We start from the raw sequence: 57,671 nt of genomic DNA on the forward strand, positions 1-57,671 counted from the left end.
GGCGATCCCTGAGTATGCGTTTTGAAGCGAGTTGTTCTGTTGGTTCGAACGTCTTGTTAAAAACATTGTATGTTTAGCAATTCAATATTCGTAACCAACAGAAGCATGTTCCATTTAATATAATAATTAATGAATCTATTAAATTAAATGGCTTGGTCGGACTATAAGGCAATTAAACATCGTGCAACAAAAATACGTTGCACTGGACTCGCTATCGCTCGCCGTTTATTGCGGCGTTAGGTTTTCTTTCGATTTCAGCAATTAAATTTAAAGTAGAAATATGACTTATAGTGTAGCTTGGAAAACAGATACAGCAGCTTTTATTGTTACAGATACTGCTGTTACAACTGCTTATGACCACAATATTCGAGAAACAAATGAAACCACATCATTTTGTGAGCAACAAGGGAAATTAGGTCGCGATAATTATGTATATGAGAATGCATATAAGATTTTTTCAAAATCTAATATGGCTTACTCACTCGCTGGTGATGTAAGGTTTGGCTCTGAATTTATAAATGATGTTGCATTTCGCATTGAAGTGGGATTTGATGTGGAAACTGCGATTAAAGGAGCTATAGATAATTACCTTGATTTCCAAAGTGAACCGGCAATTGAAATCACACTGGCATTTTATTGTGAGCAACCAAAACTAATAACAATAAAAAACAAAAGAGCGACTTTTGTTAAAATTGAGGGTGGTTTGGTTCTAATCGGTTCTCCGACTAAAGAGCTACTAGAATACACTAATACCTTCCATGGTGTCTTCATGGACGACTACCTTAAAATGCCATTGGGCTCTGTAAGCGATGAAGAATTATTGATAAAGATGATTGCATTGCTACAAAGCTATGGAATTCATAATTATACTATCGAAAACGGTATTGGGGGAGCGTATACAGGGTTAAGTGTCACGAGTTTTGGTATAGAGTATCAGCCAGATATCTGTTACTTAATTTCAGGTGAAAACCCAGCTTTTGATACTCAAAAAATAGCTACAGTTAATGTTAATGAACATTCAGTTTGTATAATAAATACTGATATTTCTGACATAGTAATTTCTAATAATAATTCTGATGTGAGTGAAGAGTGTAGGTTATCCTTGTTAGAAGATTCGAGAAATAGATTTGATAATGGAGAGTATAAATATTTCATATTTATGAATACATTTTGCCATGTGGTTTGTATTATTAATATGAATTTTAATCATGATCATTTACTTCTGAGTTTAGATGTTAGAGAGGATAAAGAGGGGACTTTGGGGTTGATTGTAAGCACAGAGCTTCAAATGATGTTAAACGATGGTTATAAAGTACCTAGGAATATTCAGGATACAACGTTTCATTGCATTCCATTTATTCGCGCTCCTGTGGCTAAAGTAGAATTAGTCAAAAGTGAAATTAGAAAGCTAAGAGTGGGAAAAATAATTAACAATGTAATGCCTAAATATAAATTTATATTGATGGAATCTGGAGTTATGTTTGATTGGTATTACGGAAATCAAGATTCTATTATCCCTTTTCTGAAATACAACAAAGATAAAGAGTTTATTAGAGTTGTAGACTTATCTACAGACATGGTTTCTTTGGAGTTTGAGAATGGAGATATCATTTTTCCAGAGCTGGGTTATCATGTAAATGAGTTGTTCATCAACATAGTCAATAAAGAGAGAAAGGAAGATATCTATATTTTTGACTTTTATCCAAACAACGGTGAAGATGAGTTCTTGTTTGTTCATGTGTTAGCTAATGACGTAGATGATGCTTTCAATAAAGCAACTGTATCTGTAACTAATGAATATGGTGACAATCAAGCATTAATTTTTTCTGGTAAACAGTTTTATCATCCAAAGTATTTTTGGAGTGATCAACTACCAAAAACCTAACAAACAAGAGGTAGCTCCTCATTATGAGCCCGTATATAAGAACGCATCTAACTTTTTTATTATTAAGCTTTATTGACATTAATAGGGAGTCCATATAAGGATAGGTGTCGCGCAGCCGACACCTTATCTGGGTAAAAGTATTGGACACCCACTAGTTCATCGTAATAAAATCAGAACTTTAGGATGTTAAATCGATGGGTGTCCAGCACTTTTTTGCGAACAAATGAATCACTTAACGAAATAATGAAATCGGTAAGCAAAAACTTAATATAAATTCCTCGCCTTCCGTTAAAAATTGATTCATCTGATAATGAACATAAGCAGGCGTAGACTGCATTTTATAACCAGAGCTAGGTAACCAATGCTCCAATATATGACTTAACTGCGGTAATAATTCACCGTACTTTCCCTCTAATTTAAATACAGCATGTAACCCTGCAGGAATCGTCATGCTATTAACAACACCCCTACGTAAAATTGGACAATCGATTTCAACACAAGCAACATAACGGCACTTATTTAGTTCAACCCATGTCGGGTTAGAATGATGTAAGCCAAATTGTTCTGAAAAGTTACGCCCTTCTATATTCGCCCACGCCTTTAATGTATGCCATGCATTTGCTATCGAGCGGTCGTAGCCTTGATGCCTTACATAAGCAACATGCCGCGCAGGTAGTTCGACTAATTTATGCTTTGGTGTTTCCATCTTATATAAACGTTGATAATTAGCTGCAATCTCTTGATCCACCAATAGTGATTTACGTTGGTATTGATGATCATGGTTACGCCATTGTCCCGGCGACATAGAAAAAGTAAATTTAAAAGCACGACTAAATGATGAAAGCGATGAAAAGCCAGATTTATTAGCAATATCCAAAATAGACGATTTACTATCAAACATCAGTTGATTCGCTGCAAACTCCATACGAATTCGACGAATATAAAAGTGAACAGATTCACCCACTACTGATTTAAAAATACGATGAAAATGTTGCTCTGAATACGCAGCAATATTGGCGAGATCTTTCGCTAATAAAGGATGACTTATATCTTGATGAATAAAATAAAGCACATCGTTAATACGTGATATGTGTTGATTCGTTTTCATAATCACCAAAAAGCATAAATGGACATATTAATTAGCATAAATGGACAAACATTTTAAAGCAACTGATCATATCCTTTAAAATATATTTAAAGGAGTAAATAGCATGATGCGAGCTACATCGTTACAAAATATTAAACCCTCTTATATTCGCGAGATTTTAAGCGTTGCAAACTCAAAAGATATTATTTCTTTGGCTGGCGGTTTACCTGATCAAGCAACGTTCCCATTGTCATTAATGCAAAGTTCATTAAATAACTTAACCACATTACCGTCATTATTTCAGTACGGTAACACAGCAGGGTATGCCCCATTACTTAACTATTTTAAAAGGCATTATCAAATACCATCATCGCATGAAGCGATCGTCTGTACTGGTTCACAACAAGGTTTAGACCTTATTGCACGAGCATTTGTTAACCCTCAGGATAAAGTGGTTCTGGAAGCTCCCAGCTACTTAGGAGCGATTCAAGTTTTTGGTCTTGCTCAAGCTAAAATAGAAAGTGTTTCACAACAAGCTGATGGGCCAAATTTACAAGAATTAGAAGCTTTTTTCGCACAAAGAGACATTACTTTATTTTACGCTGTACCCGACTTTCACAATCCAACGGGTGTTTGTTGGTCGTTAGCTGTACGTCAAAAAGTGGGACAATTATGCCAACAGTACAATGTCACATTAATTGAAGATGTACCTTATCGAGAACTTAGATTCAGCGGCAATGAATTACCGCTAGCCTCAAGTTTTTGCCCTGACCATTCATTGGTATTACGCTCCTTTTCAAAAATAGCAACGCCGGGAATAAGGTTAGGTTTAGTCAGTGGGAAGTCTGATTGGATAGCCGCGCTTAATACAGTTAAACAAGCCGCAGATTTACATTCAAACATGCCAATGCAAGCCGTCTTATTGGATTTACTACAACATGAAGAGTTTCCTAATCATCTAGATAAATTACGTAACCTTTACCATGAACGATGCCAAGCTTTAATTAACCTTTTAACGCATGAACTGCCTTCATATTGCGAAGTTAACAAAGTCGATGGAGGTATGTTTGTTTGGTTGTTATTACCAAGTTGCGATGTGGATGCATTGGCTAAAAGTGCTTTAACAAAAGGCGTTGCAGTCGTACCCAGTTCGGTTTTCTATCACCAAGAAACAAAAAACGAATCCGCATTACGTTTAAATTTCACCAATTCGAATACAGAAGAATTAACGGAAGCTGTTAAACGTTTAGCCAAAGTGATAAAAGACTACTGCTAATAAAGTATTGGACATATACGGTCACTCTTTGTAAATCAAGATTAGATTGATGAAGGGGTGCAAAGTTGTGGACACCCATACATTGAAGTTAATAATACCAACTGGTTAATGATTCAATCGATGCTAAATGAGGCTACGACTTCTTCGCCGTTGAGCTTTCCCAAATTATTAATTCCTTTCAGCAACATCAAACAGGACGTTTGCTGTAAGTTCGTTCGGCACATGGATGTGCCGTATGAACTGGTGCGTTAGAAAGCTTATTTTAAAGGTATGGGCATGGTTTGGATGAAGAAAGCGACTCGGTGCCAGTCTCTTTACACTCTTATAGGTATCAGGTTCTCTGCTGGCAAAGAGAAAGTAAAGTCGCCTAAAGGGCTAAACCAAAGCTAATAAAGATCAAAAAGCCACGATGAGCGCAGACGAACTCATACTAAAAATGATCACCACCATAAACCTTAAAATAATGGGGCTGGTATTGCGTTTTGCCTTTGACAAATACACTACGAAAATCAACGTGACTAACAGCATAGCGTTAAATAACTTTATGCCGCCTTACTTGATTAACTATCGAAGTTATTTTCATAGGTAAGCACTCGAATTAATGCATTTTTATCTGTTATCTGTATTTATTATTTTGGCAATCACATCATTCACGGCGCAAACCGCACCTTCTAAATAACCAGCATCTATACGAGAAAACTCACTGCCTGCTAAAAATATATTCTTTTGAGTTAATTCCGTTATATGTTGATCCATAGGAAAGTCAGGGTGTTTTGGCGGTTCATTAATATCACGTGCAGAAGCAACAAATTCGTCGGTTGCCCAATCTTTATATAATATTGAATCAAGTTCTGCTTCTGAATTCTCATACAGTTGATTCAATTGATTGAGACAAGCCTCTTTTATTTGCGATTCATCATATTGTTGTCGATGATTAGCCGGCACACCAATAAAGCCAAATAAGGCATTTGTCAGATTAACCTGTTCACCCGTTTCTGAAATATCGATAGAGCAAGCGTCATGCATTTCTTGCATGGGGCCTTGTTGGCTAAATGCTTGTCCAGACAACCCCTTTTCACGCCAAAAACTAGAATGATAGATTGAAATAAATTTTGCTTGCGCAGCCATCCATGTAGGTACTTTTTTAAAGTGCTCAATAAGCTCAGATGAAGCCCAATGAGTGGGTGTTAGATGCTCTACAATCATGCGAGGAGGTAATGCTAATATAAGGTTATTTGCATGAAACAATTTAGTCTCATTGTTATGTTGTGCTTTTATTATCCATTGGTCATCGATTTTTGTTGTATTGGTAACAACATGTTCTGTTTTTATATTGCGTGAATCAATCTTACTATACAGTACATTAATTATTGTGGTCATGCCGCCAATGACACGATACATACTTGCAGCACCCGCACCTTCGGTTCTTATGATTCCTTGATTACCTTGTTTTTGAAATAATGCATCGCCTCTCGTATATTGTTCAACATACGGTATGTTAAGTTCTTCAAGCAACTGTTGTATATTGAATTGATGAGGGAAAATCCACGTAGGTCCTAAATCATGATAATGCTCTGTGGAGGTGTCTTTTACGCCTAATATCCTACCGCCGAGCTTTGGTTTAGCTTCCAAAAGTAAATAAGGTATCCCTTGTTTTTGTAAATACCAGGCACTCAATAATCCAGATAAACCACCGCCTATAATAATGTTGTTAATGTGCATGAAAGTTCCTAGGTTTGATATAAAAGCGACATAATATTGGTTGTGTGATTGTGATTAATTTACTTAAACTTGTGAAGGAAATTAACCAGTTAACGTTATTTATAAAAGTACAGGGCACTTATAAACTTTACCATTGCCCAATTACATTAAAAGCCGAAGATACATTATTTTTGTTCTGCTTTGTATGCTATTTGGAATTCTGGAAGAGTGCCATTCGGGTCAAGCCTTGCTTTTTGCCTTTGACAATCATACTGCTAAATTCAATTTGGTTACCACTATGTCACCGTTGTCTCGAAGTTCTGAAAAAGTTCTGAACACTCATTAGTTGCTCACTGAACAAGTTGTGGACACTCATTAGTTGCTCACAATCAAATTAGATTGTTACGATTTAAAGTTATTTAGAGCTGTAATGCTGTATTAAAATTATCAACAAAATAGGAGGTTGTCGGGTAAACTCCCTAGTCATCATTCTCTAGTCATATTTACCTATTAAACATGCTAATTGGATCAAACACATGCCTCACAACTATACACCTACTGTTAAAGACTGGCTTTCTCTGCTGTTACTCATCTTGCTGTGGGGTACGTCATTTATGTTTACCGCGGTCTCACTGCAAAGCTTTAGCCCTGTGGCTATCGTCTCTCTTAGAGTCTTGATTGCTGCCGTTATTCTAACGCTCTTTATGTATGCCAAGGGGTGGCGTTTGCCTGTAGAGCCGTTGGCTTGGGCGGTATTTTTATTGCTGGGTGTTATGGGTAACTTGTTGCCATTTCTTCTTATCTCAACGGGTCAGAAAGATATTAGCTCGGGCATTACGGGATTGTTGATGGCATTTATGCCGTTGGCGACAATGATTTTAGCACATTATTTTGTATCAGGAGAAAGCCTCAATCGCTTTAAAATATTCGGGTTTATGTTAGGTATTACTGGCGTGGTGATTGTGCTTTGGCCGTCGTTAGTCGGAGCTCATAGTAATTTACTGAGTGGTTTATTGATTTTACTCGCTACTTTTAGTTATGCGATCAATGCCATTTTGGTGAGGCGATTACCTTCTTATAATCCTGTTGTAACAGCAGCAGGCGTGATGATTATTTCGAGTATCGTTATAGTGCCATTTTGGCTATGGCAAGATTTACCGTGGCAACAAAGTTATTCTTTAAACGCCTCGTTATCCATGTTGTGGTTAGGTGTCGGGCCGACTGCATTTGCTACCATTCTTTTGTTTGCTGTTATCGGCACAGCAGGCCCTACGTTTCTTTCGTATATTAATTATGTGATTCCTATCGTAGCGTATTTTACTGGCGCACTTCTTTTGGGCGAAGCCATTGAATGGCAAAGCCTAGGGGCGATGTTATTGATCATTTTAGGGATAGCGTTAACGCGTAAACGGGTTGCTGGTTGAATAAAGAGTCTGTTAACTTTACTTCTCTCTTTACTGAATATATATAGTATAAAGTTGTTAAAGTTGTAGGCACTCATACGTTGAAGTTAATAATATCAATTAGTTAATGATTCAGCGATGTTAAATGAGGCTACGACTTCTCCGCCGTTGAGCTTTCCCAAATCATGAATACCTTTCAGCTGCTCACCAGCGGCAAACAGGACGTTTGCTGTAAGTTCATTCGACACAGAGATGTGCCGTATGAACAGTGATGCGCCGTATGAACGGGTGCGTTGGCAAAGCTTATTTTAAAGATATGGGCTTATTTGGATAAGAAAGTGACTCGGTGCCAGTCTCTTTGCATTCTTGTAGGTATCAGGTTCTCTGCTGGCAGAGAGAAAGTAAAGTCGCCGATAGGGCGAAACACAAAGCCGGAAATATCAACATAACTTCGATAAGCAAAGACGAACCAAAATTAAAAATAGAATGCCCAATGCTTAAGGCATTAACCTTAGGATCCCTTTTCCATCAATACCCAAATAAATATAGCCGTCGTTACCTTGAATCACGTTTCTGACTCTACCGACGTTAGCTAATAATTTAGTTTGTTTAACTACATTTTCGTTATCTATCTCCAGTAATACTAAATGCCCAAACTTCATTGAACCGAGTAGTATTTTACCTTGCCATTGCGGGTATTTATCACTGCTAATATACGCCATGCCAGAAGGGGCAATCGAAGGATCCCAATATAACTTAGGTTGCTCCATGCCTTCTTTTTCAGTGATGTCGGTGTAATCCGTGCCAATATAATTAACGCCATAGCCGATAATGGGCCAGCCATAATTTTTACCAGACTCAATCAAGTTAACTTCATCACCACCTCTTGGGCCATGCTCATGTGACCAAACTTGATTGCGATCAGCAAGTGTAATCAGCCCTTGAGGATTACGATGTCCATAGGAATAAATTGCTTTTTTAGCGTTAGCTTGTTGATAAAAAGGGTTAGAGGTTGGGATACTGCCATCAAGATTTAATCGATAAATTTTACCACCATCCAATGATAAATTTTGCGGGTTTTTATCGCGTTGTCCACGGTCTCCAATTGAAAAGTAAACAAATTCATCGGTGACTGCAATGCGGCTACCATAATGGTTTCCTCGCGTTGAGTCACCTTCACCAAGGTATAATCTTTTCTGGTCAACCAACTGATTGTTTTCAACATCTAACTTGGCACGCATTAAAGCAGTATTGCTTCCTGTTTCATTTTTACTCGCATAGGTGAAATAGATAAGCCGATTTTTTTCAAAATCTGGGTGTAATGCAATATCCAGTAAACCGCCTTGCCCATTATCATGTATTTCAGGCAAACCAGTTATTTCAATTGAGGCTTTACCTTCAGTTAATAACCATAGCTTGCCTGAACGCTCTGTTGCTAACATTTTGCCATTAGGTAATTGAACCATTCCCCAAGGAATAGTTATCTCTGGCCATATTATTTCTGTTTGATATGGTGTTTTATCTTCATTGATAGGAAGAGGTTGCATAGCTTGAGCTGAAGTCGCTAACAGGCTGAGGGAAATGAAGAGTAGTTTTTGCCAATATTTCATCGTTTATCCTTTCATGCATGAGAGCCGACTGCAGCTAAATGTTGTTTAATATTAATGGTTATATTTTAGTCACCTTCATTATGCAATTTAGAAATAAGTTTACAAGTTTGATTTGGATATTTCATACAGGTTTGGTTGTGTTTAATGCCAATTAAGCTCGTCTACGCTCGTGTCATGATTTTGATCTGTATTAACAGTATTTGCGGTATTGTCGGCGACTTTACTTTTTATCTACCAGCATAAAAAGCTTGTATCCGAAGGAAATCAAAGGGACTGGTTTCAGCGTTTTTTAATCTATTACTTTTTAACTTAAGTAATGACTACCTTCTTAACGTACCACTCCGATCACCATATTTATTTGGCGCTCTTAACTCGCATGACATCCTTGTCTTATCTTGCTAAAAGCAATCATTGATTCAGATTTTGACAATGCCTCGGTAATAAAATGTCCTCCTTACTCGTCAGGGTTGAATCCTATAGAGCAAGTTTGGAGTTGGATACAGCAGCTTCATTTAGCGGTGATGAGTATAGTTGATGGAGTTGTCACACATAGAATAGATTTGTTAGCGATAATAAAAGGATGATAAATGTGTGCACAGAGATTGAATTAATCTGATTAATCAACTTTCAGATGGATGTTAGAGGTACTTCTATTTCAATAATTTCGGATAAAATAAGCAGAATTTTTTTGAGAGTTTAGCCTCTTTGTGGCTTTAAGATAAAATGCTTCTAGCTCTTCTTTTTTGATAATGACCTATCCTTAATATGATTAAGTTAATGATAGGCAATTACACAAATTTTGCGACAAGGTCACAGTGGTTAAACTCAATAAAATTAATTTTAAGCTTGTGACCCTCATTTTATATCTGTTATTTATTAGCGCTATAACATGGACTTAAATCTTCATGGATTGAGGAATAAGACCGTCAATTAAAGGAAGTTTACGAAGAGCAAATGCACCATTGCCTTGCAGCGCGACAATAACGGCAAGCACAAATAAAAGCGCAGGATATTCCCAACCGCCACCTGCACTGCTAAATGTCCATCCATTCCCACTATGGACCCATACTGCGCCTAACAAAATTGGCATACATAATAATGCGCTTAGGCGCGAATAAGCGCCAAGTAATAAAGCGGTTCCACCAGCAAACTCTCCGAAGAGTGTTAAATATATAAAAATTGCAGGAATTCCTACACTTTCAAAATAACTAACTGCACCGGGGATAGTAAAAACTAACACCTTAAGCAAGCCATGCGCAATTAATACAACTCCCAGAGAAACTCGAGCAATTGTTGCACCATAATTTTGTGTTGCTGTATTCATTATCGTTAACCCTCTTATATAATTCATTAAATTAATATTGTTAAATTAACCTAATTTTATTAGGTCATTATTCATAAAATATATGATGTATTTTGCTACTTTATAGGTTTTCCTCGATCGTAAAATACTCTTTGTATTGCGCTCATCATCTATCATAAAAAGAAAAATATGACCCTATATTTCATTGTTATGGTTTTTGGGTTCAGATCATAAGTACATAACTTTAAATTAGTTAATTAATTTAAAATCAAATGCACCATCTGATTGCGTCGCAAATATACACACACTCTCAGCTAAACACTCACTAACATGAGGTACATTGGCTGGAATAAACCAAGTAGACCCAGCAGGTAAAATGACCTGTGTTTCGGGTTTATTAAGTTCATAATGTCTTGCAAAACCTTTTATAACCATGACTGTATAACTATGCGAATGAGTGTGAACAACTGTTTTATTACCGGGAGAAAGTTTAAGTAATTTGAGATGGGCTCCTTTAGTAAAATCATCTTTCACATTAGCAACTGCTCTGCTGCCAGGAAGCTCTATCCATTTTGCGTCATTAAATAATGTATATGTTATTTTTGGTGTATCATTTTCAGCTGCAACAACGGTAGTTATCGTCACGCCTAATGTTGTACAAAAGGACATGGCATAAAATAGGGTTTTCAGGTGCAGAGAAAGTATTTTATTTATTATTTTTAGCATAAAATCCCTTTCACTCTGTTTATGTGTCAATGAATTAAAAGCACTGATACATAGCACTTGTTTTTTAGTTTAAAATAAGAAAACGTTAACTCTTTTTAAGAGCTTCTAGATGCCCAAGACCCAGTGTTTGCATTACAGCATTCTGAATAGGTGCCACCGCCGCATTAATAGCCTCTGAACCAAAACTATTACCTACAACAGTACGAGCTGGACGTTGACCATCTGGAGTCTTAATTAACTCAACAATTGCTTCGGCAATATCATGTGGTTTAGGTGCATCAGCTGCTTCGAACATTGACATAAAGCTTGAAAACATAGCCCCTGGAATTTCACCAACATCGCCATAATTTTTTACACAATCGGAATTTAAAGGTTGTTGTGCACTACCATACATATCAGTTGGATAGGCACTAGGCTGTATTAACGCAACATCTACACCAAACTGGGAAACCTCATAACGTAGGCTATCTGTTAATGCTTCAACGGCATATTTACTGGCACCATAAATGCCAAAAAATGGAAAAGTAACTCTACCTAAAATAGAGCCCACATTAATAATTAGGCCTTTTTTATTTTCACGCATCATCGGTAACACTGACCGAATGACACGATGAACACCAAATACATTCACATCAAATAATGCAACCATTTGTTCGGTTGAAAAAGCTTCCGTCACCCCTGCAGAAGCAATACCTGCATTATTAATAAGCACATCGATATGGCCAGCTTGGTCTTTTACTATTTGTATTGCTTGCTCTATTGATTGCTCATTTATCACGTCAGCTCAACAACATAGGCACCAGCAGCTGTTAATTTTTGAGCGTGCACACTATTTTTACCTAAAGGATCACGCATAGAAGCAAATACTTTATATCCTTCACCAATAAGTGATAACGCAGTATCGTGACCAAAGCCCCTAGAGGCACCTGTAATTAAAATTATTTTAGACATAAAAACTCCTACTCAAACATATTTAAAATGCACAAAAGTTCAATGGCTTAGGGAGGATGGCAATCTAGAGCATAAAATGACTTAATGTATATCGAGCAATTATAATCACATGTTCAAATAAAACAAAAAACAGTATTCTAATCATAGGATTTGTGAATATAATGCACAAATGAATAACATATCAAACATACAATTGTTCGTTAACGTTGTTGAGAAAGGAAGTTTCTCTGCTGTCGCTCGCTCTATGGAAGTGACACCATCTGCGGTATCTCGTCAAATATCTCAGTTAGAAAAAGAACTAGGCGCTCGTTTATTTCAACGTACAACGCGTAAGCAAAGCCTCACCGAAGCCGGAGATATTTATTTTCAGCATGCGAAACGATTAGTTGATGATATAGAAGTGGCTAAACTTGCCGTCAAAAAACTAGCTGATAAACCTTCTGGTCGGTTGCGAATAACGGCAGAAGCTGATTTTGCGTTAACATTTATCGAGCCTATTTTACCTGAGTTTCTGCAGTTATATCCTGAAATACAAATCAGCATAAATATGAACTCTGCTCCACTTGATTTAATTGATGAAAACCTTGATTTGGCATTACGGATAGGTCATTTAGATAATTCTAGCTTAACCGCTCGTAAGTTGGGTGATAGTCAATCTGTGATTTGTGCAAGTCCTAATTATCTTTTAAAGCATGGACAACCAACACACCCTCATGATTTACAAACACACAACTGCCTTTCATTTAACAGCAAGATAAGTAATAACCGTTGGCGTTTTGAAATGGCTAACCATCCTATAGAAGTGCCAATCAAAGGGTCTTTAAGCGTTAATAGTTTGAGTTTCTTACGTAAAGCCGCATTGAAAGATCTCGGAATAATAATGATTCCAAAATGGATGGTGCATGATGAGTTATTACAAGAAAGTCTAACGCCAATACTCGAAGCATTTTCAATCATGCAACCTAGTACGCCTATTAATGCCATATTTACTAATAAACGACAATTAGCACCCAAAACAAGAGCATTTATCGATTTTTTAACACAACGTCTGGCTAAAGGGTAAACATGTGTTATCAAGTCGAGAGTCAACATTCAAATTCTTGACATTATTAGATTCAACTAAGGATTTACCTTTATTCGTATAATCATTTTATCTTTGCTTTTATTTTTGTTTAAGAGCCAATATACAAAAATGAATGCGGGTATATTCATTAACAGCCCGTACATTAAGGGAACCGCTGCTAGTGCAGGTTGATGCATAATAGTGAATGCGATCATCATCGCGGTGCCTGCATTTTGCACTCCTACCTCTATTGCAATGGTTTTTCTATCGGTTTCGTTAACATTCAACTTGCCTGCAATAAAATAGGCAATAATTAACGCTAAAATACATAACGTCATGACAGCAATACCCTGCAAAGAAAGCATCGTAGGAATGATGTTTAAGTTTGTCAAAACAAGCGCAGTAACCACCAGTAACATTGCAATAGTTGACCCCTTTTTAATTAAAGGAATAACAGACTGTGCCCATTGATCGGCAAAATAACGAATGCTCATACCAATCACAGTCGGTAGTAAAGTGACGATAGCGAGTTGTTTCATTGCTGGTAATAAAGGTAAATTAAACTGCTGACTATCTGCGTTTCCGCTGTAATGAATAAAACCAACAAAAGCGATGGGAATAATAAACGGTGATAACATACTGACGACACTGGTTAAGCAGACACTTAAAGCGAGGTTACCTTTAGCAATAAATGAAAATAAGTTTGAAGTCGCACCGCCGGGGCATAATGCCAATAAAAAAAGCCCAGCTGCGGCAGTTTGATTAAGTGCAAACACCTTAATAATAAACAGCGCCAGTATCGGCAGTAAAAGTAGTTGTAATAAAAAACCAATCATCGCGACTTTAGGCGCTTTTAGTACCGCTTTAAAATCTTTTATTTGTAAACTTAACCCCATCCCCAACATCACAATACCCAACACAACAGGTAACATAACTTGAGCAACAGTTTGAGCGATAATTGGATCCATAAAACCCCTTAATTTACGTAGCTTAGGAACAACTTGATGGTATTGATTTTATCGGGAGTTTTGATTTGTGGTTTTGATATGGCGCATTATTTCTTGTTTTTTTAAGTCGAGGGTATTTTGAAGTAAATGACTAAGCGGGGTAGTTCTGCTAACCCTGTTTTCAGTTTGCAGGTTTTTGTCGTGTTAATACGAATCACATTAATTAGCTGGTATATCAAACATGAATCAAATTCGGTTTAGAGCATTAGGTATTTAGGCTATAGAGTGATGTGGGTATTGTTCATTAACGATTTAGTTACTATCTACCATCTACCATCTACCATTTAAGATTAATTGATTAATAGTATTTTAATGTTGGGGTTTATGAGGGGCCATAAAAAGGTGAAAGGGTAAAAATAATGAGTACATTTATTTTAAATATACTCATTATTTATCATCAAAAAATTAAAATTATAGAATTTTTTGAATTAATTATTTTTATATAGTTAAAATAGATTCAATACTATTAACTTTAAGGCGTGCTAATGCTAAGTTAGCCACTGATTTATTTAATACTAAATAAATAAATAAATCTGAATTTGATTTAACAGGACAGATGATATGGTACTGTTTAGTTAACGTAATTAATATATCTTCAATTGTATCGTCAAGTTTTAATTCTTTTATCGCTCTTTTCTTAGCAGATACCACTTCAGTATTAACCGCTGCAGCAAGATCTAAATCCATGCTATCGCCTAATTTACCAAGTACCATACCTGAATTACTATCAACAATACATGCAGCAATAGATCCATTAATATCTAATAATTCTTCCAAGCTTTTTTGAATATCTGCCATTTCTGTTCTCTCTGTTAGTTTTAATTATCATCATTCAGAATGTTCTGAATAAGTTTACAACATTGCTTTGCTGAGAAAAGTAACTCTCCAAGTAGTTTTTTATCTTCAGAAATAAACGTCATAACTACTGTAGTTGTTTTAGTTTGTATTGTACACCAGATTATCTTTTTTAAGTTACTTTCAAGTATTAACATATCACAGTCATCACCTGATATTTCATGCGAGATAGACTTAGCTAATGAATGGATTGAACCGCTCATTGCTGACAGCTTTTCCTGTGATATATCATTCACCTTAGATGAAGCAATACAAAAACCATCTGTCGTAGAAATGACAGCTGAATTGATTTGTTGTGTATTTTCAACAAAATTTTGCAAAACTGAATTTATTTTATGGACTTTATTAACACCAAAAAATTTTTCAACTAAAAGCATTATATTTCTTCTCCTAGAGTATATTTGGATTCACAAAGACTAATTAAACCATCTAACAATGTTAATACATCTTCTTTTTTTCGTGCATCAACAGTAAATACAGGTATAGATAAGCCTTTAGATTTAAGGTGTTCATGGTAAGCAACAACATCAACTTTATCATTAAGGTCACTTTTAGTAATACCTATTACCGCTTTTGATTGGTTAATTAAATTAGAAAAGCCTTCTAAGTAGACATCTAGATTAGAGAAAGGGTCTGATATTGAATTATCAATTAAAATAATAACACCTAACGCACCATCAGAAATCACTGACCACATAAAACTTAATCGTTCTTGTCCTGGTGTACCATAAAGTAAAAGTTTAGATTCATCACTTAATGTCAAAGTACCAAAGTCCATTGCCATCGTTGTTAATTCTTTATTGCTTTGTGCCATATCATTGTTATCAACTTCTGTTGAAACTGGCTCTATTTCACTAATTGATTTAATTGCAGTTGTTTTACCTGAACCCATTGAGCCTGCAAAAATTATTTTTTCTGTTAATTGTGTCATTACTATATTCCTAGAGATGAACGGATTCGTTTGAATAACTGTAATCGATTATTCTTTTCTGGTTTATCACTTGTAATTGTTGATTCTTCTTTAGTATGCGTACTAGTTAATAAACCAATTGAAGTTAACTCATCAATGAATAGTAATAACTTTTCCTTTTCGGTTGGTCCACCTAAAAAAAGCTCCATTTGCTTTAAAGACATTTGTTGAGCCATTAATCTTGTTGCTAAAGGGATAATTCTATCTCCTTTAGTTAAACCATTAAAATCTGGCCAAGCAATTAGTTTATAAAAGAGTTCCTTTGTTATTTCTTCTGTCACTTGTTTCTGTTCAAACTTAGGCGCATTAATCAGTTGCTCTGCTTCTAAAGAATGTGAATCTATAGTAAGTAATGGTGATTTTTCTTTCTCAGTGATTTTTCTTATCTCTTCTTGATGAGATGAAGATAATCTTGTTAATTCTTCTTGATGAGACGAAGATAATCTTGTTAACTCTTCTTGATGAGCTGAAGATAACCTTGTTAACTCTTCTTGATGAGACGAAGATAATCTTGTTAACTCTTTTTGATTATCTTCTTTAAACTTTCTAATCGATTGTACGACTGTCTTTTCATTCTCACGTTTTTGGACAAGCTGATCTTCACGATTGATTAACAATTTTTTTTGTTTATCAATTACTTGTTGGCAAGATTCTAGCTCAGACAATAATATATTTTCTATTTCTAGTGATAGTAAAATCTGTATTTCATTTGAAGAGTCAACTAAATTTTGGACTGCTGTTAAAACATCATTATTTTGATGCATTAAAGAGTGCTCTATATTTTTATTTTTACTCATCTTCTTACGGTAATCTCTCAAAACACCGGCTTTTTCTTCAGGAGTATTTTTAAGAAGTATTGATAGATATAAATCACTATTATTGCTATTTGATATTTCTTTGTTTGTTAAGTCCATATTTACATCCAACCTCAATTACAGCTTAAATTAAATAACTCATAATATTATACATTTAATTATGATTCATATACGAGAAAATACAAAGAATAACTATAATTAGATACCTATCTCTTTTTCATTTTTATAGCTATCTTTTTCAGTTCTTTTTTTTCAGCCTCAGAGAGGGGCTTCAGTATCGTTCAATTTGACTAATTGTAGTTCTAACTAATTGATAGAGCTTATTATCATTGCATTTTAGATTCTGCCGTCGTATTTATTTATGTGGTGAAGGTAGATACATTGAGTGGTCTTTTGAACCTCGACGACAGTAGGGGACTGAGCGAATGCATTATCTTGCTTCTATTTTTAGTATTGAAATTTATGACTATCTGCCTATTTTCTTATAATAAGTAGGTGAAATTTAAAACTGTTGTGCCTCTCAATTGGCTCATTATCATCAAAATTGCCGTTAACAGCGCGTAAATACGTTTTACAATAGCTTAAGGCTACATAATCGCAATGTTATTTCAATAGCAGCTTACTTACTCATTTATAGCTAACACAATCTCACCATCACACTAAGTCTTTTAGTGGATACCGTTAGGAGATAAATTTAAGGGATGGGGGATATGTTTTGACTTCGCCATGCGCCCCAAAGTCAAAAAATGAATGTCAATGTGGCTACATCAATTCCTTGTTCTTCTGAATCAATCATTGCCTTTAGCAAGGTCAGGCTGGGAGCGATTTATGCGATAGCATATTAATACGCTCGGCTTAGCAAAGTTGTAGACATTCATAATCTGTAACTTCTTCTTTTAACTTACTTTGGGTAGTTACCATTTTACTTAATTCGGTTAATCAAATCGCTGCGTAAACGATGTGTTTGATTGCCTTTATACGACCTTTAAAACAACTTATCACTTTTGCTTTATCTTTTTCATTCATAAAGCTGTTTTCTATTGTTGTTATGACCAGATCACAATGCTTTTCTGAACATGCTTCGTCTAGTATTTTCTTAATTAGCTTATCGACAAGGCCAATGCCTTTACCAAATAAGATGAAGTCGTAACCTGTATATATTCCAAATCCTGAATGATTTAGGCCTGGAGCCAATTCCGTTTCGTTTTCCTCTAAAGCAAGTAGTGGTAACGCGAGTATATCTCCTTCAAAATAGGGAACGGTAGAAACGTAGTCGTAAACGGGGGCTAATGAATCATCATCGGTTTTGGGTCTTAGTAGTCCGACGTTGCGTAAGTGTAGGTCGTTGTTACCTAATAAGTAGGCATAAAGTACTCTTCTGAATAAATCTTTCTTAAGGGTTAAGCTACCTTTCAACGCTTTTATGACAAAGTTACACATTTGTTCGTAACTGACAACTTGAACATCATTCACTTTCCCGTATTTATCCTTTACGCCCATTGCACCATCAAGTTGCTCTTGGTGAATTTTTTCATCTGCTGATATTCTGTCATAGCGTTTGGTGACGAATACGTATTCTGTCTTATCACTTTCGTTTTCTTTTGCGAATGAAACTAGTCCGAACGGTGCAACGTCAAATTTAAGCTTTTTCATCACAAGCATTATTGCGTGTTCATTTTCAGCAAGCATGTTGAATTGCTCTGGCGATGGTTTGAGGATATAGGTTGCCTTGTTTTTAACGACATTGAATTCGTCGTTACTGATACAAACAGAAAGCTTTGGTTGATAGCCTGAAATACTCATGCCTTCTTGGTTAATAGGCTCTACTTGAATAAACTTTTTTCTTGTAAAAGGAAGTTCTGTTTTAATTTTATTACTGCCCATCAAGTACTTCATTCCTTTAGTGGAATAGCCTCGATTTATTTCAGTTTTAGTTTTAAGTTCCTCGGCCGTTATTAGGCATCGTTTGATTGTCATCACTTTTCTCTTTATGTATTTATTACTTGTTTAGCTGAATCGTGCTCTCTAACATAAGGTAGAACCGTGATAGCGCCAAGTAAGTCAGCTCCGTTAGCACTTAATAAGCCAAAGGTATCTCTTTCATCTATTTTCTGAATTTCTGAAAACCTTTTCTTTAACCATCCCTCAGGAATAAGGCCTGTAAAATAAGGATGCAATTCTTTACTTAGGTGTGTTTTTTGAGCTATTGGTAGGCTCAGTGAGACAGATTTCCCTTTGTAATTATCGGAATAGGTGAACGCAAATTGATCGTTGAATTCTTCAATCGTCCCTGCTAATTTCCCGAACATAAATACATTTACTTTTCTGCCCATGTATCAATTCCTAATTCATTTAATATTTTAATTACGTTAGTAAATTTAGCATTAGACGGATCTGCAAAAATACGTTTGATAGTAGAATAAGAAAGGCCAGTTTGAAGCTCTAAGTCTTCCATTGATAAATTAGCTTCTTTTCTTTTTACCTTCATTAATTCAGACAATGATGCTTTATCATTAAGATCTACACCATTATTTGGGTTAACTAAGTTCTGCTCTATGTCATCGATACTTTCAGCAAAAGTCTTGTATAAATCATCTAGCTCGGATCTTAATTTCAATACTGAAATTCTACTCATATATAACCTATTGTTAATTCTTTTATTTACTTTAGCTCATATATGGTGGGATTTAAAGTTAAAATGGTCATATATAGTCAGTTAACTGATAATTTTTTAGATAAAGGTTCACATAAGGAATTTTGAAGTGTTTAGACTTGTTTTTGAGTCATTTATTTTAGGGAAGTTCGGATAAATGCTGAACCACCATAGACTTTGATTGGTGATTCTTCACACATTATTTTTTATAGATGCATATTTTGCACTTGAAGGTGGTGTGTTATGACTCAATCCAGCCAATTATAAGTTACTCTGTTATGGATACCATACTGACAATGCTCAAGGCTAAAAGTCCAATTGAGAAACTTGAATACTAAGCCATAAGGATTCAATGCCTTATAATTAATCTTAGGGAATGTTCATTTTTCAATTGAATGATTGTTTTCCTGTTAAGGTTAAATATAATGATTCACCTAATTAATCTGAACTGAAGTGAATAATATGATACCCATGGGAAGTGTTGTGACTGCGTGCATGATCGTCGGTTTAATTGTTGCCTTACCGCCAATAGCAAAAGGTTGTCCAAAACCTATTCGCCTTAGCATTGGTACTATTCTGCTCGCCGCGGGCCTATGGAATATATTGTGGTACGCGAGCCAACATATTACAGAGTTTTGGGGAGTTGCTGCCTTTTGTTCTGGTGTGTTAATGTTGATTACTTCAACCTATATTATTAAAGTAAGCTGGCTACCGTTGTTTTTGCAACGTGCAAAGCCTGTAGTGTTATTAATGTTATTAGGCTTTGCGGCACTCTATGCGACAAAGATATATAGCCTATAAGTTGTTATTTTTGAAATCTGTTAAATATCGGGTGATAAAGCTTTAATCAATTATCACCAACTATCACTAACTTTAAACTTCAAGCTACCTTTTAGAAATACTGTTTAGTATCGCTTTGAGGTAGTTTTTTATAATTCAGCCATTCAGCCATTCAGCCATTCACCGATTCACCCATTAATTCATTAATTCTCAAATATGTCTACTTATCTTATAAAATGGGTGTTGAAGCGCTAATTGCTTAAGCTGCTCAATTATTTTAGTTGATTAGTTGCTATGTATTTCAACGTTGAATCTGCCACATCTTCATATCTTTGAAATTGGAATCCGTATAATCAAGCGTGTTTTATGGCGTCATGATTTTAGTCGTTCCTCACTAGCCTAAACCATTATCTACAAATGCTTGAGTGAGTTGTTGATAAAGCACCTCGACACTAGGTCGAGTATTAATATGCTCAAACAAGGTGGTGTGAACCTGTGCTTTTATTTGTTCTTTTTTATCACACAATTGATAACACAAATTAATGGGTTTAATTATTTCTTCTAGCACGGCATCAATTAGAATACAGGCTTGTGCGAGTATAATTTTACCGCCTCCTTTTTTTAAAATAATACGCTGTGCAGTCCCTACAATTTTACGCCCATTAATATTGATATTAAAATCACCGTCACAGTACGAAAACTCTGTGGCATGCGTTTCACTGTTTAATCCATATAGGCTAAAAAAGTCTTTTAATACTTGGCATAAGTTTTCATACGCTTGGGTAATAGAGTAGGGCGTTGCATCATCCCAAACATACAAGTGCGATAAGTTAATGATACCTTGGCATTGTGGGACAGGAGCGCCACCTGTTTTACGTGACAGTAATTTCCAGTCATCTTTTTGTAAGGCTGTCTTTAATAAGGTAGATTCAGGCCATTTTTTATTAGCAGGAAATACAATCGTGGGTGTTTTTGTTTGCCATAATATAAGGCATTTAGATATTTCATTCGCTTGTATTTGTGCAATGATGGCGGTCTCTTTTTCAAATACATTAGCCACAGATACGCTTGTATAACGTAATAATTTATTTTGATTTTTAATCATAACCACCTCCCAGATTTAAATCACATTTAACGATACTAAATAATATAAAGAGCAGGTTAAATTATCATAAATACTGAAATCTGAATACAGATAAGCGTTGAGTGGTTTTAAGTTTCAAGCTGTCTATTGTAATGATTATTTTCATTTAAAAAGACTTTGGAAAGTATTGTAAAAAATATTCGGGATCGTATTTTGCATTTTACCTCAAAAGTACTGAGCGCTTATACGAGCTCAATCATATTAATTCATTAATGATTAAATCTAAGTTCAATATGGCTAGAACTATCTATCGAAGTTTTCTACTGGTTTAGATAAAGTAAAGTCGCCAACAGATCCAAGGACCTAAGACGAGCCAATCAAACCCAAATAAAAAGTAAAGCCAATGTTAACTCACGTTTAATGAAACGATTACAATTAGCACTGAACTCTCCAACATATCGCGGTAAGATAGTAAGTATTAATACTTATCTCTATGAACGATTATCTTTATGAACACTCATCTCTATAAACGCAGGTATAAAACATTATGACAAATCGACTGCCTCAGAAAAACAACTCGACTGTATCTGCTATACCTACTACACCAACGTCTAAAATCTCTACGTTAGGTGAGCTTGCTAAGTTGGCAAATTATTCTCTGATGGACACGCTCAACTGTGATCCCGATGCGACAGAAAACGGGGTTGATTACGCACCACGACAAGTCTTCTCGGGTCATTATGTTCCAGTTAACCCAACCCCAATTAAAGACCCAGAATATGTTGCACACAGTAATGCGTTTTTTGCTGAGCTTGGTTTAGCCGACAAGTTGGCGGAATCTGCTGATTTCATGCGCATGTTCTCCGGTGGTACTTCTCAAGTGCCAGCGCCGATGCGCAAAATCGGTTGGGCGACGGGATATGCACTTTCTATCTACGGGACTGAATTCACTCATCAATGTCCGTTTCAGACTGGTAACGGATATGGGGATGGTCGTGCTATTTCAGTGCTTGAGGCGGTTATCAACGGTCAACGCTGGGAAATGCAGTTAAAAGGCGGTGGCCAAACACCTTATTGTCGCGGGGCGGATGGTCGTGCTGTTTTACGATCTAGCATTCGTGAGTTCTTAGCTCAAGAGCACATGCACGCGCTTGGTGTTTCTACATCACGGTCGTTGAGTTTGTACGTTTCCAAAACCGAAACGGTAAAACGTTACTGGTATACGGAGGGTTCTCGTTCGGAGAATCCGGATATGATGAGTGCTGAAGCGGTTGCTATCTCGACACGTGTTGCACCGTCATTTATTCGCGTTGGTCAAATTGAGCTTTTTGCTCGCCGCACTCGTGAAGATGGTCAATTTGAAGATCAGCCTGATGAACAAGTTCACGCGATGCAAGAGCTGGAAAAAATAGTGTTGTACTTGATTGATCGTGAATACGCTGATGTTGTCGATAGCCAGCTCAGCATGCCTGAAAAAGTCGTGTTATTGGCGCGCGAGTTTCGTGGTCGCTTGACGGTACTCATCGCGAATTGGATCCGCGTTGGCTTTTGCCAAGGTAACTTTAATAGTGATAATTGTGCTGCTGGTGGTTTTACGCTTGACTATGGCCCATTTGGTTTTTGTGATGTGTTTACCCCCTATTATCAACCTTGGACGGGCGGTGGTAATCATTATTCGTTTTTGAATCAACCTAAAGCTGCGCAAAGCAATTTCGAGTCTTTTTGTTCGGCGTTACGACCGTTATTAGCTGATCATGAAGATCATTTACTAGCACTCGACGAGGTTCAACGTGAATTTTCGACTGTGATGGACTCGGAAATGCAAAGTATGTGGGCTGCCAAGTTGGGTCTTAGCACGTTAAACCCAACGGATCACAAGGTATTGTTTAACGAGCTACTCACTCTAATGATGCAAACACCTGTCGATTATACAATTTTCTTTCGGGAGCTATCGTCGATACCTGACGATATTCGCCCATTGAAAAAAAGCTTTTACAATGGCTCAAATCAGGCAAACGAGTCAGACTCTCATCAAAGGGACACACGTTGGATAGAATGGTTTGCAACATGGAAAACACTTCTTAATAGTGACTGTGAAGCGAATGGCTGCACCCTTGAAGAAGCCGCTAAGCAAATGAAGTTGGTTAATCCAAAATATATTTTACGAGAGTGGTTTGTTAAACCTGCTTATCAACAAGCAACAGAGGGTAATTACACTTTAATTCGAGAGTTGCAAGATGTGATGAACCAACCTTATGCAGAGCAGTCTCAAGAAGTGGAAGATAAATACTATCGATTGAAACCGCTGGAGTTCTTTAAAGTAGGGGGCGTTTCGCATCTTAGTTGTTCGTCGTGATTTTTTATGTTTAATATAAAATGCCTACAGCTGACTACCGTTGAGCTATCTCAAGCAATTAACATATTTTAGTCATATCAAATAGGGTGTTAAAGCTAGTGCACAAATGCACGTCAGAAACGGTACGTTAAAAGTGAGTCGGTGGCGGCTTTCTTTGAGCTTCTTTATTGTTCAAAGTAAGTCAACCACAGAGCGCCTCCGCTCATGAAACTAGGCTTTGTCTAATTCGCCATGCTCTCCAAAGCTAAAAAAACTTAATCTCTATGTATCTACATTAACTTTTACGTTCTCATTTTTTTGAATCAATAAAACTAAACTCAGCCCAAACCCAAACCCAAACCCTATTAACCTTAACCTTCTTAACATTTTCATCCTGCTTTATTTACACTTAAAATCCGTTTATTAGTTATTTTCATGTTAATTTGAAAATCAATCATTTTTATTCATAATCAATTTAACGTATAAAATACACACTGCTTTATAACGTTGGGCAATATTAACGTGAGTGCTTAATTCGACGTCATCGATATAAATAAGACTGATGATTAGAAAATCCTGAAAGAACAGGGAGTGTGCAGATTTTATGATTGAGAATTGGAGCTAAATACCATGAACACAGATTTTACCTTTATGATTAAGATCACAGGTTTAGATGAGCATTATCAACCTGCTGGCAATACACGAGCGACGACCAACTTTGCTAATTTAGCGCGTGGGGAGAACCGTCAACACAATCTACGTAATGCATTAAAGATGATCGATAATCGATTTAATGCGTTAGCTCATTGGGATAACCTGAAGGGCGACCGTTATTCTGTGGAGCTTGAGATTATTTCTGTTGAAATGGACATTGAGAGTAGCGGTCAAACGTTTCCTTCTATTGAAGTGTTAAAAACGAGTATTGTTGACCATCAAACTAATCAACGTATTGAAGGCATTGTTGGTAATAACTTCTCGTCTTATGTACGTGATTATGACTTTAGTATTTTGTTGTCTGAGCATAATAAGGGACAACCGTCATTTAGCATTCCAGAACACTTTGGTGAGTTGCATGGAAAGTTATTTCAGTCTTTCTTGAATTCCTCTGCTTATAAAACACATTTTAATAAATCGCCTGTTATCTGTTTGAGTGTCGCGGAGACTAAAACTTATCAACGCATTGCTAACCAACATCCGGTTTTAGGGTTTGAATACCAGCCGAATGCGTCTTCTTTAACAGAGCAATATTTTAAAAAGATGGGCTTGCAGGTACGTTATTTTATGCCGCCTAATAGTGCTGCACCCTTAGCTTTTTATTTCGTTGGCGATTTGTTGAATGATTACACCAACCTTGAACTGATCAGCACTATCAGCACCATGGAGACGTTTCAGAAAATCTATCGGCCTGAAATTTATAATGCGAATGCAGTGGCAGGGCAAACTTATCAACCGAATTTGAAGAACTTAGATTATTCATTAACGCATATTGTGTATGACCGAGAGGAACGTAATCGTTTGGGTATTGAGCAAGGGAAGTTTGCTGAAGCGCAATTTATTAAACCCTACCAAGCTATGTTTGATAATTGGTCTGCCAGCTATAAACAACAACCTTGTTTAGTCTAACAAAACGAAAAAGTTAAACGTACAAAGCTAAACAATACTTAGATTCAAAGAATAAAAGCTAAATAATAAAAGCTAAATAATAAAAGCTAAATACCTAATATAGGAAGCAATTGATCATGAAAAAATTATTACCAACCTCTACAGCAGGCAGTTTGCCTAAACCGTCTTGGCTTGCAGAATCTGAAACATTATGGTCTCCATGGAAATTACAAGATCAGGCATTGGTAGATGGCAAAAAAGATGCATTATGTGTGTCATTACACGAGCAACAACAAGCAGGCATAGATATTGTCAGCGATGGTGAGCAGACTCGCCAACATTTTGTGACTACCTTTATTGAGCATCTTAATGGTGTGGATTTTGAAAATCGTAAAATCGTTAAAATTCGTAACCGTTATGATGCGAGCGTACCGACAGTCGTTGGTCCTGTGAGTCGACAAAAACCAGTGTTTGTTGAAGCTGCGAAGTTTTTACGTCAACAAACGGATCAACCAATCAAATGGGCATTGCCAGGACCAATGACCATGATAGATACGCTGTATGATGATCATTATAAAAGTCGTGAAAAACTTGCTTGGGAATTTGCAATTATTCTGAATCAAGAAGCGAAAGAGTTAGAGGCCGCTGGCGTTGATATTATTCAATTTGACGAACCTGCTTTTAACGTGTTTTTTGATGATGTAAATGAATGGGGAATTGCTTGTTTAGAAAGAGCGATTGAAGGGCTTAAGTGCGAAACTGCAGTGCATATTTGTTATGGTTATGGCATCAAAGCTAATACGGATTGGAAAAAGACCTTAGGCAACGAGTGGCGCCAATACGAAGAAGCTTTCCCTAAATTGCAAGCCTCTAATATTGATATTATTTCATTAGAATGTCACAACTCTCACGTGCCGATGGAACTACTTGAGCTTATTCGCGGTAAGAAAGTAATGGTAGGTGCAATTGATGTGGCAACCAATACGATAGAAACGCCAGAAGAAGTGGCGAATACGTTACGAGAAGCCCTTAAATATGTTGATGCAGATAAGCTTTACCCATGTACTAACTGCGGCATGGCTCCTTTATCGCGTGAAGTAGCAAGAGGGAAGTTAAAAGCACTGAGTGATGGTGCTGCTATCGTTCGAAAAGAGCTTTCGGTCTAGTCTACAATGGTGCTTACTAGTTAAAAAATGTGACAGCCTATTAATCTTTAAGATAATTAATAGGCTTATCGATAGCAGGTTCGCTACTGCTATCGAACCGTAAATTTTAAGCCACAAATATCAAACGACAGATATAAAACTGTAGCTATAAAACATCATAAATTTACTTTCTTATTTAAAACCTTTGTATTATTTTAACCTCAATTCTGGATAAGCAAAGCGATACAACACCGCTATTTCCGCGGATTTCTGCGTTAAATTATCTATCAATAACCTGTTATTGCTTCAATAATTCGCCTTGAACTACGCAAAACTAATGGCTCTGTCTAATAAAAAAATAGTACCTTATGATTTTAAAAATAATACCAATTTCATAAACCAGAATTGAGGTTAACTACAAAGTCAAAGTCAACACATGTAAACATTAAAACACTGCAAGCTAAAGCATGCGCCCCGAGTTTCGATACCTACAAGCTGAAGCATGCACCTCCAAGTCAAAAAAACACACTAAAATCTTCTGGCTTTTTGCAACTATCACCTGCCTGTGACTTTGGGGCGCTGGCTTTAGCATGCTGAGGGTGATATTTTGTTTTTGACTTGTTGCTACAAGTTTATGAGTTTTTTATTCTGGGGCGCATGCTTTAGCTTGCAGGAGTTCTGTGTTGTTTTTTCTCTTTAACTAACCTCAATTCTGGATAAGCAAAGCGATACCACTCCCACACCGCTATTTCCGTGGATTTCTGCGTTAAATTATCTATCAATAACCCGTAATTGCTTCAATAATTTACCTGAACTACGCAAAACTAACAGCACTGACTAGTAAAAATAGTACCTTATGATTTTAAATATGATTCCGATTTCATTAACCAGAATTGAGGTTAAATAGTTTTGCATTACGTGTCATTTTTCACTTTTTATTACTGAGGTTGTTTCATTAATACTTTATCATCGTTATTCTCACCATCACTGTAATTATAATCATCATCGTAAAATATCTAAAAGGAGTTGATATGAAAAAAACATTATTATTGTTAGCGATTACATCAAGTTTAGCGGCTTGTACTCATGATCACCATTCACACCATGAAACAACTAATACAGCAGATATTACAAATGCTATTTTTACCAGTAGTGCAACCAATTGTGCAGAGTATGCTAACGAGTACAGTTCTCAGGTTAAAGATGTCAATGAAGATACGGCATATTCCGGGCATTTAAAAATAGCGTTAGAAAATGAACAATGTGTTTTTTCTACTAATGCGATCCCTAATCATGATTTTAATGATGGAGATAGAACCTTTCGTAATCCTGTTTCTGAACAAAATCTGACATATACTATTCCGCAGTCTCCTTCTAAAAAAGATAACATCACTGAGTTAAGCCTTCGTACTGATAACGCATTGTTTTTAAATGGCGTGAAGTTGGACTTGTTGGCAGCAGGTTGTTTTGGCGTTGGTAATGGTTTTATTGGTTGTGGTAATACCGAACAACCTTTTCGGTATGACCCTATGTCGTCTTTAAATAGTTTTGGGACTGATTCTCATAATGCGCATACTCAGCCCGATGGCACTTATCATTATCACGGCAACCCATTAGCTATGTTTACAGCGAGTGATAAAGAGGCTTCTCCTGTGATTGGTTTTGCTGCCGATGGTTTTCCCATTTATGGTAGTTACTTTGATGATAATGGCACCATTAGAAAAGCAACCTCTAGTTATGTGTTAAAAGATAACGGTGGTCCAAGAGCCGATGTTATTTTTGCAGGTAAAACCTATTCACCTGGCGGCGATTATGATGGTCAATATGTTGATGACTATGCCTATGATACTACTTCAGGTGGAGATTTAGATGAATGTAATGGTATGACGGTTAATGGTCATTACGGCTACTATGTAACCGATGCTTACCCTTGGGTATTAGGTTGTTTTAAAGGTGAGCCAGACAGTAGTTTTAATAAAAGACGCCGATAGAACATCAGGTGCTTTAAGGCTGTTATTAGTTATCTTCTTTGAGACTATTTTCAATAAGCTTCTTGTGGTTGCAAAAAAAGGCAGACTAGTTCTGTCATGTCCCAATTAGCTGAAATAGTCCATGTTATATCATCAAAGGTTTTGTCACGTGTTTCGGTATCTCGACGGAATTTGTCATATCTTAACCCCGCAGTCAGTGAAAATTTTTATGGAATAGAATCTATCTTCTAAGACAATAGCGCTATAAATAGCATTTTCATCCATGAAACCAACACTACAATAAGTGCTGCTATTATTTTGATGTGAAAGGTAAAAGCCGTAATTAAATTGATCATTAAAATTACTAATAACAACACTTCATTCAAAGAGAGTATTTAAACCAATATTTTGATTGGTTGTGGTATTGACGGAAACGACGTTATATTGAAGTTCTCACCTTTAACTGTCTATTAATGAGGTTATCTGTAAACATTATCTTACAAAAAAAGATTCCTATTATGTGAATGCTATTTATTTAAAAAGTTTAAGTTATAGTACATTTGCACCTATAGTATAATAATTATGTGAAAACATTGTCTTTTGTTTATGGAGTATTAGGTATGTCCAATATTGTAGAGATGACATCTACAAAAAGGAATATAGGCGTGTTTGCTATCGCTTGTGTCGCTTCTATTGTTATTCTTTTGACCCATGTTTATTTACCTATTCAAATTGGTCTGCTATTTAGTTTATTGATTATATTCATCGTTATTATGACCAGTTTATTATTGGTGTCATATTTGGCCTATAAACAGTACAGCTTAAGTGCGGAAGTGACACATAATATTCTCCAAAATATTACAGATTTTGTTGTTATAAAAGATGAAGATGGCCGCTTTGTTTATGGTAATAGAAGCGTAGCTAAACTGTACAACACAACAGAATCTGAATTAATTGGGAAAACAGATTATGATTTCACTGGAAATTTAGAACAATTTGAAGTAATTCAACAAAATTCGAAAGCAATATTAGACAAATTTGAAACCGAAGAGGCCTTTGATGTCTCTATGGATATGAATGAAAATAAACTACATCATTTTCATTCGATTAAAATTCCATTTTATAATGCACAGAAGCAATTAAGATTATTTGTTCTTGCTAAAGACATTACTGAAATCATTGAATTAAAAGAAGAATCAGAAAAAAATAAAGCACGTTTACAGCATGTATTAGATGTGTCGGAAGAAGGGTTATGGGAATGGAACCCTCAAACTGGTCATGTTAATCATAATAAACAATGGGAAGATATGTCTGGTATTCCTAGCAGCGAACAATCTTTCCAGGAATATGAAAACTGTATTGTTAAAGAAGATAAAGCAAGAGTGTATGAAGCTATTGCTGGAGTATTAAAAGGCGATGCACCTTTTAATATCAAATATCGATTACAACGCCCTGATGGTGAAGTTATTTGGGTATGGGATAGAGGCAGAGTGGCAGAACGAGATAAAGATAATAACCCCACTTTAGTCGTCGGGTTGGTGCTTGATATTACACAGGAAAAACGTAACCAACAAAGAATACATCAGTTAGCTTATCATGATCAATTAACAGGCCTTTCTAATAGAGTACAATTCGATATGGATTTGCGAAATACGCTTAAGCAAAGCCAACAAGAAAACACCTACAGTGCCTTACTATTTTTAGACCTCGACAGATTCAAGTTACTTAATGATAGTTATGGTCATCACATGGGGGATAAGTTGTTATCGCTTATTGCTCAAAAGTTGCTTAACAATAGACAGAGCAATGAAATGGTATCTCGTTTTGGTGGAGATGAATTTGTGGTTATTTTACCGCTTATTGATAAGGATTTAAACGATACAACTACTTACACTAAAAACTATGCAAATCAATTGATTACATTGTTATCTGAGTCTGTCTCTTTAAAAAGTGACTTACAAGATATTGATATCGAATATGCAGTAACTGCAAGCATGGGCGGGGTTATTTTTAAGTCTAATGATCTCCTTGAAAATAAAATTCTACAACTAGCTGATATGGCGCTATACAGAGCAAAAGCCAATGGGGGTAATGAAGCTATTATTCTCGACCCTGACACTCAAAATGATTTGAATTATAGTGGTGAACTACAGAAAGCAATGCGCAACTCTATCGATGAGCACGAATTCTGTATTTATTTACAACCTAAATATTGTAATGAATATCAAATTATTGGGGCAGAAGCTTTAGTGCGTTGGGAGCATCCTACGTTAGGTTTATTAAGCCCTTATTCTTTTATTGAAATGGCCGAGGAGAGTAATTTAATTATCCCTATTGGGATGCAAGTACTTGAACAGTCATGTGAGCAACTGAAAAAATGGCAAGCGTCACCAACGACCGCAGGTTTGAGTATTTCAGTTAATTTAAGTGCTAAACAAATTTGGCAAAAGCATTTTGCAGAAGAGATAATCGACGTTGTTAAGTCTTATGATATTGACGCAACTAAATTAATTGTAGAGGTGACTGAGTCTATCTTTATTAAAGATATTAGGGATGTAACGAAGAAGCTATGTCAGCTTAAAAGTATTGGTATTTCTGTTTCTCTCGATGATTTCGGTACTGGTTTTTCTTCTTTAAGTTATTTAAGGGATTTACCAATTGATGAAATCAAAATAGACCGTTCTTTCATGCAAGATATTAATACGAATAAACAAGCATTGATGATGGTGAAGTCGATTATTAACCTTGCAGATAATTTTAATTTAAACGTTGTCTCTGAAGGTGTTGAAGAGAAAGAACAGCTCGATTTGTTGAAACAGCTTGGTCTCTCTATTTTCCAAGGATTTTATTTCAGTAAACCGATTTCACCAAAAGAAATGGATGAGTTGGTTTTAGCGTCGTTAAAGAATGGTTATTCATTTAAAGACGGTGATGTTAGATGTTAATAAAGCTCTTTTATTGTTGGTCTACATAAGATGATTTTTATGTAGATATAAAAAAGCCTAATAGTGGAAGCTATTAGGCTTTTTGTTTTAAAGGTGTTTAAAGCTACTTAATAAATTAAGTGATTACCCTCAATAGTTTTTTAACGTTTATAAGCTTTCTGTAAATGTACGTGTTAATACATCTTGTTGTTGTTCTGGTGTTAGTGAGTTAAAACGTACTGCATAGCCTGATACACGTATTGTTAATTGTGGGTACTTTTCAGGGTGTTTTACAGCATCTTCTAATGTTTCACGACGTAACACGTTCACATTTAAGTGTTGACCACCTTCTTGTGCTTTTGGCGCTTCAATCGCTACTTCTTTATATTTAATTTCACCGAGTTCAGCTAAAGAAATAACTTGATCTTCAGCGTATGCATTGTCTTTCACACATAAACAACGCGCCTGTGCATTTTCTTCATCTAATAACCAAAACGAGTTTAATAACGCAGTGTTATTTGATTCAGTAATTTGAATACCTAAAGCAATAATATTTCCTTAATTATTATTTATTAATACGGTTTAGGACCATTATTTTGTAAGACAGTTTAGTCTACAGTTTAGTCTACAGTTTGGTAATAAAATGGTGTAAAACCGTTTAAGCATAGCGAGCAATAAATAATATCTAATGCTGCTGGTTAATTAATCTACTTATGATTATAGGGCCGCTCATATGTGATATACAACACTAATCACTTACTTTAATAGTGGTTTATTCGTATTTGTATTGAGCAATATCAAAGCAATTTTGTAACTGCTTGTTTTTCATTAACATTGTTTTTGTTATCCAAATGTAAAAAATAAAGTTTATATTTAACAATTGCTTATATGTTATATTTTCTTTTTAAAATTATTGAATGGTAGATAGTTATGTCTTGGTTAGGTTTTATAGAAAAGCAACAACAGCAAAGTTACTTTAAACAATTACAATTGTTTATAGAGCAAGAAGAAGGCGCAGGAAAAACCATTTTTCCTGCGCCTGAAAATCGTTTTAATGCTTTTTCATTAACTGAATTAAAAGATATTAAAGTCGTCATATTAGGGCAAGATCCTTACCATGGTGACGGACAAGCACATGGACTAAGCTTTTCTGTACAAGAAGGCACAAAGCTACCGCCTTCATTACGTAATATCTATAAAGAACTTGCAGATGATTTGGATTGGAAAACAATACCAGACAGCGGCGATTTAACGCATTGGGCGAAACAAGGCGTATTACTGTTAAATACCGTATTAACGGTTGAAAAATCTGCTGCTGGCAGTCATGCCAAGAAAGGCTGGGAGCAGTTTACTGATAATGTTATTGACCATATTAATCAGGAAACAGATGGCGTTGTCTTTTTATTGTGGGGCAGTTATGCCATTAAGAAGTCAACGATGATCGACCCATTTAAGCATCATATTTTGACCGCTGTGCATCCTTCACCATTGTCTGCGTACCGTGGTTTTTTTGGTTGTAAGCACTTTTCAAAAACCAATCAATTACTTATTAAACAAGGCAAGCAAGCGATTAACTGGTAGCGGTTTATACTTTAAATCCATTTGTTTTTTAAAGGTATTTAACCTCAGTTCTGGATAAGAAAAGCGATACAACACGGCTATTTCTGCGTTAAATTACCTTTCAATAATCCGTCTTGAACTACGCAAAACTAACGGCACTGTATCGTAAAAAATAGTACCTGATGATTTTAAATATAATACCAATCACACTAATTAACTGATCTATTTTACTGGTTAAAATGACTTATTTCTTCGTTGTAAATTTCGTAAAGGGAACAACAATTAAAGAATTAACATCCTTTGGTTAATTCTCCGATAGACGATTAACGAAGTTAATCTTCGAAAGGCTCAATTTACGCCTTAAACTAAGTCATTTTTCCTGCGCAAAATTTAGAACACTTATTTAATGTAATCGGTATAATTCTGCGTTCATTAACCAGAATTGAGGTTATTTAGCTTTTATTTCCTAATGCTTAACGCCTATTTATTGATTTTGCGCAGGAGTGACTAAGGACATTTCAGATATTGTCTATTAGTCATAATACTTCTTCTTTTATCAATAGATGGGAATTAACATGCTTAATCGTATTCATAAAGACCATAAAAATATCATGCAGTTGTTGCAGGTGATCGACAGCAATATTGTGTTATTAACACTAGATAAAGACGTCGATTACCAGCTGCTTAAATCTATCACTGATTATCTTAAAAATTACTCCGATAAATACCATCATCCGATGGAAAATCTTATTTATGCTTATTATCTAAAATACCGAGTAGTGACGGATCAAGTGGCCAATCGTTTAGAGGATGATCATAAACAGTTAACAATATTAACAGCAGAATTAGATGACATGATTAATATGATTTTGTTGGATGCCATTATACCGAAAGAAGTCTTCATAGAAAAAATGGAAAATTTTGTTAGTAAACAAAAACAACATTTAAACTATGAAGAAACAGAAGTATTACCGGCGATTCAAAGCAGTTTAACGGAAGATGATTGGGCACACTTGATGTTACAATGGCAGCATAAAGAATACGTTGATCCATTGTTTGGTGAGAGTATTAGTGATCAATTTAAAGCACTAGCCTTACACATTAAAGTTAGTTAATACACTAAAAAAACGATGCTGTTGTCTTACAATGGCATTGTATTTAATTGAGGTGATGGGGTGTTTTTTTAGTTGATGACACCGAGCCTTTTTATTTAACAATAACAGCATAATAAAGCTTTTCTTATTTTAAAAAACTGTCACTATGCGATCTCACACCTTTCGAGATATCAAGAGTAGTTAACGCAATAAAATAATTGTTTAACGTTAATTATTTCCCATCAAAGATTCCAGTGTTTATTAGCCTAAATTGAACCTTTTATCTTTTTAGACTGAGCATGACTTCTACCAATACGGTTAATAACAAAGCCAATTTATATCTCATTTTTTATTAAGTAGATTGTTATTAATTAAGCTTTATTAATTAGCTAGATTATTCTTAATTAGATCATTAAAAAGGGCTGCACTTTGCTAGCGTTAAAAAATGTTTGTGAGTTTACTGGCAATAACTCAAATGATGATTCCTTGTTTGCACTTATCGCCGAAGGTATTGATAAGCGTGGGTACAGTATTATGCCAACGGCGTTACCTGAAGCATTAACACATTCTTTATTTACGCATCAACAATTGATGGAAGCTCATAAATTTAAAAGTGCAGGTATTGGCAGAGGTAAGGAATATTTACAAAATGAATTCGTTCGAACTGATGCTATTAGTTGGATAACCGGGGAAAGCCAAGCAGGACAAGATTGGTTAACTTGGGTAGCAGGATTACAGACTTATTTAAATCGACGTTTATTTTTAGGCTTATTTTCATTTGAAAGTCACTTTGCTCATTATAGCCCTGGTGACTATTACAAACGTCATTATGATGCTTTTAAAGGCGAGTCTAATCGGGTGTTATCTGTGGTTGTTTATTTTAATAGTCATTGGTTACCTAGTGATGCCGGAGAGTTGGTGTTATATAAAAGTGATCATGATAAAGAAGGCGTTAAAGTGGTGCCGTTAATGGGCACTATCGTGACATTTTTAAGTGAAGAGTTTCCACATGAAGTATTAGCAGCAAACCGAGATCGTTATTCGATAGCGGGGTGGTTTCGTGTTAATACGTCGGTCACTGATCGCGTTGATCCACCACGCTAACTTTTATTATGTCGCGCCGTTACTCATAACATTACTTCTCATCGATATTTAGCATTTTAAGTGACTTAAGGTACTGTTTTATTTGTGTTTTTGTCGTTATATTCTGAATCTAAGTTATTCTATTACGCCAGTTTGTCTAAATAAGTGGTGTTAATGACACTATCAATACTAATGACATTAAGACAATAATTGAAAATAAAAAGACTAAAGAAAGAGGTGACCACTTATTATGACTCAATTCATGCATCGGTTAATCATACTTTTAGAAGCTCTATTTTTTAAATCGGTATAAAAAATAAACAAAACATTGATGATTTACTTATTTATTCATCTAATGCCTGTCATTACTGGCTTTTCGATAAAAGCCTCTCTACAATTCGCGCCAATTTCTGTCCTTATTGATCCGCTTTGTTAGCTATTACCAAGGCTTTCACGATTTGAGCAATGATCAATAATCATAAGTAGGTAATTCATGACTAATATATCGACCCTATCTAAAAAACGCATTCGCCATGCAAAAGGCCCCTTTGCGATGACCGTTGTTTATAGTTTTACCGGTGCATCTATCTTGGCATCAATTATCTTTTCATTATTACTCTTTTTATCAATTGATAATGGATTTTGGATGCAATTTTTATTTGGCTCATTGGCAGTGATATTCGAGCTAGGAAAATTTTTTGCTTGGTATGAATTTGGGGAGCGTTTAGCAAGGCGCAATATTAGCGCTGCATTTTCAGCGTTTATTTTTTACAGTGTGTTAGCCATTATTTCTATTGGTGGCAGTATCGGTGGCATTAATAGTGCAACTAATACTGCCCAGAGTCACCTTGATGTGCAAAATAATAAAAAAGCTGCATTCGACTTTCAAATAGCTGCCATTGATAAACAGATCGCACTTAATAATGTTGCCGCAGAAAAGTATATTGAGTTGAATCGTATCGTTACGGGTGTTGCACGTATTCAAAAAGAGAATACTCAATTACGTGAACAACAGTTAGCGCTGGCTATTGAACGTGATAAACAACCCGTTGCAAGCCAAGGTTCTGTATTAGGGTTAATCGGTAGCGTTGCGACAGCACTGAATATAGAGAATAAAACAGCACAACTATCATTAGTGATTTTTCTGTCGGTTTTATTAGATTTATTTGCCGCTTTCTTCGTTGGATTAATTGGTGAAGAGTTGCGCTTCTCTCGTACTTTAAAACTACAACAAGCAGATCAAGAGAAAGCATCGTTAAGTGAGCAAACTAATCTTGAACTTTATAATAAGCAACATGAACAGCAAGTAGCGGTAATATCTCGAAGTGAAGATTTATTACAACAAGCTATTTCATTACTCAGCAATGGCACGGTACGTTGCTCAAAGAAAGCATTATCAGACAAGTTAGCTTTAAATGCTGAAGACACGGATCACCTATTTACTACTCTATTGGTGCAGGGGTTCATTAGGCAAAAAGCGAATTGTCACTTTGTGTGGGAAGGTCAATCGTTGCCAAACATGAACAAAAAAAAGAGTGCTGAAATTAAAGCAACGGCATTGGACGTCGAACAAGCTGCTTAATAAATAGAACTGTTTAGCTACTTATCCATTAATCAGTTAATTAATTAGATTAATATCACCGTTATATTTATCCATTTAATCTGTATTGATTTTAGTGAGCAGTAATAATTGAATACGATAGTTGCTGCTGAATAGTAATGTATGAGCCTGTCTGTATTTATTAGGGCAGGCTCATGCGTATTATAATAATAAAGGTTGTGACTCTTTTGCTAGGGCAGCTTATTTTATTAATGTGAAGGACTGATTTTTAAAACAGGCTATGAGTAAAAGTGATATTTACAAAAACAGCTAGCGCTATTTATCAATATCACTTTCCACTTTATTTGGGTTTGCTTAATAGGCTTAATTAGCTCAATGCTTATAGTTTTTGTAAGGCATCGATAATATCTGAAGGCTCTGAACGAGTACGGTAATCAACATCTACAAAACGCCATGTGACTTCGCCTGCTTGGTTCAATACAAAAGTAGCAGGAATTGGCATGATGTTCGCGTTACCATTGTTGATGGTTTCTATATCCAGTTTACGATCGACTTTCATGTGTTCTAATACAAACTCTGGTACTTCCCATGCAACGCCAAATTCTGCAGCTACTTTTGCATCTTGATCAGATAGAACCGTAAACTCCATTTCGCTTATTTCATTTTTTGATAATGAATCATCAGGCACTTCTGGACTAATAGCGACTAATTCAGCTCCTAGCTCATGTATATCAGCTAATCGTGCTTGCAGTGCTCGAAGTTGTAGATTGCAATAAGGGCACCAGCTACCGCGATAAAAGGTCACAACAACGGGGCCTTTTGTTAGTAAATCAGAGAGAGATGTTGATTTTCCTTGTTGATTTGGTAGTTCAAAGCGAGGCGCTGCTTGGCCAAGTTTAAGTGCGCTGTTACCTTCCTTAAAAGCTTTTGCTTGAGCAATAACATCATCGATACCTTTCATGAAATCAGGGTTAGCTTGTCGACCAGCTGCAATTTTAGCGTCGGTTTGTTGTTTTAATGTGGTCATGCGGTGCTCCTAATGTGTTAACGGAAAGAATGCTTATTTTTATCTACAAAAACTAATGGTGAGCTCATATAAAAACAAGTTTACCAACGTATCAATAAGCTATTAAAAACGCAATCTCACAGCACTTTTTTATTATTAGCTTATTGTTTAACTGTTGTTTCATTAGTGGTTTACGAACATCAAAATAGGGCAGGATAGGGTCGTGGAAGATTTTTTTGAAAATAGTTATAAACTTGAAAGCCAAATAGCTTAAGGCTTTCAAGTTTATGTTATCGCTAATGTTGCTAATGTTTAAACATCTTTCTTATTTGCGACCATCGGCTGATCAACATCGCCATAAAGATTAAACAACAGCCAAATACTTGCCCTAAACTCATCACTTCACCAAACCAGAATACTGCAAAAATAGCGGCCCATACCGGTTCTAAATTCATAATGACAGCGGCATGGCTGACAGGCGTTAAACTCATTGCATACATTTGTAATAAGTAACGTAAGCTTGTTGCGAGTAACGCGCTTGCTAAGAACCAGCCAAAAATATTTGGGCTAATACTGGTCGGTAATGATTCGGTTAATAACGACACAATTAAAAGCAACACGCCCGCGGTGGTTAATTGAACACTGGTTAATACTAATGCATGCACTCGTAGTAAAAATCGTGATAATAGATTAAGTTGAAAAGCAACAGCAATAGCCGTCCCTAAAAAGTACAGATGTGAAATTTCAAAATTTAATCCATTACTGAGCGCTAAAAATCCTAACCCGATAATCGCAAAAGGGAGTGCAACCCAAATGCTAGTAGCGGGTCTATCTCCAAACATGAAGCGCCCAATAATGGGGACAAATACGACACCCATACAGGTAATGAAAGCCCCAACACCGACATTGCTGCTTTGATAAAGTCCCATGATCCAGCAAAGCATCGCTAGTCCCATCACTGCACCGATTAACATAACCGGTTTAATCTCTTGCCATTTCACACCGCGAAAATACCGGTGACCGATCAACAGTAAAACAAGACCACCGACTAGAAAACGCATTGAGATAAAAAATAAAGGCGTCATTCCCATTAAGGCTTCTTTTGAAAAGATCCAGCCTGCGCCTGCTAATATGGTGACTAACACTAAAATGAGTTCTGCTTTAAAGGCAAATTTTTGTTGCAAAATATGTCCTTACTTATGTGTGTCATAAGAAGTATTTGAGTTTGATAGAAGAGTGACAGTAAACTATTTTTAATGATTACATTAGCTATAAATAAAACATTGTTTCATTTTGTGGTTGGCTGCACACTGAAAAATAAAGTCTGAATTTTTACTTGAACAACAATACGTTAAGTATACTTTTTATAGACAGGAAACTTTCAATAAATAAGTATTCCCATATTAGTTATCTCTTTAGGTGTTGATTACGTTAAAGTGATAACCAATATGGGAACGAGTCTTACTTCTTATTACTTAGTTATTGTTATTCATTTCTTATTATTTAACTTTTGTCTATTTAACTATTATCGATTCAACGATGATTAACTTAACTATTGCTAACTTAATTTTACTGAGACATGATTGTTCAGCTTAAATTTTTAATTAATCTTCCATCAATAATTTAACGGCGAGTCCAATCAATACTACGCCCGTTAAACGTTCCATCATCAATTGTGTTTTACCGCCATCAAAACGTTTTTGTGCGGTAACAATCATACGGCTGATAAAAGCTTGCCAGCACAGTGCAATAACAAAGTGGATAGCTGCCATTAATAATGATTGCATGAATGCAGAATATTCAGGATTAATGAACTGAGGTAAAAAGGCTAAATAGAAAATAGCTGTTTTAGGATTTAAGGCATTTGAAAGCAAGCCTTCTCTAAAGCTTTTAGTCGCTTTAAAGCTTCCATTCACGTTAATCGTTTCTGGATCTTTTGCTGTTGCTGAAAAGCTGTGTCTAAGACCTTGTACCCCTAAATATAATATATACAGAGCACCAATCATTTTCACGCCTTGGAACAGTTGCGGTGATTGTGATAACAATAATGAGATACCAACAGCAGATAATGCCGCGTGAAAAAACAGACCACTACAAATACCGATGTTAGTGACAAAACCATCTTTTTCACCACCTCGGGTGGTATTTCGAATCACTAATGCCGTGTCTAAACCTGGGGTAATAGTTAAAATAATGATTGCAATTAAAAACGCTTCGATATGTAAAATAGGCATTAGTAGCTCGCTAATTGTGATGGGTTATAAAGAGTGGCATCTAGCGTTACATTATGTGTTTCTGCTAGTTCGTGTAGTTTATTTTCAAGATGTGTCAGGTGATTAATGGTTAATGTGTTGTTATCTAATTGCCATAGTTGGCGAGAACCGCAGTAACTGAAATGTAAAATGTGCATGGCAACGTGATCGCCTCGTTGCGCTGCTGATTCTATTTTTTTCATACGACGGTTAATTTTATTTAACGCTTGTTTTAAGTCCCATACGTAACTGACTTCGTAGAAAAAAGGATGTTTTCTAAGTTTGGATAACATAATGAAAACCGAGACGGCGGTTATTGCGACACCTAACAAGTTCCAGTGGAAATGGCTTCCTGTCGGAGAAGGGATTAATAAGATAAGTAGCTGGCTTATGGCTAAACTGCCGATGCTTAATACTCCAATGCAAGCAAAGATAACTTTATTTAAACGTTTACGATAACGCTCTGGATCGATTTCAATAAGTTGCATGGGCGTGATGTAGTCCTTTATAAAACGAAGAGTAAACATTTATAACTCAATAAAGTGATAACTTAAATAGATTCCTGAATTAAATTATTTGCTTAATGAATTAAATTGGATTGGTTTATCAATAAATTGCACTGCTCTTTAGTGTAAAGAGCAGATGAAAAAGTACTAGAAAATAAGTAGTTGAAATGAAGGTGTTTGAAAGACAGAAAATTGTTGTTGGATTTTTATTATTGTCGGCATTGTGGTTGAGGACTAATAATAGTTTTCCATCCAACCTTCTAATATTAGCGCGGCAGAAACACTGTCTACTTTACCTTTTTCTAATGCTTTATAGCCGCCACGTTCAAAGATAAATTCTTTAGCGCTTGCGGTCGTTAAACGTTCATCTTGAAAAACTGTTTTAACACCAAAACGCCCGGTTAAACGATTGCCAAACTTTTTAGCGCGTTGGGTAATCGGTTGTTCTGTGCCGTCCATATTAAGTGGTAAGCCGACAACAATTAAATCAGGTTTCCATTCTTTAATAACCGCTTCAACGGTATCCCAGTTTGGAATACCATCATTAGCTTTAATCGCTGCAATGGGTTGTGCTGTTGCAGTGATCATTTGTCCTGTCGCTACACCGATACTTTTGGTGCCAAAATCAAAACCTAGTAAGGTATTAGGGGCCTTAATTGGCGTTGATGATGCTGTATTAGTTGTTTCTACTGTCATTATGCGTGGCCTACTTCGCTACTTAATTGTGATGGGTCTACACCGAGTTGTTGTAAAGATGAGTTCCAACGTTTGCTGACGGGGGTATTAAACATGATGTCCATCTCACATTGTACCGTTAACCATTGGTTGTTGCTGATTTCTTCTTCTAACTGGCCTGAATCCCAACTTGAGTAACCTAACGCAACCATGTATTTCTCTGGTTGTGTTTCTGTACCTAATGAAGAAAGGATTAAATTGGAATTAGACATCATTAACTGTTCATTCAAAAGGGTACTTTGAGAGTCATCTTCTATCGGGCTATGTAATACAAAACCTCTGTCCATATCCAATGGTCCACCTAAAAATACAGGTTCTGTGATTGGGGGCATTGGTTCATGGCTGATACTTTCGGCACTTTTTAATAGTTCTTGAATGGTCAGTTTAACAGGATAATTAATAATAAAACCCATTGCACCTTGTTCATCATGCTCACATAAATAGACCACTGAATTTTTAAAATACGGGTCTGTTAATGAAGGCATTGCAATTAAAAAATGGTTTTTTAATGAATTGACCATTTCCGCTTCTGAAGGAGATTCAGGTGGAGTATGTTCAGAGGATGTATGTTCGGTACTGGATTGAACTTCTGAGTGTTCAGTACTAATGTCAGAATCAGCAAAGGGTGTTTTAGTTTTATCTATTGTCATGTGCTTCTCCATTAGTATTGAGTTTATTACCTGCTTGTATCGCTTAGTTCAGGCTTGGTAATAAACTCAATGATTTATATCCAGTGCTATTATGTATCCAAAGTTATCTGTTTCTAGCATTCGACTGTAGTGCGTTAATTATAGTGTAGCCTTTAATGAATGCTAAAGAGTCTTAAAGGCTTATTTAGCACCTTTAACACGTTTCTCAATCGCATCCATTAGCTTACCACTGATATTAGTGCCGTAAGCTTTATCAATTTCTTGGATACACGTTGGGCTAGTCACATTGATTTCAGTGACTTTATCGCCAATAACATCTAAGCCAACAAAAATCAGTCCTTTTTCTTTTAGTTTAGGACCAATGGTATTAGCAATATGCCAATCTGATTCAGAAAGTGGTTGGGCAACACCGGTACCACCAGCGGCTAAGTTACCACGTGTTTCACCTTTTGCAGGAATACGTGCTAAACAGTAAGGCATTGGTTCACCGTCAACAATTAAGATTCGTTTATCACCGGCTTTAATGGCTGGAATAAAGGCTTGCGCCATACAGTAGCGTTGTTCATGTTCAGTTAATGTTTCAATGATCACACCAACATTACTGTCGTTTTCTTTAATGCGGAAGATTGAAGCTCCCCCCATACCATCAAGTGGTTTTAAGATAACGTCTGTGTGTTTTTTATGGAACTCACGGATTTTAGCTGCACTACGCGTCACTAATGTCGTTGGTGTAAATTCACTAAACCAAGCGGTGTAGAGTTTTTCATTTGCATCACGTAGACTTTGTGGTTTGTTGACGATTAAGCAACCTTCTACTTCTGCGCGTTCTAATAAGTAAGTCGCGTAGATGTATTCCGTATCAAAAGGAGGATCTTTACGCATCAATACTGCATCTAGGTCAGAAAGAGGGTGGTCAACGGCTTCTTCTAATTGATAAAAGTTACCTTCTTCACGTTGTACCGTTAGTTTTTTGCTAGTGGCAAAACAACGGCCATCTTCAAGGTACAGATCTTTCATCTCTAAATAATACAGTTCCCAACCACGAGATTGAGCTTCTAATAACATTGCAAAGCTTGAGTCTTTTTTAATGTTGATGTCTGCGATGGGATCCATCACGATGCCAATTTTAATGGTCATATTCTTTCCTATTTCAATAAATTATTAAAAGCTATCGTTAAAGCTATATATGGTTACGCTAAATCACCAAAGCGACATTGTAATGCCGTAATCGCGGTTAATGCTGCTGTTTCCGTGCGTAATACTCTTGGTCCTAATAAGGTTTCGGTGAAATCTAAACTTTCAGTTAAACTAATTTCATCGTCACTTAAACCACCTTCCGGACCAATCAATAAACGCACATGATTAATCTCATTTGGTAATGTGTTGATTGAATACTTTGCGCGTGGATGTAATGTTAATTTACAACAAACAATGTCAAATTCACACCATTGTGTTAAAGCTTGCGTTGCATGAATGGTCGGTACAATATTTCTACCTGACTGTTCACAGGCTGCAATGGCAATTTTTTGCCATTGTTGTTGTTTTTTGGCCATACGTTCAGCATTGAGTTTGACACCACAGCGTTCGCTGATCAGTGGTGTAATTTCATTGACGCCTAACTCGACTGCTTTTTGAATGACAAACTCCATTCTATCACCGCGAGAAATAACTTGCCCTAAGTGTAGATGTAATGGGCTTTCATTATCTGTTGTTTGGAATGACATTATGGTTGCTTGGCAAGTACGTTTTTGTACCTCATTTAATTCTGCTAAATATTGCCCACCTTGACCATTAAATAACGTCACATGATCACCTACATTCAAACGTAATACACGTATATGTTGGGTTGCATCATCCGATAGCGTGATAGTGCTATTTTCAGTTAATGTTTGTGGTTCATAAAAACGAGGGTTACGCATAAAGGTTACTTTTTGATTGTAAATAAGCGCTAGTATAACGTGAAAACATTGAATATCACCACCGCTTAACAGTGACTTATCTGCTGTAATCGCGCCACTTATTAAGTATTTAAAGATAATATCAGTAAAGGTACCATTTAATTACGCTTTCCCTAATATCAATTATGCACAAGATATGGGATAATTTTCGATTTTATTTTGTAGTGATAGTTTAGGATTTTGTTATGACCAACTCTAAGTTAAAAAGTATTACCACCGACCCCAAGCGTGGCGTTTATTTCATTGGTACCACACCTCCTAAACAAGATACAGATATTGAACTCGTATCCGGCATTGCAGATAAATTATTAGGCCGTCTATCTGAAATCGATTACGATGGCTTTATTGTTTATGACATCCAAGATGAAACGTCTCGAACTAATAAACCTCGTCCATTCCCATTTCGATATACGCATGATTCGCGTTTATATTCAAAAATTTTACATGATAAAGTCGACAAGCCAGTGATCACTTATAAAAGTGTTTCACAACGTGATGCCGCTGATTTCTCGGCTTGGTTATCTGATGCTTGGCACCAATTTTCAGTACGCGATATCGTGTTAGTTGGTTCTCCGTCATCGGATGGTGAGATTAAATTATCATTAGCTGATGCTTATAAAGCGGTTGAAGCGCATCCACAAGATTTTTATTTAGGCGGTGTAACGATTGCTGAACGTCACGTTGCAAAGGGCGATGAGCATTTACGATTACGTAATAAACAAAATCAAGGCTGTGAGTTTTTCATTACTCAAGCCGTTTATAATGCACAAGCAACGATTGATTTACTAACGCGTTATGCGAGTGAATGTAGACAACAAGGCATTCAACCTAAACGTGTTATTTTAACATTCTCCCCTTGTGGTAGTGCTAAAACATTAGAGTTCATTGAATGGTTAGGTATTTCAGTGCCAGAAGCGACTTCATTGCGTATTTTAGAATCTGATAATCCATTAAAAGAATCATTACAAATTAGCCGTAATAACTTTGAACAGATTCTACAGGCCGTGTTACCGCTTAATATTCCATTAGGTTTAAACATCGAAAGCTTAACCAATCGCAAAGAAGAGATCGATGCCGCTATATTATTATTTAAACTTCTTAAAGCCACGTTGGATTTAAAACTGGCGGAATCACAACTATAAGTCGACTACATAATGAGCTTGTCAAAGGAACAACAAACGGAACTTACACGGGTCGCTGTCTTTGCTGGACAAATCTTACATCAGCATGGCGCAGAGAGTCGTTTAATTGAACAAACCACCCAACGTATTGGATTAGCATTGGGCGCGGATAATGTTGAATTATCAATTAGCCCCGATGCCATCGTGATCACTAGTTTAGTAAACGGGCATTGTGTGACCACCACAAGACGTTGCCACGACCGAGGCATTAATATGCAAATGGTCTGTGATGTGCAACGTATTTGTGTGATGGTAGAAAAACAGTTACTTGATGCAAAAGAAGTTAAAAAGCGTTTACAGCGTTTAAAACCCTTTAAGCATAACCGCTGGTTAGTGGTGTTAATGATCGGCTTTTCCTGTGCTAGCTTTAGCCATTTCTTTGGTGGTGATAGAGCGGCGTATTGGGTTACTTTTGTGGCGGCAAGTTTAGCCATGATCCTTAGACAAGAGCTTGCTCACCGACAACATAATCCTTTTGTTAACTTTGCCGCTGCGGCGTTCGTTGCCACTATTATTACCAGTGTTGGGGTGATTTTTGAAGCGGGTGAAAATCCGCAAATAGCGATGGCTGCCAGTGTGTTATTACTGGTTCCTGGTTTCCCATTGATTAATGCTGTGTCTGATATGTTGAAAGGACATATTAATATGGGGATTGCGCGATGGGTTTTTTCGACATTACTAGCGATCAGTGTGTCCATCGGGATTGTTGCAGCGATGACCTTAATTGGCGTGTCAGGGTGGACTAATTAATGAACGAATTTTTAAATCTGTTTATTTTATTCATTACTGATGCTTGGTTTGCGTGGATACCGGCTGTTGGCTTTGCCATGGTATTTAATGTGCCGCGTAAAATGTTGATTTTTTGTGCTGCTGGTGGTGCGTTAACACATAGTTTCCGTTTTTTATTACTACACTTCGGTATACCGATTGAATGGGCGACTTTTATTGCATCGGCTAACATGGGGTTCTTAGGGCTTTATTGGTCTCGTAAACACCTTATTCCTCGTCCTGTTTTTACCGTTGCTTCGGTTATCCCTATGATTCCAGGTAGTTATGCGTTTACTGCAATGATTGGGTTAGTAGAAATTAATACCAGTGGTTACAGTTTAGAATTGATGCAAATAGTGATGGAAAATGGTTTACGTACTTTATTCATCCTAACAGCGTTAAGTTTTGGATTAGCCATTCCGTCTATTTTAATTTACCGCGGACGTCCGATTGTTTAGCGACTATTAAGGCGACTATTAAGAATAGTGCCGTTACGACAAAGATGGTCGCATATTAGGCTAGATTGGAATAAGGAATACTGTACACTGTGCGAAAATATTAAGTGCCAATAAAGTGTGCAGAATAAGCGAGTAGGATAATAAAGGTTCATTATGTCAGATAAATTTTTCTTTAAAGGTAAAAAAGAGAAAAAACCAAAACATTCAAGTTATGGTTTTAATACAAAGCGTGCTGTGAAAATGGGTACTGAAGAGTTACCTTTACAGGTGCTTGTTAATAGCGAAGCCCGTGCAGAAGAAATACAAGCTTTAGCTAAAGAGCATGACTTAGTTGTGGCTATTACTATTGATGCTGAAAAAGCAGAAAATACCACAGAATTAGATGTATTGATTAATAAACCAGTCACTACTCGTTTCGATAAAAAGCCTGCTCGTAATGAACCTTGTGTTTGTGGCAGTGGCAAGAAATACAAAAAGTGCTGCGGTTAATTTTTATTTATTAAAAAAGTTATACCGATAACATTAAATAAGTGATCTAAATTTTGCGCAGGAAAAATGACTTAGTTTAAGGCGTAAATTGAGCTAAATGATTGCTTCCTTTACGATATTTACAACGAAGAAATAAGTTATTTTAACAAGTAAAATAGATCAGTTAATTAGTGTGATTGGTATTAATACCGTAAACAACAAAAAGCCCCGATAAAGTTACTTTATCGGGGCTTTTTGTTTCAACGATTATAGTTTGTTAACGATTAACCTTGTTCTAACAAACGTCTTAAGTCAATGAGTGCTGCATTAGCACGCGATACGTAGTTTGCCATGACTAGAGAGTGATTTGCTAAGAAACCAAAGCCACTGCCATTTAAGACCATTGGGCTCCATACGGCTTCTTGAGTCGCTTCTAAATCACGAATGATCTGCTTTAAACTAACCTGTGCATTTTTCTTTTCTAATACATCTGCAAAATCAATTTCTACGGCTTTTAAAAAATGTAAAATCGCCCAAGTAGCCCCTCGGCTTTCATAGAAAACATCATCAATTTTAAACCAGCTTGTTTTGATTTCAACTTCAGAAGCGCTTCTTGTTGATTGTCTTGCTGTTGGGTCACCTGCTAGGTTGGTATCAAAAACATCATTACCGACACTCGCACTTAGGTTTTGTGAAATAGACCCTAAACGTTTTTCGATTTCACGTAACCAATCACTTAAGTTATCGGCACGTGTATAAAACTGTGCTTCAGTCTGATCTTCTGCAACCAAACGGCTGCGGTAACGTTTAAAAGCGTTAATGGCTAGTTTATATTCTTTTTCTGCACTTGGAAGCATCCAATTTTTGTGCGAAATATTCATTTTATTCTGCGCGGTTTCTAAATCTTTATCACCAGTTGATTGAGACTGTGAACGGCTAAAGTCTAAACGCATCACTAATGCTAAATCTCGAACCTGCTCTAACACACCATACTCAAAGGCTGGCATATTATCCATAATTAAGCCGGGAGGCGTCATGTCATTTGATAAAAAGCCACCGGGTTTATCAACTAACCATGTGGTCACATCGATCAGAGCGGTTGTGGTTGCATAGCCTGGGATCATCTCTACATTAGAAATTTTTGCGGCTTCTTGAGTGCGTGATTTTACATTATAGGCAGATGGCATCCATCCCCACCAAATTGATAATAGCCATAAAATAAAAATAACGACGAGGACTATTGGTATAATGCTTTTTTTAATTGAAACGGCCATATTATATTCCCTATTACAGCTGTAAATGTAATGAGACTGTAGCATAATAATGACAAAATTTAATGTACAAGATAGCAATTAAATAGATGAATTTTAAAACTTAATTGTTAAACTTCTCTATTACTAAGTTGAATAACTAAGTTTAATAATGAAGCTTAACAATTAAGTTTCTAAATAGGTTTCTAAATAGGTTTCTAAATAATTTTTTCAATAAATTTATAAATAACAAGTAATCTGGGATAAAAATGAAAATTTCAATGATAGTAGCAATGGCTCATAACCGAGTGATTGGGTTGGATAATCAAATGCCATGGCATTTACCTGCTGATTTACAACACTTTAAAAAAACAACGTTAGGTAAACCTGTGATCATGGGACGTAAAACCTATGATTCAATTGGCAGAGCTTTACCAGGGCGTTTGAATATTGTTGTATCAAGAGATCCTGCATTAGAGATTGCTGGCGTGACCTGTGTTACGTCAGTAGAGCAAGCTTTATTAGTAGCGGAAGGTGTTGAAGAAGTAATGATTATTGGTGGAGCAACTATTTATGAACACTTTTTAGCCGTTGCGAATCGGTTATATTTAACTTTTATTGATTTAGACACAAAAGGTGATACCTGTTTTCCTGATTATTTAGCACAAGGTGAATGGAAACAAGTAGAAAGTGAGGAATATGTTGCAGATGAAAAGAATGCGCATAATTTAGAGTTTGTTACGTTAGACAGAGTGAATACTTAAAGCTATTCACCAATAACTGAAGAGCAATAAGTTGAAATTAGTTGTAATGAGTTATTGAATCAATTTTAGCCGTAAGCAGGGCAGGGTAATGAAAATAACTTCTTATCTTGCCAACGTATCATAGTGAGGCTATTTCCCCATACGCAGCCTGTATCTAATGCGTACAAGTCAGGTTGGTTTGTTTTACCGAGTAATGCAGCCCAATGCCCAAATAAGATAGGTTGCTGATGATCTCTTGGGGTTATTTCAAACCAAGGTTTTAACTTGCTGCTATCGGTTTGCTCTGGGGCTAATTTGTTCTCAAACTCAAGCTCACCTTTTAAGGTGCAATAACGCATACGGGTGAATACATTTATAATGTAACGTGTTCGTTCTATACCTGATAGCGTCTCTTGCCATTGTGTTGGGTGGTTACCGTACATATTTTTAAGTAACGCTTTATAGTTGTCACCGTGTAACTCTTGTTCAACTTCCTGTGCTAATTTTTTTGCTTGCTGAATAGACCATGATGGTAATATTCCCGCATGCACCATAATGAATTTATGTTCAGGATGTTCTAATAATAGCGGTTGTTGACGTAACCATGTTAATAAAGTGTGGCTATCCTCAGCGTCTAAAATAGGGGATATTTGGTCTTTTACTTTGGGTTTATGAATACCTATAGAAGTTGCTAATAAGTGCAGGTCATGATTGCCTAAAATGACTTTTGCCCCTAATTCTTTAAGGTATCTCAATGTTTGAAGTGATTTTGGGCCTCGAGCGACTAAATCGCCAGCGACCCATAATTCATCAGTACTTTGGTCAAAGTTGGCCAAAGATAGTAGCTGTCTCAATTCGTCGTAACATCCTTGAATATCACCTACTATATAAGTTGCCATTATTTATTTACGCTTCTTTTTGTAAACGGTCATAAACATAGTTTGCCACTCGTACATATTCTTCAACAGAAATGTTCTCAGCACGATGACCAATATTAATATCAAGACTGGTTAGCTCTTCTACTGTTAGTAAGTCTCTCCAACCATTACGAACGGTTTTACGACGTTGATTAAAAGCCATTGAACAAACTTGGTTTAATACTTTAAGGCTTTTAGCCACAAAAGGCGGCGTATCGTAAGGTTCTAATCGAACGACTGCAGATTCAACTTTAGGGGCAGGGATAAATGCTGTCGGTGGTACTTCTAGTACAGGAATAACATTACAATAATATTGAGCCATTACACTTAAACGACCGTAAGCTTTACAATCAGGTCCTGCACATAGACGATTTACTACTTCTTTTTGAAGCATGAAGTGCATGTCAGAAATCTTATCCGCAAATTCAAACAAGTGAAACATCAGCGGTGTAGAGATGTTGTAAGGTAAGTTACCAAATACACGTAGTTGTTTATCACCTTGAACTAATTGCCCAAAGTCGAAACGCATTGCATCGGCTTGAGTGATTTTTAATTTATCACGTAAAGTGGGGTGCTTCTCTAGACGTTCAGCTAAATCGCGGTCAAGCTCAACAACATTTAAACAGTTTACTTTAGCTGCAACGGGCTCTGTTAGTGCGCCTAAACCCGGACCAATTTCTACTATGTTATCTTCCGCTTGTGGTGAAATGGCAGCAACAATTGAGTCGATGATATAATCATCGTGCAAAAAGTTTTGTCCAAAACGTTTACGGGCTGTATGGCCTAGGTGGGTTTTATCATTCATTTTTAATTAACCTTGTTGATGTTACTTTGGACCATTGTTATAGCCTCATTGACTGCACACAATAAACTACCTGAATCGGCTTTGCCTGTGCCAGCTAAATCTAGTGCAGTGCCATGGTCAACCGAAGTACGAATAAACGGTAAGCCTAATGTGATATTAACGGACTGACCAAAACCTTTGTATTTTAAAACAGGTAAACCTTGGTCGTGGTACATTGCTAAAACAGCATCTGCATGTTGTAAATATTTATCTTGGAATAGGGTATCTGCTGGTAAAGGGCCAACTAACTGAATTCCTTGAGCACGTAATGCATCTAATGTTGGCTCAATCACTTCTATCTCTTCTCTACCCATGTGACCACCTTCGCCTGCGTGCGGGTTTAAACCACAAACATAGATGGTTGGTTTTTGAATGCCGTATTTTTCAATTAACTCTGCATTCAAAATAGTCACAATGTTAGATATTAATGGTGCAGTGATAGCAGCAGGTACTGCTGACAGTGGTAAATGTGTTGTTACTAATGCAACACGTAAGCCAGTTGTTGCTAACATCATGACCACTAAATCTACATTTGCTTGCTCAGCAAAAAATTCTGTATGGCCGCTGAAGGTAACACCAGCATCATTAATAATACCTTTGTGAACAGGCGCGGTGACAACGGCTGAAAACTCACCACTTAAACAGCCTTGGCTCGCATAGCGAAGTGTTTCTAGTACATAAGCACCATTTGCTGCGTTTAACACGCCTGTTTCTACAGGCGCATCAGTAGCAATATGAGCAACGGTCAATTGACCTATCGACTGGGCCTGTTTAGTGTTATTTTTATCATATTCAATAAACGTTATTTTTTTATTTAATAACTCAGCTCTTGATTTTAAGAGCGTTAAATCAGCACAAATAATTAACTCAACTGGCCAAGTTTTATCAGCTAATTCTAATATTAAATCAGGGCCTATTCCACTTGGTTCGCCTGCGGTGACAACAATACGAGGTAACATTACTCTTCCTCAATAATGTAATCAGGGTTATTGATTTTAATATATGCTTCTTGACGAATTTCATTCAACCAAGCATAAGCCTCAGCTGGAAAACGTTGTCTAAATATCACACTATAAGCTTTTTGTTTTGTTGCACTTTCTGTAGTGTCTGACTCTCGTTTGTCAATTACCTGTAAAATATGCCAGCCATGCATGGTGTGAAATGGTTGACTAATTTCACCAATAGGTTGTGATTTTGCAAGATCTCTGAATTCAGGAACGTACATATTTGGATCTGCCCAACCTAGACCTCCGCCTTTTACAGCAGAACCTGGGTCTTGAGAATATTGTTTAGCCACTTCATCAAATGTTTTAGTACCATCTAGTATTTCTTGACGCAATTTACCTAATAATACTTTAGCTTTCTCATCACTCATGATGATAGTCGGCTTGACTAATATATGACGAGCATTTACTTCTTCTGTCATAATATTTTCGCCACCTTTTTTATCTAATATTTGGATGATATGAACACCCAATCTAGAATGGAATGGACCAATAATGTCGCCTTTTTTATTTGTTTCTGCTAAGTTTTCAGCAAATAGGCTTGGAATGTCTTCCATTTTGCGCCAACCCCAATCACCACCTTCTAACGCTTTAGGGCCTTCAGAATTTGCTAATGCCAATTGTTTGATGTCAGCACCATTTTTAATTTGTTTAGCTAGCTTTTGTGCTTTTTGATCAGCAGCTTGTTTTTTCTCTTCAGAAGCATCATCAGATACTTTCAATAAGATATGCGCAACCTTAAGCTCGGTACTTTGTTCATCCGCTTGATTGATACGGTCAATCACCTGTTGAACTTCTTGATCTGAAATATTGATACGTCTACGAACTTGAACTTGACGTACTTCATTAACAGTTAATTCGTCACGGATATTATTAACAAATGCTTTATAGTTAATACCAGAAGCCGTTAAATCAGAACGCATTTGAGCTAAACTTTTACCTTTATTTTTAGCCATTTCTTCAATGGTTTGATCAAGTTGTGCATCACTAATACGCAGACCAATGCGCTCTGCAATTTGTAATTGTAATCTGTCGTTAATTAATTTATCAAGAATCTGCTTATCAATGTTTTCTTGATTTGGCAGTGTTTCTCCATTTTCTTTATAACGTGCAATTAAGTCACGTTTCATATTTTTCATATCACTTGCTAAAACAAGTTCTTTGTTTACAACTGCTTCAATTTTATCTAGCTGAACTTCAGCTGCATTAGCAAACTGCGGTAAAGCCGTTGCTAAGATAAGTACATTTAAAAATTGTTTTGTTAATTTCATTTTTTACCTATTACTTTAAATAAAATGGACGACCGTAGTCGAATAGACCATCTTCATAACCTGAGTTACCAACCCCACCTAAACCCATTAGTTCAAGTGTTAAGCTGACACTACTTTCTGTTTCAATATTATCATCATAGCTAGCTTCATCTCCAAAGTAAGAGAGCATATGTCTGTCATACGTTAAACCAACAGCCCAGCAACATGATTGATATTTAAGGCCAATAATACTCTCAAAACTGTTTTGAAATTCAACATTATAATAATAGCTAGCAAAAGTGGACCATTGAGTGTCAATTGACCAATTTACCTTTGTACCTATTTGATTAACAATTTCATCCCAATCAGCATTTTCATCTTCTTTGTAATAACGGTAACTTAATTGTGCGTAAGTATTATAAGCCCAACGTTTTTCAAACGTCGTATTAGCACGTTGAATAAAGTTATCATCACTATCCCATTCTATTCCTGCATGGAAGAAGTAGTCATTATCAAAGTTAACGTCAACTTCACTGACTATTGATGATCTGTTTGTTTCTTTATCATCGTCATCATCTGTAGGCAATACGGTGCGAGAATCAGAAAAGTAATAATTCTGCCCAATCGCAAAACGTAATCTTTCTTTACCTTGGTCATTTAAAAAGCTAGTTGAGATACCAAGGGTAATTTGATCCGCTTCTGCTATTCTGTCGTAACCAGAGTAACGGTTATCACGAAACAATCCATAATAATCTTGTTGTAGGGCTGTTGTATCATATAAACCAATACCAGACTGATCTTGATATGGAACATATAAATACTGTACTTGCGGCACTAATGTTTGGCGGTAATCGTCACCAAACCAAGAAAAATCTCTTTCTAAATTGATACCTGAATTGATTTTAAAAGAAGGTAAGTAACGTACTGTTGACTCTTCTAAATCATCATACCAATCATATTTAGTGGCGTTATCTAAGTCTTGTTGATAATAACTCAACATGTATTTCAGCTCAGTATTCACAAACAATGAATCATAATAGAGTGGTAAAGATAACTTTGGTTCAACATGAATACGGGTACCGGTGTAAACATCATCATCATTATGCTCAAAGCGTGTTATTTCAGAATACCAGTCAAACTGTAAGCTTTTCCAATTTAGAGGTTGGTAAGCGCTAAAGGCTAATTTAGGTAATACAATATGTGGCATATCATCATCAGCATCATTAAGCACTTGGAACTTACGTACTTCTAATTCAGCACTCCAATTTGTTTTGGTATAGTTTAAATTTGCATTTTGCAGCAATTGGTTATCGCTTCGGCTACCATAATCTGTACTGATATCGTTGAAGTAATACTCATCACTAACTTTGTTGTAATCTACATTGAAGTTCCAATCTTCCGCAAAAGTCACATCATGATCGAAATGGACTAAATAACGCTCACCTATATCGTCACCGTCATCATCTTTACGAATTTTATCATCATTCAAGTACTCTAATTGCAATGTACCTGAGCCAACATCGAATAAATAACGATATTCTGCTGCCACTAATAGACCACGGTTTTGCATATAAGTCGGCGTAATTGTTGCGTCTTGATTGGGAGCTATGTTGATGTAGAGTGGTTGATTATAAGTAAAACCATTAACCGATGAAAACTCATAGGTAGGGAACAATATACCTGTTTTACGTTTGTCAGATAATGGGTAACTGATGTACGGAAAGTAAAAAACAGGAACATCTTTTATTCTTAATACCGCATTATAAGCGGTGCCCATATCTGCTTCTTTATCAATATATAGCGTTGATGCATCTAAACTCCAAGTAATATCATTCGGAGGGCAGGCTGTATAACTTGATGAATTTAGTTCGTATTGGCCTTGGCCATTATCATAAACACGCTCTGCATTACCTCGACCGCCTCGTCCATGGAATTGAAACTGGGTCTGGATTAAAGAGGATTCATCAGTTTTGAAGTTAGTATTAATCTCATCTGCAATTAAGGTTACTTGACCATCAACATAACGAGCATTACCCATTGCATTGGCTTGTTCTGTACTTCGGTCATATATGATTCTATCTGCATCTAAAGATTTCTCTCCTTGTATTGCATTAACATCTCCTTCATAAATAACCTTTCCGTTTAACCCTCTTAAAGAGTCAGCATCGATGCTGATGGGAATTTGGTTTCTATCGACGTTATTGTTACGCTCTGTAATAGGAGGAACTTGTTGATAACATTGTCTGAAATAAAAATTAACATCGCGTGGTGCTGATTTTTCTTCCAAGCTTTGCGAAACAACTTCTAACTCTGCTTCATTAGCAGAATCTAATGTCTCATTTAAATCACTCGTATCAGTTTGCTGGGCAACTGCACTGGCAATAGGAGATAGAAAAAATAATAATGGTATTAGTTTTAGCATGAATAACTCATCTACAAGTGCTTAGAAACATCAGAAAACGCTAAGCAGAAAACAACAGTATAACCACGTATAATAAAGTAAACTTTTGCTGGCTCCAATCTTTGATTGCCCATTACGTGAGTATTTTTGTTATTTAGTACAAATAATTGGCAAATCTGTACATAGTTAGTCAAAATGTTCGGCAGTTTTACTATTTTCTTAATTTAAAGGTAATTATTAGTTATGCGCATATGGGGCAAATTATTAGGTGGTTTTTTTGGGTTTATGTTTGGGCACTTTTTTGGCCTGATCTTAGGTGTTTGGTTAGGCCATCGTTTTGATGTTGCCGTTGGCCGTAATTTTAATATGCAAGATGGCATATTAGGTGGCCGAGGAAATAGCGCAGATAAACAAAAAATATTCTTTGAGACTGCATTTTCTGTCATGGGACATGTCGCTAAATCAAAAGGTAAAGTCACTCAAACCGATATTCAAGTTGCTAATGCTTATATGGACCAAATGAACTTGCATGGCAATGCAAGAGCACAAGCTCAGGCTGCCTTTACTGCCGGTAAAGAAGCTGATTTTGCATTGGTTGAAAGGTTACAAGAATTTGTACGTGTTTTACATGGTGAGCGTAACGTTCTACAAATGTTTTTAGCCATTCAAGTACAAGTTGCTTTTTCTGATGGGGAAATTGACGAGAATGAAAAGTCTATTCTTTATGTTATTGCTGAAAATTTAAAATTCTCTCGTTTTGAGTTAGATCGTTTGATTCAAATGATTCAAGGACAACAGCATTTTCACCAAGGTGGTCAGGGCGGTCAACAGCAAAACACAGCACAGTCTGAAGGCGATGCTTATCAAGTGTTAGGTGTTGATAGCAGTGCAACGGATAAAGAAGTAAAGCGTGCTTATCGTAAATTAATGAGTCAAAACCATCCAGATAAGCTAGCTTCAAAAGGGCTGCCTGAAGAAATGATGGAATTAGCGAAAGAAAAAACCCAAGATATTCAAAAAGCTTACGAGCTTTTACGTACTAATCGTGGCTTTAAATAAAAATGTTATCGGTAATTAAACGCTATAGTTTACAGCTTGTCTTCACTTTAAGTTTGCTTTTAGGTTTGCAGTTACCGAATTTTTTACAACAATATGAATTGCGTTTGCAAGGACATTTTGTTGAAGCTCAACAACAATTAGCCGCGTTTCAATCATTGGCAAATAAGTATTTTTCAGGTGATTTAAGCGCACTGATAACAAAACATAAAAGCAGTGAAGATAACTTGTATCGTGAAGAAGCGTTGGTAATAGATAAAACATATTCACGAGTACAATTTTTACAACAAAAAATAGATGAGCTAAAGCAACCTATTTGGTACCGATTAGGCACATTAACCCAGCAAATAAACCAACCTGTTTTTAAAGAAACGTGGTCTGGTTATCAAGCTAATGTGTTACTTAATCAACAAGCTATTTTAGTTGGGGTAAGCGTAGCGGTTATTTTCATGTTATCGCTGGAGCTTTTCTTTTATCTTCTTAAATTAGTTTTTTATGCTGTATTACCTGGCATTAAAAATAAACCCCAAGCGCGCTCTTAAAGCTTAAATATGCATAATAAGCGTAATTTCCGCGCTAAATGAGTATCAAACCCATCTATATCAAATAATTTCCGCTTATAACGTTTTAATTTTGCATCTGCGCAAGTGCTTCTCTATTATTGTCTACTAATTATTTTAGCAATCATTTTATGGTGTTTTACACCTAATAGACTTTTAAATCGGAGCTTAATACATGTCTACATTTTCTCTTGCGTTTGGTACAGCTACTAAAAATCGTGACCAAAAAATCATTGAAGCATTTTTCCCAAACCCAATTTTAAACCCAAATGAAGATTTAGTAGCGACTATTGCTGCTATTACTGGTTATGAAGGTGGCAACCAAGTCATCGAAGTTAAACCAGACGTTGCAGAGCAATTAGCTGCTGCATTTAATGGTGAAGATGATACAGATAATGCTGACTTTGCAGTGGCTGCTGCTAAATCAAAACAACCATTAGTGTTAGTTATTCTCGCAACAGATGAGGCACCTCAAAGTGTTGCTGAAGGCTACTTAAAATTACAACTTATCTCTCATCGTTTAGTTAAACCACACGGTGTTGTGTTAGATGGTATTTTTGGTTTGCTGCATAACATTGCATGGACAAATAAAGGCCCGATCGATTTACCTGAATTAAAAGATCGCCAAATGAAAGCACGTTTAAAAGGTAAAACTATCACTGTCGATTGTGTTGATAAATTCCCTAAAATGGTTGATTACGTTGTACCTGCAGGTGTTCGTATTGCGGATACCTCTCGTGTTCGTTTAGGTGCACATGTTGGTGAAGGTACGACTGTTATGCACGAAGGTTTCATTAACTTTAATGCTGGTACTGCTGGTGTTAGCATGGTCGAAGGTCGTATCTCTGCTGGTGTTATGGTTGGCGAAGGTAGTGATATCGGTGGTGGCGCTTCTATCATGGGTACGTTATCCGGTGGCGGTAAAATGGTGGTTGCGATTGGCGAGAATAGCTTATTAGGCGCTAATGCAGGCCTAGGCTTCCCTCTAGGTAACCGTTGTACTATTGAATCTGGTTTATATGTAACAGCGGGCTCTAAAGTTAAAATGTTAGATAATGAAGGTAATGACGCAGGTTTTGTTAAAGCGCGTGAATTATCTAATAAAGACGATTTACTGTTCCGTCGTAACTCAACAACAGGTCAAATTGAATGTTTAGTTAATAAGAGCGCAGTAGAGCTAAACAGTATGTTGCATTCTAACTAAGCCTCTTTTTATCGGTT

Annotated in this window: 53 protein-coding genes and 1 pseudogene; 23 read left to right on the forward strand and 31 right to left on the reverse strand. The window is 36.3% G+C overall.

The features are described from left to right. Positions 1 to 280: 280 nt before the first annotated feature. Positions 281 to 1,885: a hypothetical protein gene (locus SP041_RS05295; RefSeq protein WP_025565116.1), complete on the forward strand. Its 1,605-nt coding sequence runs from the start codon at positions 281 to 283 to the stop codon at positions 1,883 to 1,885. Between the two features lie 232 nt (positions 1,886 to 2,117). Here SP041_RS05295 and SP041_RS05300 read toward each other — a convergent pair whose 3' ends face one another. Then, complete coding sequence (locus tag SP041_RS05300) at positions 2,118 to 2,993, reverse strand: GyrI-like domain-containing protein (RefSeq protein ID WP_025565117.1); 876 nt, start codon at positions 2,991 to 2,993, stop codon at positions 2,118 to 2,120. Between the two features lie 103 nt (positions 2,994 to 3,096). Between SP041_RS05300 and SP041_RS05305 the strand changes: the two genes are divergently transcribed. After that, the gene (locus SP041_RS05305; protein WP_025565118.1) at positions 3,097 to 4,248 is read left to right on the forward strand and encodes a PLP-dependent aminotransferase family protein; all 1,152 of its coding nucleotides are present in this window, start codon (positions 3,097 to 3,099) and stop codon (positions 4,246 to 4,248) included. A gap of 609 nt (positions 4,249 to 4,857) precedes the next feature. Here the strand turns inward: SP041_RS05305 and SP041_RS05310 are convergent. Next, entirely contained in the window at positions 4,858 to 5,970 is a 1,113-nt protein-coding gene (locus SP041_RS05310) for an FAD-dependent oxidoreductase (protein WP_025565119.1), read from the reverse strand. A 515-nt stretch (positions 5,971 to 6,485) separates the two neighbouring features. Here SP041_RS05310 and SP041_RS05315 point away from each other — a divergent pair. Further along, positions 6,486 to 7,373 (forward strand): DMT family transporter, encoded by an 888-nt coding sequence (locus tag SP041_RS05315; RefSeq protein ID WP_025565120.1) that lies wholly within the window; start codon positions 6,486 to 6,488, stop codon positions 7,371 to 7,373. Between the two features lie 476 nt (positions 7,374 to 7,849). On the opposite strand, the gene SP041_RS05320 is transcribed toward SP041_RS05315, so the two are convergent. Then, complete coding sequence (locus SP041_RS05320; RefSeq protein ID WP_025565121.1) at positions 7,850 to 8,962, reverse strand: PQQ-dependent sugar dehydrogenase; 1,113 nt, start codon at positions 8,960 to 8,962, stop codon at positions 7,850 to 7,852. 392 nt (positions 8,963 to 9,354) lie between these two features. On the opposite strand from SP041_RS05320, the pseudogene SP041_RS21160 reads away from it, so the two are divergent. Continuing rightward, a pseudogene (locus SP041_RS21160) lies at positions 9,355 to 9,480 on the forward strand (transposase); the annotation flags it as partial. A gap of 377 nt (positions 9,481 to 9,857) precedes the next feature. Here the strand turns inward: SP041_RS21160 and SP041_RS05330 are convergent. The 4 genes from SP041_RS05330 to SP041_RS21335 form a co-directional block, all read right to left on the reverse strand. Then, the gene (locus SP041_RS05330; protein ID WP_025565122.1) at positions 9,858 to 10,286 is read right to left on the reverse strand and encodes a DoxX family protein; all 429 of its coding nucleotides are present in this window, start codon (positions 10,284 to 10,286) and stop codon (positions 9,858 to 9,860) included. Positions 10,287 to 10,514: 228 nt separating this feature from the next. Continuing rightward, complete coding sequence (locus SP041_RS05335; RefSeq protein WP_025565123.1) at positions 10,515 to 10,991, reverse strand: hypothetical protein; 477 nt, start codon at positions 10,989 to 10,991, stop codon at positions 10,515 to 10,517. Between the two features lie 85 nt (positions 10,992 to 11,076). Beyond that, positions 11,077 to 11,769 (reverse strand): SDR family NAD(P)-dependent oxidoreductase, encoded by a 693-nt coding sequence (locus SP041_RS05340; RefSeq protein ID WP_205961170.1) that lies wholly within the window; start codon positions 11,767 to 11,769, stop codon positions 11,077 to 11,079. Then, positions 11,766 to 11,942 carry an SDR family NAD(P)-dependent oxidoreductase gene (locus SP041_RS21335; RefSeq protein ID WP_205961171.1) on the reverse strand — a complete coding sequence of 59 codons (177 nt, stop codon included), beginning with the start codon at positions 11,940 to 11,942 and terminating at the stop codon, positions 11,766 to 11,768. The genes SP041_RS05340 and SP041_RS21335 overlap by 4 nt, the downstream gene beginning before the upstream one ends. Before the next feature lie 169 nt (positions 11,943 to 12,111). On the opposite strand from SP041_RS21335, the gene SP041_RS05345 reads away from it, so the two are divergent. Beyond that, on the forward strand, positions 12,112 to 13,005 hold the full coding sequence (locus tag SP041_RS05345; RefSeq protein ID WP_025565124.1) for a LysR family transcriptional regulator: 894 nt from the start codon (positions 12,112 to 12,114) through the stop codon (positions 13,003 to 13,005). A gap of 56 nt (positions 13,006 to 13,061) precedes the next feature. On the opposite strand, the gene SP041_RS05350 is transcribed toward SP041_RS05345, so the two are convergent. The 8 genes from SP041_RS05350 to SP041_RS05385 form a co-directional block, all read right to left on the reverse strand. Further along, positions 13,062 to 13,973: a bile acid:sodium symporter family protein gene (locus tag SP041_RS05350; RefSeq protein WP_205961172.1), complete on the reverse strand. Its 912-nt coding sequence runs from the start codon at positions 13,971 to 13,973 to the stop codon at positions 13,062 to 13,064. Positions 13,974 to 14,450: 477 nt separating this feature from the next. Beyond that, entirely contained in the window at positions 14,451 to 14,810 is a 360-nt protein-coding gene (locus SP041_RS05355; protein WP_025565126.1) for a roadblock/LC7 domain-containing protein, read from the reverse strand. A gap of 20 nt (positions 14,811 to 14,830) precedes the next feature. Next, the gene (locus SP041_RS05360; RefSeq protein ID WP_025565127.1) at positions 14,831 to 15,244 is read right to left on the reverse strand and encodes a roadblock/LC7 domain-containing protein; all 414 of its coding nucleotides are present in this window, start codon (positions 15,242 to 15,244) and stop codon (positions 14,831 to 14,833) included. Further along, a complete protein-coding gene (locus SP041_RS05365; RefSeq protein WP_025565128.1) occupies positions 15,244 to 15,798 on the reverse strand; it encodes an ATP/GTP-binding protein in 555 nt (184 codons plus the stop codon). Before SP041_RS05365 ends, SP041_RS05360 begins: the two co-directional genes overlap by 1 nt. A 2-nt stretch (positions 15,799 to 15,800) precedes the next feature. Next, positions 15,801 to 16,751 carry a hypothetical protein gene (locus SP041_RS05370; protein WP_025565129.1) on the reverse strand — a complete coding sequence of 317 codons (951 nt, stop codon included), beginning with the start codon at positions 16,749 to 16,751 and terminating at the stop codon, positions 15,801 to 15,803. Between the two features lie 840 nt (positions 16,752 to 17,591). Next, positions 17,592 to 18,629 carry a HipA domain-containing protein gene (locus SP041_RS05375; protein ID WP_037049595.1) on the reverse strand — a complete coding sequence of 346 codons (1,038 nt, stop codon included), beginning with the start codon at positions 18,627 to 18,629 and terminating at the stop codon, positions 17,592 to 17,594. A gap of 11 nt (positions 18,630 to 18,640) precedes the next feature. Next, positions 18,641 to 18,985: a HipA N-terminal domain-containing protein gene (locus SP041_RS05380; RefSeq protein WP_025565131.1), complete on the reverse strand. Its 345-nt coding sequence runs from the start codon at positions 18,983 to 18,985 to the stop codon at positions 18,641 to 18,643. After that, the gene (locus tag SP041_RS05385) at positions 18,970 to 19,287 is read right to left on the reverse strand and encodes a helix-turn-helix transcriptional regulator (RefSeq protein WP_025565132.1); all 318 of its coding nucleotides are present in this window, start codon (positions 19,285 to 19,287) and stop codon (positions 18,970 to 18,972) included. Before SP041_RS05385 ends, SP041_RS05380 begins: the two co-directional genes overlap by 16 nt. Before the next feature lie 480 nt (positions 19,288 to 19,767). Here SP041_RS05385 and SP041_RS05390 point away from each other — a divergent pair, with 480 nt between their 5' ends. Then, positions 19,768 to 20,106, forward strand: coding sequence for a hypothetical protein (locus SP041_RS05390; protein WP_025565133.1), 339 nt, complete (start codon positions 19,768 to 19,770; stop codon positions 20,104 to 20,106). Between the two features lie 373 nt (positions 20,107 to 20,479). On the opposite strand, the gene SP041_RS05395 is transcribed toward SP041_RS05390, so the two are convergent. Then, positions 20,480 to 21,190, reverse strand: coding sequence for a lipoate--protein ligase family protein (locus SP041_RS05395; RefSeq protein ID WP_037049598.1), 711 nt, complete (start codon positions 21,188 to 21,190; stop codon positions 20,480 to 20,482). Positions 21,191 to 21,716: 526 nt separating this feature from the next. Here SP041_RS05395 and SP041_RS05400 point away from each other — a divergent pair. The 5 genes from SP041_RS05400 to SP041_RS05420 all read left to right on the forward strand — a co-directional run bounded on the left by SP041_RS05400 (position 21,717) and on the right by SP041_RS05420 (position 31,166). Further along, a complete protein-coding gene (locus SP041_RS05400; RefSeq protein ID WP_025565135.1) occupies positions 21,717 to 23,525 on the forward strand; it encodes a protein adenylyltransferase SelO family protein in 1,809 nt (602 codons plus the stop codon). Positions 23,526 to 24,134: 609 nt separating this feature from the next. After that, positions 24,135 to 25,127 (forward strand): DUF1852 domain-containing protein, encoded by a 993-nt coding sequence (locus SP041_RS05405; RefSeq protein ID WP_025565136.1) that lies wholly within the window; start codon positions 24,135 to 24,137, stop codon positions 25,125 to 25,127. Positions 25,128 to 25,243: 116 nt separating this feature from the next. After that, complete coding sequence (locus tag SP041_RS05410; protein ID WP_025565137.1) at positions 25,244 to 26,272, forward strand: methionine synthase; 1,029 nt, start codon at positions 25,244 to 25,246, stop codon at positions 26,270 to 26,272. 1,010 nt (positions 26,273 to 27,282) lie between these two features. Beyond that, the gene (locus SP041_RS05415) at positions 27,283 to 28,242 is read left to right on the forward strand and encodes a YHYH protein (RefSeq protein ID WP_025565889.1); all 960 of its coding nucleotides are present in this window, start codon (positions 27,283 to 27,285) and stop codon (positions 28,240 to 28,242) included. Between the two features lie 599 nt (positions 28,243 to 28,841). Beyond that, positions 28,842 to 31,166, forward strand: coding sequence for an EAL domain-containing protein (locus SP041_RS05420; protein ID WP_081695438.1), 2,325 nt, complete (start codon positions 28,842 to 28,844; stop codon positions 31,164 to 31,166). A gap of 147 nt (positions 31,167 to 31,313) precedes the next feature. On the opposite strand, the gene grcA is transcribed toward SP041_RS05420, so the two are convergent. Next, the gene (gene grcA / locus SP041_RS05425) at positions 31,314 to 31,694 is read right to left on the reverse strand and encodes an autonomous glycyl radical cofactor GrcA (RefSeq protein WP_025565887.1); all 381 of its coding nucleotides are present in this window, start codon (positions 31,692 to 31,694) and stop codon (positions 31,314 to 31,316) included. Positions 31,695 to 32,075: 381 nt separating this feature from the next. Between grcA and ung the strand changes: the two genes are divergently transcribed. The 4 genes from ung (at position 32,076) to SP041_RS05445 (ending at position 36,464) form a co-directional block, all read left to right on the forward strand. Next, positions 32,076 to 32,726 carry a uracil-DNA glycosylase gene (ung, locus tag SP041_RS05430; protein WP_025565886.1) on the forward strand — a complete coding sequence of 217 codons (651 nt, stop codon included), beginning with the start codon at positions 32,076 to 32,078 and terminating at the stop codon, positions 32,724 to 32,726. 554 nt (positions 32,727 to 33,280) lie between these two features. Then, a complete protein-coding gene (locus SP041_RS05435; protein WP_025565885.1) occupies positions 33,281 to 33,820 on the forward strand; it encodes a hemerythrin domain-containing protein in 540 nt (179 codons plus the stop codon). Between the two features lie 408 nt (positions 33,821 to 34,228). Further along, a complete protein-coding gene (locus SP041_RS05440) occupies positions 34,229 to 34,903 on the forward strand; it encodes a 2OG-Fe(II) oxygenase (RefSeq protein ID WP_025565884.1) in 675 nt (224 codons plus the stop codon). Positions 34,904 to 35,375: 472 nt separating this feature from the next. Further along, the gene (locus tag SP041_RS05445) at positions 35,376 to 36,464 is read left to right on the forward strand and encodes a hypothetical protein (RefSeq protein WP_051368644.1); all 1,089 of its coding nucleotides are present in this window, start codon (positions 35,376 to 35,378) and stop codon (positions 36,462 to 36,464) included. Positions 36,465 to 36,822: 358 nt separating this feature from the next. On the opposite strand, the gene SP041_RS05450 is transcribed toward SP041_RS05445, so the two are convergent. From SP041_RS05450 to rsmE, 8 genes are all read right to left on the reverse strand, one after another. Further along, positions 36,823 to 37,470 (reverse strand): peroxiredoxin-like family protein, encoded by a 648-nt coding sequence (locus tag SP041_RS05450; RefSeq protein ID WP_025565882.1) that lies wholly within the window; start codon positions 37,468 to 37,470, stop codon positions 36,823 to 36,825. Positions 37,471 to 37,754: 284 nt separating this feature from the next. Beyond that, entirely contained in the window at positions 37,755 to 38,633 is an 879-nt protein-coding gene (locus SP041_RS05455) for a DMT family transporter (RefSeq protein WP_025565881.1), read from the reverse strand. Positions 38,634 to 39,053: 420 nt separating this feature from the next. Beyond that, a complete protein-coding gene (locus tag SP041_RS05460) occupies positions 39,054 to 39,683 on the reverse strand; it encodes a LysE family translocator (protein WP_025565880.1) in 630 nt (209 codons plus the stop codon). Next, positions 39,683 to 40,189 carry a DUF3087 domain-containing protein gene (locus SP041_RS05465; protein WP_025565878.1) on the reverse strand — a complete coding sequence of 169 codons (507 nt, stop codon included), beginning with the start codon at positions 40,187 to 40,189 and terminating at the stop codon, positions 39,683 to 39,685. Before SP041_RS05465 ends, SP041_RS05460 begins: the two co-directional genes overlap by 1 nt. Before the next feature lie 252 nt (positions 40,190 to 40,441). Next, positions 40,442 to 40,903, reverse strand: coding sequence for a Holliday junction resolvase RuvX (gene ruvX / locus SP041_RS05470; protein WP_051368642.1), 462 nt, complete (start codon positions 40,901 to 40,903; stop codon positions 40,442 to 40,444). Next, positions 40,903 to 41,592 (reverse strand): YqgE/AlgH family protein, encoded by a 690-nt coding sequence (locus tag SP041_RS05475; protein ID WP_025565876.1) that lies wholly within the window; start codon positions 41,590 to 41,592, stop codon positions 40,903 to 40,905. Before SP041_RS05475 ends, ruvX begins: the two co-directional genes overlap by 1 nt. Positions 41,593 to 41,772: 180 nt before the next feature. Further along, positions 41,773 to 42,729 carry a glutathione synthase gene (gene gshB / locus SP041_RS05480; protein ID WP_025565875.1) on the reverse strand — a complete coding sequence of 319 codons (957 nt, stop codon included), beginning with the start codon at positions 42,727 to 42,729 and terminating at the stop codon, positions 41,773 to 41,775. 53 nt (positions 42,730 to 42,782) lie between these two features. Beyond that, the gene (rsmE, locus tag SP041_RS05485; RefSeq protein ID WP_025565873.1) at positions 42,783 to 43,511 is read right to left on the reverse strand and encodes a 16S rRNA (uracil(1498)-N(3))-methyltransferase; all 729 of its coding nucleotides are present in this window, start codon (positions 43,509 to 43,511) and stop codon (positions 42,783 to 42,785) included. Positions 43,512 to 43,735: 224 nt separating this feature from the next. On the opposite strand from rsmE, the gene SP041_RS05490 reads away from it, so the two are divergent. The 4 genes from SP041_RS05490 (at position 43,736) to SP041_RS05505 (ending at position 46,446) form a co-directional block, all read left to right on the forward strand. Next, entirely contained in the window at positions 43,736 to 44,692 is a 957-nt protein-coding gene (locus SP041_RS05490; protein ID WP_025565872.1) for a methylenetetrahydrofolate reductase, read from the forward strand. A 12-nt stretch (positions 44,693 to 44,704) separates the two neighbouring features. Continuing rightward, positions 44,705 to 45,481 carry a threonine/serine exporter family protein gene (locus SP041_RS05495; RefSeq protein ID WP_025565870.1) on the forward strand — a complete coding sequence of 259 codons (777 nt, stop codon included), beginning with the start codon at positions 44,705 to 44,707 and terminating at the stop codon, positions 45,479 to 45,481. Continuing rightward, the gene (locus SP041_RS05500; RefSeq protein ID WP_025565869.1) at positions 45,481 to 45,957 is read left to right on the forward strand and encodes a threonine/serine exporter family protein; all 477 of its coding nucleotides are present in this window, start codon (positions 45,481 to 45,483) and stop codon (positions 45,955 to 45,957) included. The genes SP041_RS05495 and SP041_RS05500 overlap by 1 nt, the downstream gene beginning before the upstream one ends. Positions 45,958 to 46,110: 153 nt before the next feature. Beyond that, positions 46,111 to 46,446: a PBPRA1643 family SWIM/SEC-C metal-binding motif protein gene (locus tag SP041_RS05505; protein ID WP_025565868.1), complete on the forward strand. Its 336-nt coding sequence runs from the start codon at positions 46,111 to 46,113 to the stop codon at positions 46,444 to 46,446. Positions 46,447 to 46,709: 263 nt separating this feature from the next. On the opposite strand, the gene SP041_RS05510 is transcribed toward SP041_RS05505, so the two are convergent. Beyond that, positions 46,710 to 47,699, reverse strand: a complete 990-nt coding sequence (locus SP041_RS05510; protein ID WP_025562743.1) for a DUF2333 family protein — start codon at positions 47,697 to 47,699, stop codon at positions 46,710 to 46,712. A 245-nt stretch (positions 47,700 to 47,944) separates the two neighbouring features. On the opposite strand from SP041_RS05510, the gene folA reads away from it, so the two are divergent. Then, on the forward strand, positions 47,945 to 48,439 hold the full coding sequence (folA, locus tag SP041_RS05515; RefSeq protein ID WP_025562742.1) for a type 3 dihydrofolate reductase: 495 nt from the start codon (positions 47,945 to 47,947) through the stop codon (positions 48,437 to 48,439). A gap of 65 nt (positions 48,440 to 48,504) precedes the next feature. Here folA and SP041_RS05520 read toward each other — a convergent pair whose 3' ends face one another. Genes SP041_RS05520 through lptD form a run of 5 tightly spaced genes read right to left on the reverse strand, consistent with a single transcriptional unit; the run spans position 48,505 to position 54,855 of the window. After that, positions 48,505 to 49,317 carry a symmetrical bis(5'-nucleosyl)-tetraphosphatase gene (locus tag SP041_RS05520; RefSeq protein WP_025562741.1) on the reverse strand — a complete coding sequence of 271 codons (813 nt, stop codon included), beginning with the start codon at positions 49,315 to 49,317 and terminating at the stop codon, positions 48,505 to 48,507. Between the two features lie 7 nt (positions 49,318 to 49,324). Further along, a complete protein-coding gene (gene rsmA, locus SP041_RS05525) occupies positions 49,325 to 50,140 on the reverse strand; it encodes a 16S rRNA (adenine(1518)-N(6)/adenine(1519)-N(6))-dimethyltransferase RsmA (protein ID WP_025562739.1) in 816 nt (271 codons plus the stop codon). A gap of 2 nt (positions 50,141 to 50,142) precedes the next feature. Further along, positions 50,143 to 51,138, reverse strand: a complete 996-nt coding sequence (pdxA, locus tag SP041_RS05530; protein WP_025562738.1) for a 4-hydroxythreonine-4-phosphate dehydrogenase PdxA — start codon at positions 51,136 to 51,138, stop codon at positions 50,143 to 50,145. Beyond that, the gene (gene surA / locus SP041_RS05535; RefSeq protein ID WP_025562737.1) at positions 51,138 to 52,454 is read right to left on the reverse strand and encodes a peptidylprolyl isomerase SurA; all 1,317 of its coding nucleotides are present in this window, start codon (positions 52,452 to 52,454) and stop codon (positions 51,138 to 51,140) included. Before surA ends, pdxA begins: the two co-directional genes overlap by 1 nt. A 10-nt stretch (positions 52,455 to 52,464) precedes the next feature. Then, complete coding sequence (gene lptD, locus SP041_RS05540) at positions 52,465 to 54,855, reverse strand: LPS assembly protein LptD (protein WP_025562736.1); 2,391 nt, start codon at positions 54,853 to 54,855, stop codon at positions 52,465 to 52,467. Between the two features lie 222 nt (positions 54,856 to 55,077). Between lptD and djlA the strand changes: the two genes are divergently transcribed. From djlA to dapD, 3 genes are all read left to right on the forward strand, one after another. Further along, a complete protein-coding gene (gene djlA / locus SP041_RS05545; RefSeq protein WP_025562734.1) occupies positions 55,078 to 55,893 on the forward strand; it encodes a co-chaperone DjlA in 816 nt (271 codons plus the stop codon). Between the two features lie 2 nt (positions 55,894 to 55,895). Next, positions 55,896 to 56,432, forward strand: coding sequence for a DUF2937 family protein (locus SP041_RS05550; RefSeq protein WP_025562733.1), 537 nt, complete (start codon positions 55,896 to 55,898; stop codon positions 56,430 to 56,432). 193 nt (positions 56,433 to 56,625) lie between these two features. Continuing rightward, on the forward strand, positions 56,626 to 57,654 hold the full coding sequence (gene dapD / locus SP041_RS05555) for a 2,3,4,5-tetrahydropyridine-2,6-dicarboxylate N-succinyltransferase (protein ID WP_025562732.1): 1,029 nt from the start codon (positions 56,626 to 56,628) through the stop codon (positions 57,652 to 57,654). The last annotated feature ends 17 nt before the right edge of the window (positions 57,655 to 57,671 follow it).

The organism is Psychromonas sp. SP041, assembly GCF_000470315.2.
In the GTDB taxonomy this organism is placed as follows: Bacteria; Pseudomonadota; Gammaproteobacteria; order Enterobacterales; family Psychromonadaceae; genus Psychromonas.

What these genes read in the sequence shown, in the direction of transcription:
- SP041_RS05295 (WP_025565116.1), top strand. Translation starts at nt 281, where the DNA reads ATGACTTATAGTGTAGCTTGGAAAACAGATACAGCAGCTTTTATTGTT.
- SP041_RS05300 (WP_025565117.1), bottom strand. Translation starts at nt 2,993, where the DNA reads ATGAAAACGAATCAACACATATCACGTATTAACGATGTGCTTTATTTT.
- SP041_RS05305 (WP_025565118.1), top strand. Translation starts at nt 3,097, where the DNA reads ATGATGCGAGCTACATCGTTACAAAATATTAAACCCTCTTATATTCGC.
- SP041_RS05310 (WP_025565119.1), bottom strand. Translation starts at nt 5,970, where the DNA reads ATGCACATTAACAACATTATTATAGGCGGTGGTTTATCTGGATTATTG.
- SP041_RS05315 (WP_025565120.1), top strand. Translation starts at nt 6,486, where the DNA reads ATGCCTCACAACTATACACCTACTGTTAAAGACTGGCTTTCTCTGCTG.
- SP041_RS05320 (WP_025565121.1), bottom strand. Translation starts at nt 8,962, where the DNA reads ATGAAATATTGGCAAAAACTACTCTTCATTTCCCTCAGCCTGTTAGCG.
- SP041_RS05330 (WP_025565122.1), bottom strand. Translation starts at nt 10,286, where the DNA reads ATGAATACAGCAACACAAAATTATGGTGCAACAATTGCTCGAGTTTCT.
- SP041_RS05335 (WP_025565123.1), bottom strand. Translation starts at nt 10,991, where the DNA reads ATGCTAAAAATAATAAATAAAATACTTTCTCTGCACCTGAAAACCCTA.
- SP041_RS21335 (WP_205961171.1), bottom strand. Translation starts at nt 11,942, where the DNA reads ATGTCTAAAATAATTTTAATTACAGGTGCCTCTAGGGGCTTTGGTCAC.
- SP041_RS05345 (WP_025565124.1), top strand. Translation starts at nt 12,112, where the DNA reads ATGAATAACATATCAAACATACAATTGTTCGTTAACGTTGTTGAGAAA.
- SP041_RS05350 (WP_205961172.1), bottom strand. Translation starts at nt 13,973, where the DNA reads ATGGATCCAATTATCGCTCAAACTGTTGCTCAAGTTATGTTACCTGTT.
- SP041_RS05355 (WP_025565126.1), bottom strand. Translation starts at nt 14,810, where the DNA reads ATGGCAGATATTCAAAAAAGCTTGGAAGAATTATTAGATATTAATGGA.
- SP041_RS05360 (WP_025565127.1), bottom strand. Translation starts at nt 15,244, where the DNA reads ATGCTTTTAGTTGAAAAATTTTTTGGTGTTAATAAAGTCCATAAAATA.
- SP041_RS05365 (WP_025565128.1), bottom strand. Translation starts at nt 15,798, where the DNA reads ATGACACAATTAACAGAAAAAATAATTTTTGCAGGCTCAATGGGTTCA.
- SP041_RS05370 (WP_025565129.1), bottom strand. Translation starts at nt 16,751, where the DNA reads ATGGACTTAACAAACAAAGAAATATCAAATAGCAATAATAGTGATTTA.
- SP041_RS05375 (WP_037049595.1), bottom strand. Translation starts at nt 18,629, where the DNA reads ATGACAATCAAACGATGCCTAATAACGGCCGAGGAACTTAAAACTAAA.
- SP041_RS05380 (WP_025565131.1), bottom strand. Translation starts at nt 18,985, where the DNA reads ATGGGCAGAAAAGTAAATGTATTTATGTTCGGGAAATTAGCAGGGACG.
- SP041_RS05385 (WP_025565132.1), bottom strand. Translation starts at nt 19,287, where the DNA reads ATGAGTAGAATTTCAGTATTGAAATTAAGATCCGAGCTAGATGATTTA.
- SP041_RS05390 (WP_025565133.1), top strand. Translation starts at nt 19,768, where the DNA reads ATGATACCCATGGGAAGTGTTGTGACTGCGTGCATGATCGTCGGTTTA.
- SP041_RS05395 (WP_037049598.1), bottom strand. Translation starts at nt 21,190, where the DNA reads ATGATTAAAAATCAAAATAAATTATTACGTTATACAAGCGTATCTGTG.
- SP041_RS05400 (WP_025565135.1), top strand. Translation starts at nt 21,717, where the DNA reads ATGACAAATCGACTGCCTCAGAAAAACAACTCGACTGTATCTGCTATA.
- SP041_RS05405 (WP_025565136.1), top strand. Translation starts at nt 24,135, where the DNA reads ATGAACACAGATTTTACCTTTATGATTAAGATCACAGGTTTAGATGAG.
- SP041_RS05410 (WP_025565137.1), top strand. Translation starts at nt 25,244, where the DNA reads ATGAAAAAATTATTACCAACCTCTACAGCAGGCAGTTTGCCTAAACCG.
- SP041_RS05415 (WP_025565889.1), top strand. Translation starts at nt 27,283, where the DNA reads ATGAAAAAAACATTATTATTGTTAGCGATTACATCAAGTTTAGCGGCT.
- SP041_RS05420 (WP_081695438.1), top strand. Translation starts at nt 28,842, where the DNA reads ATGTCCAATATTGTAGAGATGACATCTACAAAAAGGAATATAGGCGTG.
- ung (WP_025565886.1), top strand. Translation starts at nt 32,076, where the DNA reads ATGTCTTGGTTAGGTTTTATAGAAAAGCAACAACAGCAAAGTTACTTT.
- SP041_RS05435 (WP_025565885.1), top strand. Translation starts at nt 33,281, where the DNA reads ATGCTTAATCGTATTCATAAAGACCATAAAAATATCATGCAGTTGTTG.
- SP041_RS05445 (WP_051368644.1), top strand. Translation starts at nt 35,376, where the DNA reads ATGACTAATATATCGACCCTATCTAAAAAACGCATTCGCCATGCAAAA.
- SP041_RS05450 (WP_025565882.1), bottom strand. Translation starts at nt 37,470, where the DNA reads ATGACCACATTAAAACAACAAACCGACGCTAAAATTGCAGCTGGTCGA.
- SP041_RS05460 (WP_025565880.1), bottom strand. Translation starts at nt 39,683, where the DNA reads ATGCCTATTTTACATATCGAAGCGTTTTTAATTGCAATCATTATTTTA.
- SP041_RS05465 (WP_025565878.1), bottom strand. Translation starts at nt 40,189, where the DNA reads ATGCAACTTATTGAAATCGATCCAGAGCGTTATCGTAAACGTTTAAAT.
- ruvX (WP_051368642.1), bottom strand. Translation starts at nt 40,903, where the DNA reads ATGACAGTAGAAACAACTAATACAGCATCATCAACGCCAATTAAGGCC.
- SP041_RS05475 (WP_025565876.1), bottom strand. Translation starts at nt 41,592, where the DNA reads ATGACAATAGATAAAACTAAAACACCCTTTGCTGATTCTGACATTAGT.
- gshB (WP_025565875.1), bottom strand. Translation starts at nt 42,729, where the DNA reads ATGACCATTAAAATTGGCATCGTGATGGATCCCATCGCAGACATCAAC.
- rsmE (WP_025565873.1), bottom strand. Translation starts at nt 43,511, where the DNA reads ATGCGTAACCCTCGTTTTTATGAACCACAAACATTAACTGAAAATAGC.
- SP041_RS05490 (WP_025565872.1), top strand. Translation starts at nt 43,736, where the DNA reads ATGACCAACTCTAAGTTAAAAAGTATTACCACCGACCCCAAGCGTGGC.
- SP041_RS05495 (WP_025565870.1), top strand. Translation starts at nt 44,705, where the DNA reads ATGAGCTTGTCAAAGGAACAACAAACGGAACTTACACGGGTCGCTGTC.
- SP041_RS05500 (WP_025565869.1), top strand. Translation starts at nt 45,481, where the DNA reads ATGAACGAATTTTTAAATCTGTTTATTTTATTCATTACTGATGCTTGG.
- SP041_RS05505 (WP_025565868.1), top strand. Translation starts at nt 46,111, where the DNA reads ATGTCAGATAAATTTTTCTTTAAAGGTAAAAAAGAGAAAAAACCAAAA.
- SP041_RS05510 (WP_025562743.1), bottom strand. Translation starts at nt 47,699, where the DNA reads ATGGCCGTTTCAATTAAAAAAAGCATTATACCAATAGTCCTCGTCGTT.
- folA (WP_025562742.1), top strand. Translation starts at nt 47,945, where the DNA reads ATGAAAATTTCAATGATAGTAGCAATGGCTCATAACCGAGTGATTGGG.
- SP041_RS05520 (WP_025562741.1), bottom strand. Translation starts at nt 49,317, where the DNA reads ATGGCAACTTATATAGTAGGTGATATTCAAGGATGTTACGACGAATTG.
- rsmA (WP_025562739.1), bottom strand. Translation starts at nt 50,140, where the DNA reads ATGAATGATAAAACCCACCTAGGCCATACAGCCCGTAAACGTTTTGGA.
- pdxA (WP_025562738.1), bottom strand. Translation starts at nt 51,138, where the DNA reads ATGTTACCTCGTATTGTTGTCACCGCAGGCGAACCAAGTGGAATAGGC.
- surA (WP_025562737.1), bottom strand. Translation starts at nt 52,454, where the DNA reads ATGAAATTAACAAAACAATTTTTAAATGTACTTATCTTAGCAACGGCT.
- lptD (WP_025562736.1), bottom strand. Translation starts at nt 54,855, where the DNA reads ATGCTAAAACTAATACCATTATTATTTTTTCTATCTCCTATTGCCAGT.
- djlA (WP_025562734.1), top strand. Translation starts at nt 55,078, where the DNA reads ATGCGCATATGGGGCAAATTATTAGGTGGTTTTTTTGGGTTTATGTTT.
- SP041_RS05550 (WP_025562733.1), top strand. Translation starts at nt 55,896, where the DNA reads ATGTTATCGGTAATTAAACGCTATAGTTTACAGCTTGTCTTCACTTTA.
- dapD (WP_025562732.1), top strand. Translation starts at nt 56,626, where the DNA reads ATGTCTACATTTTCTCTTGCGTTTGGTACAGCTACTAAAAATCGTGAC.